Source organism: Arthrobacter sp. ISL-95 (assembly GCF_018613695.1).
GTDB lineage: Bacteria > Actinomycetota > Actinomycetes > Actinomycetales > Micrococcaceae > Arthrobacter.
In genome coordinates, this window is the sequence record NZ_JAGGPR010000003.1 from 115,343 (window position 1) to 171,566 (window position 56,224).

Genomic DNA, 56,224 nt, shown 5'->3' on the forward strand with positions numbered 1-56,224 from the left:
GTAGAGGCGGCTTGGGGCAATGTGACGATCGATGGGAAGCCCTATGCACTTCCTTCCGACTATGGGCCCGCAGCAATGTTCTACAACCAGTCGGTACTTACCCAGGCTGGGGTCGCTGCGCCACCGACAACGTGGGACGAGTTCTATCAGGCCGCCAAGAAAGTGCGGGCACTGGGCGGTGACCACTACATCACCAATGATTCTGCGGATATCTTCGTGCTAATGTCCCTGATGTGGGAAGGCGGAGGCCGTCCGTTCAAAGTCAACGGCACGGACGTCACCATTGACTTCAAAGACGCAGGCAGCAGCCGCGCCGTTGCTTTCTGGCAGAAACTTCTCGACGAGGACCTCGTCAACACGAAAATCACCAACTGGTCCGATGACTGGAACCGCGGCCTGAACGAAGGAACCCTGGCCACTCAGCTCATCGGCGGCTGGTTCACCTCGACTCTTCCCGAACGCGCACCGCAGGCCGCCGGGAACTTCCGTGTGGCGCCGCTCCCCCAGTGGGAGGCCGGCGAAACATCCGGTGCGGAAAACGGTGGCAGCGCCATGGCGATTCCCGCAGCAGCGCAAAACAAGGCAGCAGCGTACGCCTTCCTCGAATACTTCACACATGGCGACGGCCTCCAGTCGCGGATTGATGCAGGGGCATTCGTCCCGAACCTGTCAAACCTCAATAACGAGAAATTCCTAAGCGCCACGAACCCCTTCTTCGGTGACCAGAAGTACAACCAAGTCCTGGCGGATGCGTCGAAGAACGTGGCAACAGGCTGGCAGTACCCACCGTTTTTCGGCTGGGCACGCACAAGTTATGAGGACGTATCCGCTCCCCTGTATGACAGCCGGCAAGGGACGCTGGCAGACGTACTGGAGACCTGGAAGCAGCGCAGCATCGAGTACGGCAACGAACAAGGATTCTCGGTCCGTTAGGGGTCTGCGGTGCCGCGCGCCGATGACCGCGCGGCACCGGACCCATCCCCGTTACACCAGATGAAACATGAAAGCAGGGCCCCATGAGCCGACAGCTGCTCACCCAACGAACATCGGTTTCAGACGTTGTAGCCGATCACCAAACCTTCCGAAAGCCAAAGCGCCGAAACGTCGGCCTGGCGTTCATTGCACCCTTTAGCGTGTTGTTCCTCTTCGTCTTCATTGTTCCGATTGGCTACTCGGCCTACATCAGCATGTTCCAGAACAAATTGATCGGCGGAAAAGTCTTCATTTGGTTCGACAACTACATCAAGCTTTTCCAAGACAGCCAGTTCTACGATGGCGTGATCCGGGTGGTGCTCTTCACTGCCATCCAGGTCCCCATCATGCTGTTCAGCGCCATTGCCCTGGCACTGGCCATCGACTCCCTGCGGCTTCACGGTTCAAGGTTTTTCCGCATCATAGTGTTCCTTCCCTACGCCATTCCCGCGATCGTCTCCACTTTGATGTGGGGATTCATGCTTGGCATCCGTTACGGACTCATCGGAAGCCTTAACAAGGCAGCCGGAACCTCATTCAATCCATTCGCACCGGAAACCACCATGATCTCCATCGGCGTGATGGTCACCTGGGGTTTCACGGGCTACAACATGCTGATCTTCTACGCAGCCCTCCGCGCCGTACCCCGTGAACTCTATGAGGCGGCAGCAATAGACGGAGCCACAGAGTTCCAGATAGTCCGGCATATCAAGCTCCCGGCATTGCGCAGCTCACTCATCGTCACGATTATTTTCTCGATCATCGGAACTTTCCAGCTCTTCAATGAACCCAACATTCTCACCACGTTGGTATCCAACAGCGGAATAACGTCCTACTACACACCGAACATGTACGCCTACAGCCTTGCTTTCACTGGTTCCCAACAGGGATATGCAGCGGCACTTGCCTTAGTCATGGCCGTCTTCACCATTGCCATTGCCTATGCAGTTCAGATCAAGGGAATGAAGAATGCCTTCAACAAGTAGCCCCACCATGTCCGCACCCAGCACGGGCAAACCGGCCCCGAGGCTTCCCCTGGAACGCCCGCGCAAGCTGTACACCTTGGCGAACCCCAGGAAGAGCCTGTCGCTAACAATCGTGACCGGGTTGTTCGCGCTCTACTGCATTGTTCCCATGCTCTGGCTGGTCATCAACGCCACAAAATCCCAGCAGGACTTTGTTTCTTCCTTCGGGCTCGGTTTCGGTGGCCACTTCGCATTGTGGGACAACGTGGCCCAAGTCTTCACATTCCAGGACGGAATCTTTTCGCGCTGGCTCCTAAACACGGTTCTGTACGTAGTGATCGGCGCCGTGGTGTCCACGTTCCTGGCGGCACTGGGAGGCTACGCACTTGCCAAACATGACTTCGTTGGCCGGCGTGCGTTTCTCTTGATCGTGCTGGGTTCCATCTCAGTTCCCGGCATCGCACTGGCCATTCCGCAATTCCTGCTCTTTGCCCAGCTGGGAATAACCAACACCCCGTGGGCCGTGCTCATTCCATCCTTCATCAATCCGTTCGGCCTTTACCTCATGTGGGTCTTTTCCGATCAGGCCGTGCCTACCGGCTTGATCGAGGCGGCCCGGATCGATGGCGCAGGAGAACTGCGCATCTTCCTGCGCATCGCATTCCCCCTGCTTGCCCCGGCCACGGTGACGGTGTTGTTGTTTTCCTTTGTGTCCATCTGGAACAACTACTTCCTGCCCCTCATCATGCTGAAAGACCCGGCATGGTATCCACTCACCATCGGCATCAATCAGTGGAATAAACTCGGGTCCACCGCAGGAAACGGCGAGTTGATTCAAAACCTCGTCATTACCGGTTCCCTACTCATGATCATCCCGTTGATCGTCGCTTTCCTTAGTCTTCAGCGCTACTGGCAGTCCGGTCTCTCGATGGGTGCCATCAAGGACTAAACGTCAGGCAGCGGGAGCGGCCTCCACGGCGTCCGTGGGGGCCGTCGCTTTCGCACGTTCCGGAACCATGAACTTGGGAAGCAGTACCTGCACGATTGGGCCGATGGCCAGGGCGTAGACCACCGTACCAACACCGACGGAACCGCCCAGCAAGAAGCCCACGGCGAGGACAACTACTTCGATGCCGGTGCGGACCAGCCGCACGGACCACCCGGTTCGGCGGACCAGTCCAGTCATCAGCCCATCACGGGCACCGGGGCCAAGGCGGGCACCGATGTAGCAGGCGGAGGCGATGCCGTTGAGGATCACAGCACCGGCGAGCATGGCGATCTGTCCGCCCAAATGTGTGAACTCCGGGATGAGCCATAGCCCCAGATCGGCGAAGAGTCCCACGAGGACCGCGTTGGCAATGGTTCCGATCCCTGGCATCTGCCGGAGCGGGATCCACAGGAGAAGGACCAGGAAGCTGACTGCGATGACCACAACACCAATGCTGAACCCGGTCTTTTCGGAGACGCCTTGGTGGAACACATCCCAGGGGTCCAAGCCAAGCCCGGCGCGGATGAACATGGCCAAGGACATGCCATACATCGCAAGGCCGATCAGGAGTTGAGTGATTCTTCGGGTCATCATGAAATACATCATCCAAGAGAACTGGCCTTGTATTCCATAGCCAGTTTGGAATACTGGTCTTATGTCCGGATCACTGAACCCCACAGCACTCGTCCGCCTCCTGGGCTCTTGGAATTCCGGCACCCTGCCCGCCTACCGCGAGCTGGCCGACGTCGTGCGTTTGCTGGTGATGGACGGCCGCATCCCGCTGGACGTCGCCCTTCCCAGCGAGCGGGCGCTCTCCCAGACTCTCGGCCTCAGCCGCACCACCGTCACTGCCGCGTATGCGAGCCTGCGCGAACAGGGCTTCCTCACCGCCGGACAGGGCAGTCGCGGGCGGACGTGCATCCCCCACCGCACCGCGCCAGCGAGCGCGCCCGGACTCGCGGTTCCCGAGGGCCTTCTGGACCTGGCTTATGCGTCGCTCCCGGCGGCCGGCGAGGTAGTGCACCGGGCTTTCGCTGACGCACTGACCGAGTTGCCTGCGCTCCTGCCCGGGTTCGGGTATGACGCCGTGGGCGTTCCCGCCCTCCGAGAAGCCATCGCAGAAAAGTACGCGTCGGAGGGGGTGCCAACTACCCCTGGCCAGATCCTTGTTACCTCCGGCGCGCAGCACGCCCTCAACATCGTGCTGCGGACACTGGCCGGAAAGCAGGACCGGGTCCTGGTGGAACACCCCACGTACCCCAACGCCCTGGACGCCATCCGCGCCGCTGGTTGCAAGCCGCTTCCGGTCGCGTTACCTGTACTACGGTCGAGTACTTCGCCCGCCTGGGATATCGATGCCATGGTGGCCACCATGAACCAGCAGCGCCCTGCCGTGGCCTACTTGGTGCCGGACTTCCACAACCCCACGGGGCGCATCATGTCGGACCTGCAGCGCCGGCGCCTTACACGGGCGGCCGCCGCTTCCGGGACCGTGTTGGTAGTGGATGAAACGCTGCGCGGGTTGAATCTCGACGGCGTCCGCACCGCGCCGATGTCATCCTTCAGTCCCGCGGTGGTTTCCATCGGTTCGCTCAGCAAGTCGCACTGGGCGGGGTTGAGGACCGGGTGGATCCGGGCGGACGAGGCCTTGATTGCCCGTTTTGTCTCCACGAGGACCGTTATGGATCTTGGCGGGCCGGTAGTGGAACAACTGGCCGCGGCGCGTTTGGTTCGGTCGTTCGCCGAACCGCTTGATGCCAGGCTCGAGGAGCTTCGGCACAACCGGGAATCGCTGCTGGGGTTGCTTGCCGAGCACTTACCGGAGTGGGAGGTGGAACGGCCACGCGGCGGCCTCACAGTATGGTGCCGACTTCCCACGCCATGCAGCACTGCCCTGACTGTGCTCGCCCCCGACTTTGGCGTTCGCTTGGCGGCCGGACCCCGTTTTGGGGTGGGTGGCGCGTTCGAGCATTACGTGCGCGTTCCGTTCACCCTGCCCGCCGCACAGTTGGAGTTCGCAGTCGGTGCGCTTCGCGCCGCTCAGGACAAGCTCGACGCTTCACCCCACCTCCGCAGAACCCTGAAGGCAGAGCAGCCCGCTGCCGTCGCGGTCGCCTAGGCTGCTGAAGGCCGCGTCCCGCCCATGCGCTGCTTGGCCGTATTGCTCCCGGGCCCCACCGGAACATGGGTGGTGGCCTTGGCCAACCCGAAGAGCGGCATGCCGTTGTACACCACTTCAATACCCGACGCCGGCACTTGGTACGTCTCGTGCCACACACCAATATCGCCGCTGCCCGCGATCTCCTTCATGAACTTCCGCCAGGGCCCCAGATGCGGCGAATCCTTGTCCGCGGCGAAGCGCCTCAAATGCTCCGGGCTTTCCCAATAGCTGAGCAGGATAGTGGTCCGCCCGAACCACTGCTCGCTGCCGAGGAGACCGGCGTCCGGGTTCTTGGCGAGGTGCTGCATCATGGTGGGCATTGCCGCCGCAACCTTGGCCACTCGAGCCAGTTTCCACCACCTGTTGGCCCGCATCCCAACGAGGAAGACTGTCACCGTGTCACGCCCGGTATCCGCAGTGAAGCGGCCGGGGAAAATGCCCTGTGCCATAAGCATCCTTCAGTTGGGAAACCGACAAGTACCGGAATCCGGGTTTGGTAACGCTGTTATGAAACAATGTTATGAAACACTTGAGGGTATGGCAAGACCCGTAATTCATGATCAGCACGTCCAGGACCGTCTACTGGCGGTGACCGCCGAGCTAGTGGACCGCGAAGGGCCGGCCCGAGTCACCCTCCGCGATGTAGCCGCTGCCGCCGAAACGTCCACCACGGCGATCTACTCGCTCTTCGGCGGGAAAGCGCAACTGTTGACGGCCGCCGTCGACGACGGTTTTCGCTCCTTTGGCGAGTCCCAACGCGAGGCAGCCAAGGGCGGGCTGCTGGCATTGGGCCGGGCCTACCGGGTCTGGGCGCTGGAACACCCGGCCCTGTACCGTCTGATGTTCGGCGGGGCGCTGGCCACCTACGTTGGTTGCAGTCCGACGCCGGAAGTCGCCTCCGACTCGATGCTTCCCTTGGTGGAGGCGGTAGTCGCCGCACAGTCGGCCGGCGCACTGCGCAAGGACAACCCTGCACTGGTAGCCATGGCCATCTGGGGCCAAGTCCATGGGCTCGTCAGCTTGGAGCTGGCTCAGATGAACGATCCCGCCACCGACTGGGCCTCCATTTACGAGGCCGCCCTGGAATCCGTAGCTCGGGCCTGGGCGGCCTCACCGGAGTTTTAGGCGTACACCTTTTCCAGGAAAGCACCCCAGGTCTTCGCCGTGAGTTCCGAATCGCCGGAGCGACTGAACTCGTGCACCGTCATGCCAACCGGAGCACCGAAAGTGTTTCGGCCGAAGAAACGGTACATGGTGTCGGCAGTCCGGAGGCCCAGGAAGTTCTCGTTGGAAAAGTCCACTTCCCCGCTCAGCCTGCCCACGCCGTCGACGTCCACATCCACTGAACTACCGGCGGCCGCACCTTCCACGCCAAGGGCCTTCTTCAGCCGCACGAAACCATCCGGGGTCTGCGATGACGCCGGGGCTTGGATATCCGTGAAGACCACAGGCCAGCCATCGAAATACTGCAGGTACTGACCCAGGGTGTGCAGGTAGAACTCGGTGTGCTTGCTGGCGCCGTCGTATTGCTCGTCCCAGTTGTCGGCAAAAATCCCGCTGTGAACGTAGTGCAGCTTGGCGCGGCCGCCCGGGAGAGGCTCAAGGACGTGCTCCAACTGGTTGAACCAGCCGTCAGGGCCGTCCATCCGGGACACCAAGTGGCTGGGGTATTCCTCGGTGGTCTTGACGTCGGGCCACTGATCCGTGGGGAACATCCACGCGGGAGTGTCCTTAGTGACCGCCTGCCACACCCGCTCGGGGGTGCCGGGCAGTTCGACGTCCGCTTCGATTTCGAATTTCCGGTTGTCAGTCATTGCTTTGATCCTTTTCTGCTGATTGCTCCGGGGAGGCTTGTGGTGAGGGATTCTTGAGTGCGGTGGCTTTAAGTGCAGGGTGGAGCACGACGACGAGGCGGTGCCTGCGCGCGCCGCTCGCCACCGCGGTAGCACCGCCGTCGTGGTACTTGTCCACGAGTTTGGTCACTGCAACGCCGAGTTCTTCCGCGAACGCTGCGCGTTCAGCGGCAGAACGGAAAGTGATCTCGCCGTCGATCGCGAAGCTGGCCAGCTTCTTCTTGGCCACGGCAGCCCCGGCGATGAGTTTTCCCATCTCCTGCACGGTGCGGGAGGCCAGGGACAGCAACCAGAAAGCCGAAAAACGGTCGGAGAAGCGCCGGGGATCAGGCGCCACGGACGCCAAGGCGACGGGAGAGATCAGGTAGGACGCCGCTGTCGCACGCAGTACGCGCTCGGTGACGTTGCCCTTGCGTCGCTCTTCCACCAACTCCACCAGGCCATGGCGCTCCAGGGCTTTGAGGTGGTAGTTCACCTTCTGCCTGGGGAGCCCCACCTTCGCTGCCAGTTGCGTGGCGGACGCCGGTTCGACGAGTTCCTGCAAGATACGGGTACGGATAGGGTCCAGCGAGGCTTCCGCCGCAGCCGGGTCCTCGATCACTTCGATGTCCAACATGCTTCAAGCATGGGTACCGACAACTTTTATTGTCAAGATTTTTTTATTCGTCGGTAGCTCTTCCGTTGTGAGGCCCGCTTTGCGTGCTCCGCGTGCGCGTCGGGGCGCAGAGCGGGCCCCGCAACGCATCGCCGGTAGAATCGTCAGGTGATGCAATCCCCCCTCCCCGTGCGCGACGGCGTGAACGCGACCCGCCTGCGCCTACCGGACGAGGGGCCGTGGACCACAGCCATGGACTACATGATGCATCGATGGGGACATATTGATCCCCAAGGAATCGAGGACCGGTTCGACGCCGGCGAGATCGTAGGTGAGGGCGGTGTTCCGCTCGACCGCAGCACCAAGCTGGAGGACCACACCTTCATTTGGTACTACCGCACCCTCCCGCCCGAGACGCGGCTGCCCGTGGAAATCAGCATCCTCCACCAAGACGAGCACATCCTTGTAGTGGACAAGCCCCACTTCCTCCCCACCACGCCCGGCGGCACCTACATCCAGGAATCCGCACTGGTCCGGCTCCGGAACCTGCTCCACATTCCGGACCTCATCCCCATGCACCGCCTGGACCGCATGACCGCCGGCCTCCTGTTGCTCTCCACCAACCCCGAAACCCGCGGCAAGTACCAGGTCCTTTTCGAGAAGCGCCAGGTCCAGAAGGAATACGAGTGTGTGTCCGCCGCGACGCCGGCTGCAGGTTATCCCGCCGTCGAGTTCCCAACAGTGGTCCGCAACCGCATGACCAAGTCCCGCAGCTACCTGCTCGCCGAAGTCATAGATGGCGAACCGAACGCTGAAACTCGCATCGAACAGACAAAAACGTTCGACGCCGGAACCCACCAGCGCGCGCTGTACCGGCTGGAGCCGCACAGCGGAAAGACGCACCAACTCCGGGTGCACATGGCCTCGCTCGGGCTGGGGATCGTCAACGACACTTTCTATCCGGAACTGCTGGACAAGGCCCCGGATGACTACAGCAAGCCGCTCCAACTGCTGGCCCGCGGCATCACTTTTGTGGACCCCATCACCAAGCACCGCGTGGAATACCGCAGCCAACTGGAGCTCAGCGAAGCCCACGGCTGACCTTCCCGGGAAGGTCAGTCGCCTGGCGTCAGGTGATCAAACACCAGGTTCGTCTGGGTATTGGCGATCGCAGGGTCCGAAGCCAGGTGTACGGCGATGAAATCCCTGAGTTCTTTGGGGGTTGCGCAAGCAACGTGCATGAGGAAGTCCTGGTCACCAGCCAAGAGAAACACGCTCTGGACGTTGGGCAGTGCGCGCAGGCGCTGACCGATGGCAAGCATTTTGTTGCGCGCTTGGGAGTTCACCCGCACAGAGATCAACGCATAAACCAGCAAACCAAGTGCCTCAAGATCCACTGAAGCGTGGAAGCCCCGGATAATCCCCGCGTCTCGTAGTGCCCGAACCCGCCCCAGGCACGTGGACGGCGCAACTCCCGCTTTTGAGGCGAGTACGTTGTTGGGAATCCTGGCGTCCGCCATGAGCTCTTTGAGGATCAGGCGGTCCGTATCGTCCAGCCGAACCCGGTTCGGAAGGGACCCCTGCGGACGGGACGTGGGTGAATCAGACACTAACGCACCTCCAATATTTTTGTGATGCTTCGAAATCCTTGGCACCGCTCTGAGCTGGATTCTATCTTGAAGCGATTTGCAGAATCGACGAGGAGGTCGTTGTGGGCAGTTTCGATGAAATCCAAGAACGTGAGGGCGGGCTCAAAAGGCAGCTCACCTCGCGTCAAATGACCATGATCGCCCTGGGCGGAGCCATCGGCACCGGACTTTTCCTGGGGAGCAAGTTTGCCATCGGCCTGGCCGGACCCAGCGTCATCATCAGCTACGCAATCGGCGGTCTGATCGCCCTGCTCCTCATGGGCAGCTGGTCCGAGATGACAGTGGCGCACCCAACGTCGGGCTCCTTTGGTGCCTTCGCGGAGCACTACATCAGCCCTCTGGCAGGCTTCCTGGTCAAGTACATGTACTGGTCCTGCATTGTGTTGGCCGTGGGAACTGAAGTGACCGCGGTGGGCGAATACATGAAACTGTGGTTCCCGGACGTGCCATCACTGCTGTGGGTGATCTTCTTCTCCGCGGTGCTGATCGGCGTGAACACCATGAACGTGAAGGTGTTCGGAACCCTTGAATACTGGTTTTCCAGCATCAAAGTCTTCGCAATCATCGCCTTCATCGTGCTCGGCGCGTACATCGTGTTCGGTGCCCGCACTGAAGGCACTGGCTTCCAGAACTACACGGCCGAAGGCGGCTTCTTTCCCAATGGATTGTCCGGCACCTGGTTCGCCGTGATCGTGTCCATCTTCAGCTACCTCAGCATCGAAATGATTGCCATCGCCGCGGGCGAGGCGAAGGATCCGGCAACTGCAGTCAAGAAGGCCTTCCGGACCACCATCGCCCGGCTGCTCTTGTTCTACATCGTCACCCTGGCACTGATCCTGGCAATCGCCCCCGTCAGCCAGATCCTTGCCGGCGGCAGCCCGTTCGTCACGGTGATGCAGAATCTAGGCATCCCCTTCGCGGACAGCCTGCTGACCTTCGTGGTGATCATCGCTGCACTCTCAGCCATGAACAGCCAGCTCTACATTTCCACCAGAATGATCTTCAGCCTCTCCCGCAGCGGCGATGCGCCGGCAGTATTTGGAAAACTGCGCTCCAACGGGGCCCCCGTGAACGCCCTGGTCCTGTCCACCGCTGGAATAGCCATCGCCACAGTGGTTTACGCAATGTTCCCTGCGACGGCGTTCACCTTCATGATGGCAATCTCCATGTTCGGGGCCATGTTCACCTGGTTCATGATCTTTGTGACCCACTGGTTCTTCCGCCGCAGCATGAAACGCACCGGCACCGAGCTCTCCTACAAAACCCGCTTCTACCCGGTAGGCACCATCCTGGGCGCTGTTCTCATGCTGGCCATCGCCGTCAGCACCCTCGGCACCGAAGCCTTCAACATGACGTTGATCTTCGGCCTGCCATCCTTGGCACTCGTCACAGTCCTCTACTACCTCGTGCAGCGTCGCAAACGTCAGCTGGGCCGCGGAGGGGGCTCAAACCCCGGTGAGGACTCAAACACAGTCCGGAAGACCGCCGTCGTGTTCTCCGAAAACAGCACGAACTCGACCAACTCAAGCGGGCTGTCCCCAGCACCGCGTGCTGAAGACGACGACGAAAACGACCTCACGGCGTCGAGCGCTACCTCCGCTACCTGACGGGCGTCCCAACCATAGATTCCGGCGCTGATCGCAGGGAAAGCCACTGAACGGGCACCAAGCCCAGCCGCTACCCTCAGGCTTTCGTTGAAGCACGAGGCGAGCAGATTCGGATCCGTCTGTCCCGCATGCCGGTTGGGCCCTACCGTATGGATCACCCAGCGCGAAGGGAGCCGAAAAGCTGGAGTCGCGACGGCTGAACCCACCGGCAGTCCGTCCTTCAGTTCCGTCCGCCTTAGCTCGCGGCACGCCTCAAGCAACTCCCCGCCCGCCGCCCTGTGGATAGCACCGTCCACTCCCCCTCCACCGAGCAAAGAGGAGTTGGCGGCGTTGACGATCGCGTCAACAGCGCGCGTGGTGAGGTCGCCGTGCAAGACATCTATTCGCATGGCGCCAGTCTCACTCCGAAGCGGGGGACACGGCAAGTGCGGTACCTTGTGCCCATGGACATCACCGCCCCGGAAACATGGGGATCCGCGATTTACCTGTGGATCGTCCCCATTGTGCTGGGCGACGCCATCTTCCCGCCCATCCCCTCGGAAATGGTGGTCATCACCGGCGGGGCGCTCGCAGCCGATGGCCACGCCAACTTCTGGCTGGTCCTTTTCCTGGCAGCTTTCGCTTCATGGCTGGGCGACATGGCGGTGTTCATGCTGTTCAAACGGCGTATAAGCCACGTTCTGGACCGGTGGGCCTGGGGCCGGCGCGTCCACCGCGGGATCCACGAGGCAATCGCCAAAGCCGGCCGCTCCTCAACGTACGGCGCCATCATCGGTGCGCGCTTCATCCCAGGCGGCAGGCTCGCCACCTCGTCCGCGGCAGGGATAGCCAACGTCTCGGTGCGGGGGTTCAGCCTGTGCGCCGGCCTGGGTGCGGTGCTGTGGGCCGTGTGGCAGGTGGGCCTGGGTTACTTCACCGGCTCCACCACCAAGCTTCCGTTTTGGGCCAGCTCACTCATTGGTGTGGCACTGGGCTTGGTGATCGGCGTGGTGGTGGGATTGATCGTTACCCGGCGCCGCGGCAGCCGATCCCCCGTTGAAGAACCTTTCGATGCCGACAAGCCTGGCGACGTGCCACAGCCCGAGTAACTTCTGGGTTCCAGCCCGGATCTTAGACGGGCGACCAGCGTCCACGGCTGCGACGCAGCACGTAAAGGCTGCCGGTCAAAGCAACGTGCTCGACGGCGTCGCGCATCATGGCTGCCGACATCCGGGCTTCGTCGTTCTCGCCCGAGTATCGCGGTCGTCCACTGTGAAACGAAGGCTGAGCTGGGGTACTCCGCCCACGATGTCCAGCTGGTTCGATTCGACGTGGTGACGGGTTTCCAGCGCTTCCACCGCTGCGGCCATCACCGATTCAGGTGCGTTGCCCGGTTTGAGGCCGGTGATCTTCAACTTGGTCTGGAACGACGGCATCCCACTACCCTAACGCCCTCTCACATCCCACGCCCCTGAACGGATCCCTCTCTCAGCGGATGAGAGAGGGATCCTGAAAACCCCGAGGGATGTGATAGAGCGTTTGCTAGCCGGTGTTGCGAAGGCCGGCGGCTACGCCGTTGACGGTGATGAGCATGGCCCGCTGGAGCCGCTCATCGATCTCGCCTCCGGAAAGCTGCTCTTCGCGTACGCGCCGAAGGAGCTCCACCTGCAGGTAGCTGATCGGGTCCAGGTACTGGTCACGGATTTCGAGTGAACGCTTCAGCGTGGGCTGGGCATCGAGGAGTTCGATCTCGCCGGTGAGCCGCTCAATTTCGGCCACAGTCAGCTCGTACTCGTCGCGAATCATGTGGAACAACCGGTGCAATTCCTCCGGGACCAGCGACGAAACGTAGTGGCCCGCAATCTCCATGTCAGTCTTTGCCAGCGTCATTTCCACGTTGGAGATGACCGAGCGGAAGAAGTGCCAGCGGTCCATCATCTCCAGCAATTGATCCTTGTCTCCGGCCTCGCGCGCGGCCTTTAGGCCCGAGCCAACCCCGAACCAGCCCGGAACGATCTGGCGGGACTGTGTCCAGCCGAAGACCCACGGGATGGCCCGCAAGCCGCCCAGTCCAGCACCGGAATCGGGACGCTTGGAGGGACGCGAGCCGATGTTCAAGGAACCCAGCTGCTCCACCGGTGTGGACGCGAGGAAGTAGGCCGGGAGCTGGGGATCGTCAATCAGTGTGCGGTAGCGGGCAAACGCTGCGTCCGAGATGATTTCCATGACGTTGGCGTAGCGCTCCCGCTCGTCCTCCGAGGTTCGCGGAGTGCGGTGCAGCGCCGAGCCCTGCATCACCGCGGCCAAGGAAAGCTCCAGGTTCTCGCGGGCGAGTTCAGGCAGGGAGTACTTGTCCGAGATGACCTCGCCCTGCTCAGTGAACTTGATTTCACCTTCAAGCACGCCGTTCGGCTGGGCCATGATGGCATCGTAGGTGGGTCCGCCACCGCGGCCCACGGATCCTCCGCGGCCATGGAATAGACGAACCCGGACGCCATGCTTGGCAGCCACGTCGCGCAGCTTGCGCTGGGTTTTGTGGATCTCCCACTGGCTGGTCATCACGCCGGATTCCTTATTGGAATCGGAGTAACCCAGCATGACTTCCTGGACGTCTCCGCGGAGACGGACAAGATCCCGGTAGGACGGATCGGACAGCAACTGATCCACAATCTCAGCCGAAGCCCGAAGTTCTTCCACCGTTTCCAACAACGGAGCGAACCCGATCTTGGCATGAGGCTTGCCGCTGAAGAGATCTATCAAGCCGGCCTCGCGGGCAAGAACTGCTGCAGCGAGAACATCGTCGGCGCCGCGGGTCATGGAAATGATGTACGTTTCCACGACGTCCGGTCCGTAGGTGTGCAGGGCTTGGCGAATACTCCGGAAGACGTCGTACGTTCCGTCTGCCGTACCCTCAAGTTTGATCGGATGGCCGGAAAGAGGGCGGCGGGAAGCCAACTCTGCACCTAGGAATGTAAAGCGTTCCTCACGCGTCAACTCGCCGTAGGGCTTTTCAGTGCCGAGCCTGTCCACGAGCTGCCCCACAGCATCATGGTGGTAATCAGCGTGTTCACGGATGTCCAAGGTTGCCAGATGCAAGCCGAAGGCAGCGATTGCGCGGCGCACACGGGCCAGGGCACCGTCTGCTACCAGCCCCGCGGAGTGGTTTCGCAGCGAGTCCTCAAGCAATCCGAACTCCGCGAGCAACTCGGGAGTGGTTGCGTAGTCCCGGCCCGGCTCGTGATACGTGGCCGCTGAGATACGCCGGCCGGTGTTGATGAGCTTGGCCTTGATGCAGGTCAGTTTGAGCCTGTACGGCTCCTGCGCATTCAGTTCAAGGATGCGCTTGTCCAGTCCCGGGAGGTTCTTGAGGTCTGTGGCGATCGAGTCCAGCAACTCCTGGTCAGCCCCAAAGAGAGCTGTCGAGTTGGAGAGCACCGAGATAAGTTCGTCAATCAAAGCAATGCTGATACGGACAGCATTCTGGTTCTGCAACTGCAGGATCTCCCGGGTGACGGCGGCGGTCACGTTCGGGTTGCCGTCGCGGTCGCCACCTATCCACGAACCAAACTTCAGGGGCGCGGCAGCGGCCGGCAGCGTGACACCGTGCTCAGCCAAGAGCTCCGAAAGGTCCGTCAGCATCTCCGGCATGGCGTCGGTAAGAATACTGTTCAGGTAATAAATGGCATTCCGGGCCTCGTCCACCGGGGTGGGGCGCACCTGGCGGAGCTCGTCGGTCTGCCACATCTGATCGATGATCTCGGCGAGTTGGCGGTCCTGACGGCGCCGGGCTGAGGTCCCCTCCGCAGTGGGCTCGGCGAGGACGTCCGATAGTTTGCGGACCTTGTCCAGGACAGAGCGACGTGAGGCCTCAGTGGGATGTGCCGTGAAAATGGGGCGGACGTCGAGTTCGTTGATCACGTCCTGCAGTACCTGGGGGCCAGCCTGGCCGGCGATCTCTGAGACCGCTTTTGCCAGCCATCCGTCCTTTTCCTGCCGGGTGCGCAGTCCCCGGACACGGTGGACCTGCTCTGCCGCGTTGCTGAGGTGGAAATAGAACGCAAAGGCGCGGACCAGGTCAGTTGCCTGGTCCAGCGGCAGAGAGGCGAGCAGCTCACGGACCTGGGCAACGACGTCGTGCGCGCTCCAAGGGCCGGTGGCGTCCGCACCGCCCCGGGCGGCTTCCTTGGACTCCTTGGTCAGCAAGCGCACCTGCTCCACGAGTTGGAGGAGCTCCGGGCCGTGTTGTCTTACCAGGGATTCGCCAAGGAGGGTGGAAACCCGCCGTACGTCGGCCCGCAGTTCGGCAGCGAGATCGGTGTCTTGATGGGCAGTGTGAACCATAGATACTTACCTTCGGGATCTGGTTGGGCCCGTACACTGCGCTGGATACTGTGAGCCGCATTACTTGTTTCCTACGGGATCTTACCCGCACAGAACTCAACAAAAAGAATGCGTCTCAGAGTTTGGCGTCGCCTGCTGCTGTCTTTCGAACAGGCGGTGCCAGGACTACCTTTCCGCCGAACACGTCCCGGCCTGCTGTACCCGGGCCTGCGGACAGGGACTCGTGCCGGCGCTGCCTCATTTCCTCAATGGCTGCTGCCGCTTCCAACCTGGTTGGTGCACCCGTGGCAGGTTCGATCATGGACAGGACACTCCCCAACGTGCCGGTTGCTCCTTTGGAAGGAACGCCCTTCTGCATCAGCCGTGTTCCCGCCCAGATTGAACCCATAATGAGTGCCAGACTGATCACTGCCTCCATCCCCATGCGGTCAGGGTACGCCCAATGCGGCCGGGAGCACAGAGTTCCAAAGAGGGCAAAGCGGTCCTGGCAAGTCCCGGGACACAGCGACCACGCGTCACGCAGACGTGCCCAACGGTTGGCTCTGCACGTATCGGTCCAGAACGGTGTCCAAGAGCCGGGGAGCATGGGCACTGAACATTCCAAAGCGCGCTTCTACCTCGAGCACTGCCGGTTTGCTATGGAGGAACCACCCCGCTGTGTGGCCTTGCTGACCGTCTTCTCCAGGACTACCAGGACGTCATCCGGCCCAGCGAGTTGTCCGCAGCGAAAGCCTGGCGAAACGTATTCAGCACCAGGTGCAAACCGTTGGACCATCCAGGTATCGTCCAAGGTGGCCCAAATTCGGGAAGCCCGGACACCGGCGTCGGATGTTCGCTCCAGCAACCGGATGCCGCGTCCGTCGCGCGAAATGCGGGGCTTGACCACCAGCGGACCGCCCAACGTGTCCATGGCATCATGCACAGACCCGAGAGCGCTCGGCAGGCCAAACCTGGGAACCCTCACCCCCGCCCTCGCCAGGCAGGTCATGGTGAAGTATTTGTCGTGAGCCGTCCTTACCGGCGCAGGATCGGCTATGACCACACGAACTCCCGGGGCGAAGTCGTGGCGGGCCTCCGCGACGACCACGAGTTCGGCACTCATGGTGGGGATGAGAACATCGATCCCATAAGTCGCCACAAGGCCTCGTAGCTCCCAAAGGTAACCGGGGACGTCCGAGGGTGAAACGACTGAGGCAGCGTCTCCAAACCCACCACGAATGGGCAGCACGTCGACTCCCAACACCCAATGCCCCTTTGCCTTGAGCTGACGGACCAAGGACGAACCGACTGGGTTGGCTATGCCTGTCAACAGGAAACGTGACATCAGAGTGTCCCCACGGCAGTCAAGGGGATCGAAGGATCCACCACCCGGATGTCCGTGTTCGCTTTCATTTCCCACCTTTATGAATAATGCGTGCAGCCCGCCTCCGGGTCTTGCCGGTGAATGAGTGCACCGGGCTGGAATTTCATGACGCAATCCCCACGGCTATGTTCGATCAGTACAGGGCGGAGAATCTTTTCGAGGCCAAGCCTGGTCCGCTCAGGGTGTAGGTGAAGACCCTTTCATCCTTGTTGACATAGTCCCTACCGCTCTTGGAGCTTGCCCCAAGCTGAAAGCGGAGGTCGCTGCGCTGGACAGAGTCGGTGGAGCAGCTGACCACGGTCCGGCTCTCGAACGAGCAGGTCCATCCCTCCGGAGCCCGGACTGAATCTTCTAGAATCCACGAGTTCTTTCCCACTGAGAACACCGCTTTGCCAGTACTCAGAGGGTTGGATCCAGAGACCCGGAAATCGATGTCCATCACGCTGCCGTTTAGGTCTCTGTCTCCGGCCTCGCGCGCTGAGCCATCAACAACAGCTATAGGAGGTGCCGACGGCATGACCAAAGGCACCGCAGATGGTGTGGTGACAGGTAGAGGAGCGGCGGACGGCGCAGCCGGGGATTCGAAGGAAGAGACCGGCGCAGGATTCTCCACTGTGGGTTTCTCTACCGCGGGCGGCGCTTCAACTGGTTGCACGTCCATGGATGGTGGCGTCACCAGCGGCGCGACTAGCGTGGAGGGGACAGGAGCCGGTGCGCTCGTTGCTGAAGGTGCGGGAATCACCGGAGTCTTTTCCCTTGGAGCCAGACCGGTCTCCATAGCCCGCGGATTCATGTATGCATCCGGAGTTAAGTGGTCAACGATGCCTACAGCGCCCAGCACTAGTCCTACGGCAGCTGTTGCAATGACGGCCATCACCGCCGGTTGAGCAAAAGCAAGGACGCCCACAGCCACCTTGGCGGGCACCATGCCACCGACGATTCCAAGTCCAGCCCCTTTCCCCGCCCACAGTGCGGCCGGAATTCCTGTCACCAACGGCAAAAGGACTGCCCTCATGCTCCCCTGCACGTCCGTCAATTCCGCAAGTGCCGCGGTGCAGGCAGCACAGCCGTCAAGATGCCCACGGATGTTGCGCTCAGTGGTACTGGATACTCCACCGCGGATGTAGTTGCCGAGCTTCGAAGCGTACTCATAGCATCTAGTGTCAGTCTGCTCCGAGAGGTGGAACTGCAGGTACTGCCTCCTGAGGCCTTCACGGGCGCGAAGGGCGAGCGCTGAAACGGCGTTGGCGGAGAGACCCAAAATCGGTGCCACGGCTGCGGGTTTCATGCGTTCGACATCCAAGTACCAGAGCACAGCTTGCCACCGTTCGGGCAGGGCCCGGAATGCTTTGGCTACTGTGTTCGACTCGAAAGCACCGATTGCTGCGTCCGAGTCCGCCAAAGTCTGATTCAGGACGGAATCGTCGCCGCTGGGCAGGACCCTGCCCGCTTTTCGGTTCCGCTGGTGCGACAGCCGGGCGACGGTGGACAACAGGTACGCCCTGAAGAAAGCATCCGGCCCTTTTCCCGAGACGAGGCTTTGCAGGACGGACTGGAAAGCCTCAGCCACCACGTCCTCGGCGTCACTTTGGTTGTCCACGTTGCGCCTGGCAACGCTGGATGCAACGGAGAAGTGGCGTTCGTAGAGTCCGTCAAAGGCAGACATGTCTCCGTTGCGAACCAATTCAATAAGTTGACGGTCGTCTACGCCGGAATTGTTGCTCGCATGTGACGTGTGTGCCATCTATGGCACCCCCAAATCGTAGAGAACCCTGCCCATATATATGGAGTGGGGGTACGGCCCGAGTCGTGACGCCAGTTTGTCAAGAGTCTTTAGCAACCTTTCTCCGCAAACGCCTCCGTCACGAAACGGCTCTTCTGTGCACTTTTGAAATATGAGATCGTTCCGGACAAAATCGCGTGCCGAGTGCACGTTTCCGCAGCGCCATTTGCTGCGCAGATGGCGGACCGCCAGTTATCAAAGGGGTTGGCGGTTCCGCGCTGATTGGTTCCTGCCGGAAGTCCGGAAAGTCGTCGTTTCCCTGGCCAGCGACGCGGTAGTCCCGGCCCCTGCAGCAAAATTGCTGGGAGCTGCCCGCGCCAGGAATGGCGTCAGCATCAGAGAGACCTTGAACGATTTCCGCGCCTTGTTCACAGCAGCGGAGCAGGCCCTTGACGTCGAGGCACTCCTATCAATCGCGGAAGGCTGGGCCGAGGGAGCGGAAACCGCTCCCACCATTCCTGTACCGACGTCTACACGGGGCTGGCCACCCAAGCCCACTTTCAGCGACGGATCCATGAGGTATCCGCGTTCTGTGCGGAGAGGCCGGGGCTGTATGCGCTGGCGATCATTTCGCTACCCCGGCCCCGTAACAACCGCAGCCACTGCTGGACACTGTTGGCGCGTCTTGGGGACGTCGTCGAGGGTGAGCTGCAAGGAGCCGGAGCCACGGCAATGTACCAAAATTCGGCCATCCACGTACTCTTTCCCGTCAGCCAGAGCAGTCTGTCCCGGCTGGTGGATTGCAAGGGAGCTTTGGAAGCCCTCGGTGAGGGCCGCTTATGCCCTGCCCGTATAAAGTTCCACCCGCTTTCCGGGGCTGCGGCCTTGGCTAGTGTTAGCCGGATTCGCCGAAGCAAATACAGGCACCGCTCGCACTAAAAAGGCGATCGGGAAACGCCCTTCGGGGTAAGACGGCGGCGAGGGCCCCGGCACGTGGTGCAGGCCCGACGTCGCTGTCCATCAGTCCCGGCTCGCGCTGGCATGGTTACAGGGCCAGCGCGAGCCGATCCAAGGTAATGGAGCCTCAGTTCGGCCGGATTCCGGGAATGCCCACACCCGGCGCATAGTTGAGGCAAGTGCAACCGACGCGAACTGACGCGAAGACCAGCCAAGGAGAACCATGAGCTCGCCCACCACCGCAACCGACGCCCAGCTCGCCCGTTGGGAGCGGTTCCGTGCAGGCAGGCATTCGGCCCTTGCCACGGAGCATGGATGGTTGACGCTCACCTCTTTCCAGTGGCTTGAGTCCGAACCCTCCGGGCTTGAACTTGTTCCGGGCCTCTGGTCCACCGACGGCACCACGGCGTTCCTCACGGCGAGCGCTGCGGATGGACTGACCTTGGTGGAAACAGGTCAGGGAGTAGGGGAGACCATCACGGCGACGCTGCAGGACGAAGAGTCGCTCATGTGGGTGCAATTTGGAGGCGACGACGGCAAGCAAGTTGTGGTGGAACTTGCCATGCGTGCGGACAAGTACGCCGTCCGCACCCGAGATAACAGCTCACCCGTGTTGACCGGGTTCAAGGGCGTCCCCACGTACGAGTACAACCCCGGCTGGGTTATCCAAGGGCGGTTTGAAGCTTACGCTGAGCCCGTGGACGTACCCATCGGCACGGCGAATCCTCTGGTGGATGGCGTCCATCGGTCAGTGGGCGAGGTGGTGTTTCGGGTACCGGGTGTTCCCCACGAGATCCGGCTGCACGCGGAAGAGGAGAAACTGGGTGCGCTCAACGTGACCTTCCATGATGAAAGCAACGGAGAGACCACAGATGACTGGCGCAAGGTCTTCATTCCCCGGCCTCGCCCCGACGGCTCCGTGGTCATCGACTTCAACCGTGCCATCAACTACCCCAGTGCCTTCACTCCCTATGGGACCTGCCCCATGCCTGTCCGTGGCAATTCGCTGGACGTGCGGGTGGAGGCCGGGGAGAAGCTCCCCTGGGGTTGAGAGGAGAGCTGGCCTAGGTGATGGCTGAAACTCCTGTCACGGCACGGCCGACGATCAGCGAATTGATTTCGTAAGAGCCCTCGTAGGTGTAGATTGCCTCGGCGTCGGCGAAGATCTTAGCTATGCGGTAGTCGGTGACGATTCCGTTGCCGCCAAGGATGGAACGGCCCAAGGCCACGGTTTCGCGCATCCTGGCGCTGCAGTAGGCCTTTGCGAGCGCTACCTGTGCCATTTGGGCTCCACCGTGTCGCGTTCCCTGAGCGTCGGTGAAAATGTCCTCTTGCAGTTGCGCTATGCGAACCATCATTCCCATACTGGCCACCGCGTTGCCGAGCATGTCCACCAGGTGTTGTTGGATGAGCTGGAACTTGGCCAGTGGCTTACCGAACTGCATGCGCTCGACGGCATACTGGCGGGCGACGTCGAAAGCTGCCAGTTGCTGGCCCACGGCTTGCCAGGCCACCATGATCCGTGAGCCGCGGAGGAGGTGGTTGGTGTCCACGAAGCTGCTGATGCCGGCGAAGCGGTCTGTTTCTGCTACCTCGACGTTTTCGAAGACGATGTCTGCGTTCTGCACCGTGCGCAGGGCAATCTTGTTCTCGATGCGGCTGCGGGTGATGCCCGGCAGGGTTGCGTCAACAATGAAGGCCCGCACCGCACCGTCGGCCTCGTCCTTGGCCCACACCAGCATGTAGTCGCAGAACGTCCCGTTGCCAATCCAGCGTTTGGCGCCGTTGATCACCCAGTAATCGCCGCCGTCGGAATCCGGCCGTTCGACACGGCGGGCGGTGGTTTCCATGCCGCCGGCGACGTCGGACCCGTGGTTCGGTTCTGTGAGCGCGAAGGCTCCGGTGGTGCGGAGGTTGGACGCGTCGTCGAGGTAGCGGTCCTGTTGCTGATCGCTGCCGAAGTCGTACAGCGATTCGACGAAGAGGTCGTGGTGGACCATGAAGAACGTGGCGATCGAGGTGTCAACGCGTGTCATTTCGGCGATCACAAGCCCGGCAAACAGGTGCGTGTACCCACGCTGGGCGGGAGCGCTGAGCCGGAGGGCCGCGAGCTTGGGGAGGATGTGCTCCGGGAACTCCGCCTTCTCCCACCATTGACCGGCGTACGGGGCGATCTCAGTAGCGAGGAATGCCCGTAGTTCGTTGAGTTTCCGTTGTTCTTGGACGCTGAGCAGGGATTCGAAGTCGAAGAAGTCGGCAGTGGGAAGGTCCGCGCCGCTGTCATCGCCCATCATTTGAGCCCCATGCGGATGGCGCCATCGAGCCGGATGGTTTCCCCGTTGAGCATGGCGTTTTCCACGATGTGGGCTGCCAGGTTTGCGTACTCCGCGGCCCGGCCAAGACGTGCGGGGTGCGGAACCTGTTGTCCAAGGGAATCCTGGGCTGACTGAGGCAGCCCGGCCATCATGGGCGTTTCGAAGATGCCGGGCGCGATGGTGGTTACCCTGATCAATGAACGGGCGAACTCGCGTGCCAGGGGCAGTGTCATGGCTGCTACGGCCCCTTTTGATGCGGCGTAGGCGGGCTGGCCGATTTGGCCTTCGAAGGCGGCGACGGATGCGGTGTTGATGATGACGCCGCGTTCGGGCCCACCCAGTTCCGTGGTGACGGGTTCGGTTTCGGCCATGGCTGCGGCGGCCAACCGGATTACGTTGAAGGTGCCCACGAGGTTGATTTGAATGACTTTGTTGAAGTTCTCCAGCGGCAGGACGCCGTCGCGGCCCAGGACTTTCCCGGGTGTTGCGATGCCTGCGCAGTTGACCAGGATCCTGAGCGGCCCCATGGAGGTGGCGGCGTCAACGGCGGCTTGGACTTGGGATTCGTTGGTGACGTCTGCGGGTGCAAAGACTGCCCGCGCCCCCGTACCTGTGTCCAGGGCGTTCAGCTCGGCCGCGTAGGACTCCCCTGCCGATTGCGGGAGATCCACCAACACCACCGAGGCTCCGGCGTCGAACAAGCGCTTCGCAGTAGCAGCCCCGAGTCCTGATGCCCCGCCGGTTACCAGCGCCACTGTGCCGTTGATGTCCATTCATCCTCCTTGATGCAGACCCAAATCCGTTAATGAATGTTAACTGGAATTGTGGTCCAGCGCACGCCCAGCGCACACTGCCCGGCCTGCCGGGCTAATTCCCCGGCCCCGCTAGGCTGATGACATGTCCAGCCAGATCGAGCCAGCCGGGACGCCGGCACCCTCCACAGACGCCACAGAGTGGGCAGCGCGCGCCAATCAGGCGGCCCGGTCCGTGACCCGGAGCTTCGGCAGACGTTTACTCTTCCTGCCCGGTACCCATATCGCCGCCGTGAGCCTGCCCAGCAACACCATGAAGAGCCTCTCCGGCCCTTGGCATTACTGGTGGCAAGCGCACTACGTCGACTGTTTGGTGGATGCGGGCCGTCGCGAACTGGCCACAAAAACAAAGTTCGACGGCGACTCCCGCCCGAGCGCCGGAAGGCTGGCTTCGCGGCTGGTCACTACCATCCGTTTGCGGAATCTGCTGCGATTCGTGAACGACTACTACGACGACATGGCGTGGCTGGCCCTCGCCACACTGCGCTTGGAGAAGCTCGCGGAGGAGACCAAAAAGCCGGGTCGCCGGCGCAACGCCTATGTTCGCAAGAGCCTGACACTGCAGTTCGATTCGGCCTCCACGGACGATTTTGGTGGCGGCACCTTCTGGAGCACCAAACGGGACTTCAAGAACACGCCTGCCACCGCCCCGGTGGCCCTGTACTACGCGCGGACCGGCCACACAGAGCGTGCCCAGCAGTTGGTGAATTGGCTCAACAGCAAGCTCCTCCACCCGGAACGAGGCGTCTATCAGGACGGCGTCCGGATCAGTCATGGCGAACTGGTGGTGGATCAGGCCGTTTACACCTACAACCAAGGCCCGGTCCTGGGCGCGTTGCTGGAACTGGGCGGCGAGGACAATCTGAGCAGGGCCGCCCTGTTGGTGGACGCCGCGAAACGAGAGCTCACGCTTCCCGGCACGCAGGTCATCCGAGGCGACGGCACGGGTGATGGCGGGCTCTTTACCGGCATCCTGCTCCGTTATCTGGCACTGGCTGCCCGTGAAACCAGGCTTCCGGCCACAACCCGGGACACAGCCAGATCCTTGGTTCGCAGCACGGCAGAAGCGTTCTGGACAGGCCGCCGCGCGGACCCGGGCCCCGGCAATGCCCGCAAGGGCGCCCCTGCGATCGTATTCTCGTTCGACCCCCAGCGGCCAGCAGGCGAAACTTATCCGGAGGGGGCCGCCGTCGAGCTTTCCACGCAGCTTCAAGCCTGGATGGCGTTGGAAGCCGCGGCCACGCTCTAGCTGCCGGCCGGACGTTTCCGTTGCGGGTACGGGGCTTCGTGGCGGGCGAGCATCTCCACGAATCCTTCGATCTTGCGCGCCCGGGTCTCGGCCCGCTTAACCCCGTTGGTGCGGTGAATGAGGGCGAAGCGGTTCTGGGACGTCAGGACGTCGAACATCGCCTGGGCCTCCGGGACTGTGGCGATGGCAGCCGCGAGATCGTCCGGAACCACGGAATCGGCCGGGCCCGCGTATGCGGCTTCCCAACGTCCATCGGCTTTCGCGGCCTCAACGGCGGCACGCCCGGCGTCGGTCATTTTGCCCTCGGATTCGAGCCGCGCAATGTGCCCTACATTGCGCGCTGACCAGATGCTCTTGCGGCCCCGTGGCGTCATACGCTGCATGTAGCTTTCGTCGTCGCGGCTCTCCGCCTGTCCGTCGATCCAGCCGAAGCACAGGGCTTCGTCCAAAGCGGCGTCGTAGTCCAAATCCGTGACAGTGCCGCCCTTCTTGTGCAGGATCAGCCACACGCCGGGGCTCGCTGCGGCATTCGCCGACAGCCAGGCGCGCCATGCGGGGCCGTCTTTGACGAGAAGTTCCTCAAGTTCAATGGGCATGGGTTCATTGTGCTGTGAAACGCTCGGTCCCCGCCGAGGCCACGCGGCATAAGGTGGAACAGGACGTCCCCGTACCGATCGGACCCACTCAGGAGGACCAATGTTGCGAGCCCGCCCCACCCACTACACCTCACACCCCGAGCAGTGGGCCACGCTGCTGATGGCACTCGGGTTGGTGAAAACTGTGGACGACGGCGACTGGTGGGAGTTCGACGCCGGTTCGGGTCGTCTTGCGGTGGGCTCAGTAGTCCACGGTCACCCCTTGGACGGTTCTACGGTTTTCAGTGTGGAGGTAGGTGACCTTCAGGAGTTCGCGCGCCGCACCGAGGAAGCCGGCACCCAGGCAGAACTCCACGAGTCACCGTCCGGGACCACCGTGCAGATCTCCACCGACGACGGCTTCGAGTTCTTCGCTTTCCCAGCACAACGTGCAGCGGATGGCACTTGGGCTACATCAAACGAGGCCGAGCCGGCACTGACGGTGGTGGCTACGTGGGTCAGCCCCTTTGTAAGCCTTGCCGCAACCGCCCTGCGGAACATTGGCGCCAGGCCGCGTTCAGAGGACGACGAGTCAGCCACCTTCACCACCAAGAACGGCGGAATCCTTCACGTCATCCACGGTGCGGACGCCTCCAACGGCGACCTCGCGTTTGAGTATGACGGCGATCTGGAACCCCTGCTGGCTGGCCTCAAGACTGCCGACGTTGAGGCCAGGATCAGCGAGGACGTCCTGTACGTCGCCAACCCGGACGCTGTGAGCGGCGCGGCACCGGCGTCGATCGCCATAGAGAAAGTTGCTGGTTCCCGCCCGTAATACAGCCGAGAGCGTAACCCCGCAGCCACGGCAGCGCCACCAAGGAAGTTCGGCGGGTGATGCGGTAGAACTTAACCATGAGCGTACGTACACCCGACCCGTATCCAGGCTGGCTTTCAGATGAAGACCTCTTCGAAGCCCGCGGCCGACTCCCCATGGTCTATGTGGAGGCCGTTCCGGTCAGGCTGGATCCGCTCGGCTATGTGAATGAAGTTGGCACGCTCCTGCAGGGCGACGCCGACGGCAACATGGTGCGCTACCTCGTCTCCGGCCGCGTTCTTTACCGCGAGACCATCCGCGCAGCGCTCCTGCGGCACATGGAAAAGGATCTCGGTCCCCTGGCCTTCCCGCAGCTGCCCATCAGCCCCGTGCCCTTCACAGTGGCCGAATACTTCCCTGCACCGTCGCAGACCGGCTTCACCGACGACCGGCAGCATGCCGTCTCGCTGGCCTACATCATTCCCGTGACCGGCGAATGTGAGCCCCGCCAGGACGCCCTGGAACTCACATGGATGACGCCCCAAGAGGTGCTGAGCGAGAACGTGCAGCAGGAATTTGACGGCGGCCGTGGGAACCTCGTCCGGCAGGCACTGGCTTTCTCGGGCATCGTTCTCTAGCGGGTCCCGGCCCCCGCGCCGGCTGGTCTTTGTAGACTGGACGGCGGACCCCACGAGAACCAAAGGACTTCCGATGACTCACAGCCCAGCCACACAGCAGTACAGAGAAAAGCAGGCTGGGGACCTGCAGCCCGGGGATTTTGTGTTCCCGCCCGGGGACGGACCGGCCGAGGAAATCGCCGTCGTTGAGGTGCAGAACGATGATTACGGCGTTGCCGCTTTGCTGCTGGTGACAATGGTCGACGGCGGCACGGTGCGGATCGCTGTCGGGTCCAGCGTTCCTGTGGGTGACGGAGCTCCTGTGGTCGCTTCGGAGGGTCCCGCCTCCGAGTCCGGCACCTCAGACTCCAGCACCTCCACAGAAGGCGACGCCGAAGCACACGCCGGACCCGCCGTCGTCGTACCTCCCCGCCCGGAGACGCCGCCCACACATACGGGCCCCACTGCCGAGGAGCTTGCCCTCATTCCCGAGCCCGACGGCACGCCCGAAGCCGTGGTCCGCGCCGCGGCCGCCAACCACAAGGGCAAGAACGGCGTGCAGGTCTTGGCGGAACGGCTGGCGAAAGGCATTAATACCAAGTCAGGAAGCTGCCTCCGGGACCTCAGCGATCTTGCCTTCGATCTGTGCATCGTGCTGCGCGATCCGGACCACGCCCTGGCCGTGGCCGATCTTCTGAATGTGCTGCCCTTTGACGGCAACCTGGACCGTTGGGCCTCGATCGAACGGGCGCTGGCGCTGTCCAGTTTCATCTGCCGCGAAGCCGGACAAGCCGAGCGCGCCGCGGTCTACGAAAAATTGCTGCGTGCGCCCGAGTCCCAGGAAGAGGACCCGTTCAAAGCCCGGATCAACGCCCGCGTGCGACAACGCTCACTCAACGAACCCAACCTTTATGACAAGGAAATCTTCCGCGCGATCGACAACGGGAACCACGAGGCAGAGCGCGAATGGCGGTTCCTCCGGCTCGAAGCACTGATGTTCCTGCGCGCCCACGGCGGCTCCAAGACCATCGGCGAGGACGAGCTGGCCCGGCGGATTGCCAACGAACTTGAGTCGGTACGCGCCTAGCTTTACCATTCCGGCTAATTTCGGGAAGATCAAGACCTGTTATGTGGGCGCCAACGGCGGTAGATTCGGGGCCATGACGAACAATCTGAGCGTTGTTGTTAATGCCGACGCGCAGCAGGTTTGGACAATGCTGCGCGAACCGTCGCTGGTGGCTCAATGGCACGGCTGGGAAGCTGATGATCTCACCGACGAAATCAAACAGATCTATTTCAACACCGATGTTGTGGAGGGGCCCGATCACACGAGCCTGACCGTCAATGGCGGTGACGTCTTCGAGCTCCACCCCGTTTCCGGCGGCACCGAAGTAAGGATCACCAGGGCCGCCCTGGACCACAATTCGGAGTGGGCGGAATGGGACGAGGACATCACCCAGGGTTGGCTGACGTTCCTGCACCAGCTGCGTTTCGCCCTGGAACGGCACCCCCACAGCCACCGGCGTACGCACTTCATCTCGTTGCCCGGTAAAGGTGGGCCGGCCATTGAGAAGTTGGGTCTTGGCGATCTGCCGCCCGTTGGGGAGGAGTACTCGCTCACGCTGGCTACTGGTGAGAAGATCACCGGCAAGGTCTGGTTCAAGAGCCGGCACCAAGTGGGGCTCACCGTCCACAGCTACGCCGAGCACGGGGACGGACTGTTGATCGTCGCAGAGCAGCTGCCGATTCCGGAGAAAAGGCCCGACGGCGGTTCCATGGTGATTGCGTCAACCTATGATTTGGGGGCCCAAACTCTAGCGGACATCCGGTCCTCGTGGGACAACTGGAAGGCTGAGAACTACGGGTCGTAGGGGTTTTTCGGCGGGTTACTCACCGTAAAGCTGGCACACTTGGTAGCGTGCCAGCTTCCCTTCCTGCTTCCGCGTCTGTGTCTTCCCCTACTCCAGCCGGTACCCCTGCGCTGCCTGGCTTGGCTGCCCGGCAATCGGAGTTCTCCTTTTCGGTGGGCAAGCGCCTGACTGAAACGTGCTCGCCGTCGGACGCGCAGGTAGAAGCCAACGGCGGCGCTTTCCTGGGCCGCACCGGAACTATCACCACACCGCACGGGACCATACAGACGCCCGCGTTCATCGCCGTCGGGACCAAAGCAACCGTGAAGGCGGTGCTGCCGGAGTCCATTGCCGAACTTGGTGCGCAAGCTGTCCTTGCCAACGCGTACCACCTGTACCTGCAGCCGGGTCCCGAAATTCTGGACGCCGCGGGCGGGCTGGGCGCGTTCATGAACTGGTCCGGGCCCACGTTTACTGACTCAGGCGGATTTCAAGTAATGAGCCTGGGCTCGGGGTTCAAAAAAGTCATCGACATGAAGAACGTGGACAGCTCCGGCCCGGATGACGCCGTGGCGCCCGGCAAGGAGCGGCTGGCCCACATTGATGACGACGGCGTCTGGTTCAAGTCGCACTTGAACGGGGACCGGCACCGTTTCTCCCCCGAAATTTCCATGCAAGTCCAGCACCGGATCGGCGCGGACATCATGTTCGCCTTCGACGAGCTCACTACCCTTCAAAACTCGCGGGCCTACCAGGAAGAGTCGCTGGAACGGACGCGGCTTTGGGCGCTGCGTTGCCTGCAAGAGCACGCTTCGTTGACTTCCTCGCGCGTGGGCAAGCCATATCAAGCGTTGTTCGGCGTGATCCAAGGAGCCCAGTACGAGGATCTGCGCCGCAAGGCCTGCCAGGATCTTGGCGCCATGCCCTTTGACGGGTACGGGATCGGCGGTGCGCTGGAGAAGGAGAACCTTGGCACCATTGTGCGCTGGTGCAACGAAGAGCTGCCCGAAGACAAGCCGGGGCACTTGCTGGGCATCTCCGAACCGGACGACATCTTCACTGCAATCGAGAATGGCGCCGACACGTTCGACTGCGTCTCCCCCACCCGTGTGGCCCGTAACTCCGCGTTCTACACTCCGTTTGGCCGGTTCAACCTGTCCGGAGCGCGCTATAAAACCGATTTCGGGCCATTGCAGGATGGCTGCGACTGCTACACCTGCGTGAACTACTCCCGCGCCTACATCCACCACCTGTTCAAGGCCAAGGAAATGCTCTCCGCGACCCTGATCTCCATCCACAACGAGCGCTTCGTGGTGAAAATGGTGGACGACGCCCGCCTGGCCATCGAATCCGGGGACTTCTTCGAGTTCAAGGCGGAGACGCTGGGCCGGTACTACTCGTGACCCTCCGCGTCGAGTTCGCCGGAAGCGTGCGTGTTCGTGCGGAAACTTCCGGCGAACTCACACGTTTCCGGCGAACTCGGCCAATTGCCCGAGGGCTTAGGCTGCGACTACCCCGTAGCTGGGCTCGCGCTTCTTGATCCAGCCGACCACCAGCACGGTGATCGGGACGAACAGGAATTCCACGGCGGTCTTGTAGACGAAGCCCACCAGGACGTAGTTCAGGAACGAGCCCGCGTCCGTGATGCCAATGACCGATGCTGCGATGCTGCAGAAGATCAGGGTGTCCACGAATTCGCCCACCACGGACGAGCCCATGAGGCGTGCCCACAGGGATTTCTCCCCCGTACGGGCCTTCATCTTCACGAGGATCCAGGAGTTGATGGTCTGTCCGGCAAGGAAAGCCAGCAGCGAGGCGAGAACGATCTGCGGCACGGGCCCAAGTGCGCCTTCAATAGCCGCTTGCTTGGCGGTGCCGTACTCGTCATTGAAGCCGGGCAGCACGATGATGATCCAGTAGCAGAGCGAGGCGAACACCGAGAGCGCGAACGAGGTGATGATCGCTTTGCGGGCAACTTTGAAGCCGTAGACCTCGCTCATCACGTCGCCCAGAATGTAGGCGATGGGAAAGAGGAAGAACCCGCCGTCAGTGATGACCGGTCCGAGCACCACGCCTTTGGAGGCGCCGATGTTGGACAGGATCAGCACCACGGCCATGATGGCCAGCATGATGCCGAAATACGGGGAGCCGATCGACGCGAAGCGCGGCGCGGGCTTGCTCAAGGTACTGGAGCCTGAGGGCGAGGGCATGGGTCATCCATTTCGTAGTGGTTCGCGCAGGCCCCGTCGGTGTGGTGCCCGGCTGTATTAGCACTGTGGTTGGTGGGGCATCCGGCCCGGCACCGGTTCCATTCTCCCACCTGCACACGCTCTCTCACATCCCGCGCCCTTTTGAGCAGCCCTCTCTCACATCCCGCGCCCTTTTGAGCAGCCCCCTCTCACATCTCGCGTGCTTGAACTAAACCCTTCTTCACGTGGATTTTGAACACGTTCAGAAATCGTGGCATACTCAGTCTTGAACACGTTCAAAACTTCGCGCAAGGAGCGGACCATGGCAGCAAAGAGTGAGCAGACCCGGCAACTCGTGGCCGATGTCGCGCTGAAGATGTTCCGTGAGGTCGGTTTTGAGAAGACCACCATGCGTGCCATTGCGCAGGAGGCAGGAGTCTCTGTGGGCAACGCCTACTACTACTTCGCATCCAAGGACGAGCTCGTTCAGGAGCTGTACATCCAAGTGCAGGACGAGCACGCAGCGGTGGCGGCGCAGGCGCTGGAAAGCGTCCAGGATCTCGCGGGTCGGCTGAAAGCGGTACTGCACACGGGAGTGGACGTCATGGCGCCGTACCACCAGTTCGGTTCCGACTTCATTGCAACGGCGATCCGGCCGTCGTCGCCCGTCAACCCATTCGGCGAGGCATCCACCGCCGCCCGGGAGGCTTCGCTCGCGATCTTCCGGTCCGCCGTCGAAGGTTCATCCCCTGCCGTCGCGAAAAAGCTGCGCGGAGATCTGCCCGAGCTGCTGTGGCTGGCGTATATGGGCGTCGCACTGTTCTGGGTCTATGATCGCTCCGAAGGACAACGCCGTACACGCAAGTTGATCAACGGCGCCGCCCCACTCGTGGCTCGCGGCCTGTCGTTGGCCAAGATTCCCGGTGTGAGCAAAGTGTTCGACGACGTTCTGGGACTCGCGCGCAGCGTCAAGGAAGACTCGTAATGCCGCGGACAGTGGTGATCGCCGGTGCTACCGGGTTTATTGGCAGCTACTTCCAGCGGCGGTTTCTGGAAGAGGGGTGGCTCGTCAGGACTGTAGGACGGAACGCTTCGGCTGACGCGCAGTGGAACGACGACGGCGCCATCACCAAAGTGCTGGACGGCGCCGAACTGGTGGTGAACCTCGCCGGACGATCCGTAAATTGCCGTTACAACGAGCGGCACCGGCGGGAGATCATGGACTCGCGGGTTTTGACCACGCGGACGTTGGCCCAGGCTGTTGCTGCGTGCGCCGAACCGCCCCGGACTTGGATCAATTCGAGTACTGGCACTATTTACCGGCATGCGGAAGACCACCCGCAGTCTGAAGTGTTGGGTGAGTTGGGCACTGGGTTCTCCGTAGACGTGGCCCGCGCTTGGGAGGACGAGTTGGCGGCAGCTGTTGTTCCGGACACACGAAAAGTACCGCTTCGGATTGCAATCGTACTGGGTGCCGGTGGTGTCATGAGTCCTCTCCGAAACCTCGCCCGGCTCGGCTTGGGCGGGCATATGGGACCTGGCACGCAGAAGTTCAGTTGGATCCACGAGGAGGACCTCTTCCGCGCGGTGCTGTTCGTACATGAGCATGCTGAGCTGACCGGCCCCGTGAACGCGGCAACGCCTTACCCCGTGGACAACCGCGAACTGATGTCACTGGTTCGGCAAAGCCTGGGTGTCCTTTATGGCGTTCCGACACCGGCTTGGCTGCTTGAAGCCGGGGCCGTTCTGATCCGGACACAGACCGAGTTGGTCCTCAAAAGCCGTTGGGTGGAGCCTCGGAAACTGCTCGACGCCGGGTTCGCGTTCGAGCACCCAGCCCTGGCCGGGGCTCTCAACCAGATCGCTAGGGGGAAATGATGAGTTCGACTAACCATCCGTCATTCTGGCCGTACGATGCCAGAGACCGCGTGGTCCTGGGCTGGAAGGGCCTGGTAGTAGGAGTCTTGGTCGCCGATGTTGTGTTCTTCCTGGTGCCCAGGGTCATTAGCGCGAGTCAAAATCCACAATACGCCGAATATCAACTGTCGTTTCTGCCCATACTCATAGTGGTTGGTGCCCTACCCATCGGTTTGGTTGGAGTCCCCACGGCGATGCAGCTCGGCAAAGTACTGCGGGGTATTCGCAACCAGTGGATTCACGTGGCTGCCTTCATCGCCGCAGGAGCCCTGGTGGGAACACTGGTTGGAGTTACTTTCACGGGTTGGACTACTCACACTTTGGCTTACATGTCATTGCCTGCAGCGCTCGGAAGCGGTATCGGCCGACTGGCCGTCTGGAAACTCGTCCACATCAACGACCATCCCTCTCTCACATAACCGCCCCTTCAGCCAAACCCTCTCGCACATAACCGCCCTTTCAGCCGATCCCTCTCTCACATCCCTCGGAGGTATTTATGAGCCAGGAACCCTGGACTGACGAGTACGCGTTGGCAACGCGGGGCCCGTCCGTAGAATGGCGATACGGGCCCAAGGACCGGGTGGTGCTCAGCGGCAAGGGGTTGGCTCTGGGAATTGCCGTAGCGCACGTGACCTTCTGCGTACTTTGGGGCTTCCAATCACCGGGATGGGCCATGGTGTTCTTTTTTTATAGCCTGCTCCCGGTCTGGACAATCGGCGTCGCGGTGGGATCACTCATCGGTTTGGCCTTGCGTCGAGTCCGAAATCAATGGCTTCACGTTGCCGCGTTTTTCGCCGGGGGTTGGCTCATGTGTGCCCCGTTTGGTGGACTTTCATCAACTGGTGCGCTTCTCTTCGCGTCGTCAATTGCACTGGCTGCCAGTGTCGGTCGGCTCGCCGCGTGGAAGCTCGTGCGCATCAACGACGCTGCCGCGCTCACCGTGTAGTTCGCCTGTGACTCATCGAAGACTTGGGTCACGGCCGGCCCGACGCACCCAAACCCGAGGGACCTGAGAGAACGACAGGACCACAGCGGAAGCTGCAGCCGAGCACCTGGGGCGAGCGGTCGCCGTCGTGCCTCAACAGACGCCTGCCGAAACCTAAGGAAGTGTTAGGAAATCCGCTCCCACGTTGGCTGTGCCGTGCATCACCCATAGTTTGGAACATGTCCTCTTCACCTTGGAGGGCCTTTCTTAGTCGACGAAGAGCCATGCGCAAGGACGCCATGAGCACCCGCTTCATGGACAGAACGAACTCATGCAAGACACGGCCGTTGCAAAACGCTGCCGTCCAGGAAGGTTCATTGATGAGCACCCAACAAGCTGCGCCCCTGAGCGAAGCCGCCCAGACACGCAAGGCCGTGAGCAACATCCTTAAAGGCTCCGCGGGCAACCTCGTGGAGTGGTTCGATGTTTACGTTTACACCGCTTTCGCGGCGTATTTTCAGTCGCACTTCTTTAACTCCTCCGACGACCTTCAGGCCGGCCTCGAGGCGATGGCGGTCTTCTCGACGTCGTTCCTCATGCGTCCGATCGGCAGTTGGTTCTTCGGCCGTTATGCGGACCGCAAGGGCCGCAAAGCCGCGCTAACGCTCAGCGTGACCATGATGTCGGCCGGCTCCTTCGCAATCGCCATCCTTCCGACGCAGGACGTCATAGGCCTGTGGGCCCTGATTCTCTTGGTGTTTATCCGCATGATTCAGGGTTTCTCGGTTGGCGGCGAGTATGGCACCAGCGCCACCTACATGTCCGAGGCTGCGACGGCCAAACGCCGCGGCTTCTTCTCCAGCTTCCAGTACGTGACGCTGATCGGCGGGCAGATGCTCGCTCTTCTGGTGCTGGTGATCCTGCAAAACACCATGAGCAAGGAAGACCTGACGGCATGGGGCTGGCGGATTCCGTTCGCGGTGGGCGGCGTCGCTGCGCTGGTGGTGCTGTGGCTCCGCCGCTCCATGGAGGAGACTCTTTCCGCAGATCAGCTCCGCGCCGCGCACGTCAAGGTTGAGGGCGAGGCACAGCCAGGCACCATGAAGCTGCTGTTCACCAAACACTGGAAGCCGCTGCTCATTTGCATCGGCATCACCTTGGGCGGCACGGTGGCGTTCTACACGTACACCAACTTCATCTTGAAGTTCATGAACGATACGTCCGGGATCGCCAAGACCGATACTTCCGTCATCAATTTCTGGGCGCTGTTCATCTTCATGCTGCTGCAGCCCGTGTACGGCATGCTCTCAGACAAGATCGGCCGGAAGCCGCTGCTGATCTGGTTCGGAGTGACGGGTGTGCTGTTCACTTGGCCGCTGCTCTCCACACTTGCTGGAACCAAGGATCCGTTCGTGGCTTTCTTGCTGATGTTCGGCGGCTTGCTGATGGTGGGTGGCTACACATCCATCAACGCATTGGTGAAGGCTGAACTCTTCCCGGCATCCATCCGCGCCCTGGGCGTCGGGCTTGGCTACGCGATCGCCAACTCGCTCTTCGGCGGCACCGTTCCGCTGATTGGCGCTGCGCTGCAGAAGTCGGACCAGGTGGACCTGTTCTTCACTTACGTCACCGCCGCGATCTTCATCTCGCTGCTGGTGTACATCTTCGCGCTGAAGAACAAGAAGCCCACGCATCTGGACGCGGAACAGGGCAACGCCTTCGTGGCCAAGGGCATTGTGAAGGACGACGACGGCACGAAGGATCGCGTCGACGCCTGACCTGCCTGCGTTGTTGGGCCCGTTCTGCGCGCTTTGGATACTCCGAAGGGCGCAGAGCGGGCCTCACAACGTTAAGCTCTAGTAGCGAATCACCCCGCAGCGAACCAGCCCAGCAAGCCGAAGGAATCAAAGACAGTGCACGTGCTCATCGTCGAGGATGACGACGCCATGGCGTCGGCCTTGAGCGCTGCCGTCGCTTCGGCCGGCCATAAGCACAGCCGGGTGTCGCGCGGGGAGGATGCGTTGCTGGCACACAGGCAGCACGAGGTGATCCTGCTGGACCTCGGCCTCCCGGACTTGGATGGTTTGGATGTCCTGCGGAAACTCCGCCAAGTCACCCAGATTCCCATCCTGATTCTGACGGCCCGCGACGACGAACGCAGCGTGGTGCTGGGCCTCAGGTCCGGCGCAGATGACTACCTGGTCAAACCCGTGAAGCTCGTGGAATTGCTCGCCAGAATCGAAGCAGTTACCAGACGAACCAACCGCTCGGGCCAGGAAGCTCCGCACACAATTGTCCTGGGAGATTTGGAAGTGGACTTGGACCGCCGGGTCGCATCCGTGGGCCAAAGGCAACTCGCCCTGACCGCAACTGAGTTCGACCTCCTCAGTCTTTTGACCAGGAACGCGGGTTCGGTGGTGACCAGGGAACAGATCCTGGATGCGCTCTGGGGCGACGCGTTCGTGGCCCATTCCAGATCTTTGGATGTGCACCTCACCGGCCTCCGGTCCAAGCTCCAGCTTCCCGGGTTCATCATCAACGTCCGGGGCGTCGGCTACCGGGTAGAGCAACCGTGAAAGTCCGGGTCCTCGGCATCCTGAGCCTGCTAGTGGTGATCATTGTGGTGACGGTGTCCAGCGTAATCCTGACTTCGGCCAGCAGGGAGCTCACCCAGGAACTGCAGATCAATCGCGTGGCAGCTCTCAACCGCTTCGCTCAACTGGCCAGCGACGCCGCTGAGGACAACAACACCACCCAACTCCAGCGGGAAATGGACCGATACTCCGAGCTTTACGGCGAAGGAATCCTGATCCGGCTCCAACAGAAAAACCTCCGATCCGGCGGTCTCAGCGAGGACCAGCCAGAGGTCAGGGACGCGCTCAACCGGGCGAGCCTCAACCTCAGCGACACCACGCTGAATCCCATCCGCGCCTTCGGGACAGGCAACGACTTCATCTCCAGGTCCTTTGGGACGGCCAGCCAGGTCCTCGGCGAAGTGGTTGTTGAAGTCAGCCTCAATGCAGCCCGGCAGAAGCTGCGGGAGCGGTGGCTCGTCGTCGGGCTGGCCGCGGTGGCGCTGGGCATGCTGCTATTGGTGGCGGCATCGCGGATTACGGCTTGGGTTTTGCGCCCGGTCCATCGCCTCAGCAGAGCAGTTCACGAGCTCGAATCGACGGGGAAAACCAGTCAGCTTCCCGAGGCCGGGCCGCCTGAGCTCCGGGAGCTGAGCCGCTCCTTCACGGCCATGGCCGGTACCGTGACCCGGAGCATGGACTCGCAGCGCCGGCTCATCGCGGATACTTCGCACCAGCTCCGGAACCCCGTGGGGGCACTGCGCCTGCGGATCGACCTGCTGCAACTTGCTCTGCGATCGGATCCTGAGAAACAAGCTGCGGCCGGCGTGGTGGCGGAGCTTGAGCGGGTGGAGGAAATGCTCGACGGCGTGCTGAAGCTGGCTACCGCTGAACACCGTGCCTCTGAAGGGTCCGCCCGCGCGGAGCGGGAGTCAGAGCACAAGCGCCTGGCCGTCATCGATCCCTTTCCGGTCCTGCAGGGTGAAGTGGAGAGGGCGACGCCGGCCGCCCGCCGTGCCGGGTCAGAGCTGACATTGGAAGGCCCTGCGTCCGAAAGCCAGATCGTTTGCGACCCCGATGAACTCGCGCACATGGTGGGCGAACTCCTTGCCAATGCCATCAAATACGCTCCGGGTGCCCGCATCACCGTGGCGAGCAAGCCCACCCAAGGAGGTACCGCCGTCGAGATCTCCGACAACGGCCCGGGTCTCCCGGTCGATCAGCTCGCCGCGTCCACCACCAGGTTCTGGCGGGCGCCGCAGCACAGCAAGATCCCTGGCAACGGCCTGGGTATGACCATTGTGGAACGGCTGGCGGAGGCCAACGGGGCGCTGTTGGTCCTGGAAACGAGGGAGCCACACGGGTTGATAGCGCGTCTTGAATTTGCTCGGCCTCGGGACGGTTCGCATGCCTGAGCTACCTCCTGTTTCCCGGCGAAACGCCATCAAAACAGCAGTCACACTCGGCTTGGGCGGTGCCCTGCTGGCATCGTCGGCAGGCTGCACCACGGAGGATCGGCCGCAGAAACTCACCGTTGCCGGCGGCGAATCGGGCGGTTTTTACCTCGAATTTGCCACCCTGCTCGCCGACCTGCTGCAGCGGGAGGGGGTCGCTGAGAGGGCCGTTGCCATGACCACCGGCGGAAGTCTGGAGAACATCCAGAGGGTCTTATCGGGAGATGCGACGTTCGCCATCGCTCTGGCCGACGCCGCCGCGCAAGCTGCAGAGCCCGCTCAAGCTACACCCGCGGGGACAGGCGGTGGGCAGTTGGTGGCTCTGGGAAAGGTGTACCAAAACTATGTCCACTGCATCGTTCGCCAAGACAGCGGCATCCGAACTTTCGCGGACCTCGCCGGGAAAACCGCGGGCGTGGGTGAGGTTGGCTCGGGAACTACCCTCACGGCCGGGCGCATCATTGCGGCCGCGGGGCTGTCTCCGGAAATGGCCGGGCCTGACCGAGGGCTGAAGCAGGTGAACCTCGGGTTGAATCACGCGCTGGCGTCACTGAGGGAGGGTTCCATTGACGTCATGATCCAGTCCGGCGGCGTTCCGACCGCACCTATCGCTGCTGCGGCGCCCGATCTGGACATGCGACTCCTGGACCTCTCTGAACTCATTCCGGCAACACGTGCTGAGTCAGGATTCTTCTACGACCGAGTCCTCATCCCTGCGAACAGCTACGGAAAAGCACCCGCCGTGTGGACCGTCGGCGTGGCCAACCTGCTCCTGTGCCGCAGGGATCTGGCCGATCACGTTGTCCGCCAGACTGTGGAACTTTTGGTGGAACAAGCCCAGGATCTGGTGCCGAGGTCCAGCACTGGCGTGCAGTTCCTCAGCCCCGAGACACTGATCAACACCGCCGGAGTGCCGCTGCATCCCGCGGCTGAGGCCGCTTACCGGGCGCTGCACGGGTAGCCTCGTTTAGGAGTCGAAGCGGAGCAACTGCCAAAATGGAGTCATGACTTCTGCCGTTGCCCCTGCCATTGCCCTGACCATTGCCGGTTCCGAAGCGACCGGTGGCGCCGGCGCGCAGGCGGACCTCAAGACCTTCCAGGAACTCGGAGTGTTCGGCATCGCGAACCTCACCTGCATTGTTTCCTTCAATCCGAAGGACAACTGGAACCACCGCTTTGTTCCGGTAGACCAGCAGGTCATCGCAGACCAGTTGGAAGCCACGACGGCGGCATATGGTGCCGCTTCCGGCGCACCGTCCGTGCTGGACACCGTGAAGATCGGCATGCTCGGAAGCCCGGCAACCATCAGCACCGTGGAGAAGGCTCTGACTGAGGCTTCGTTCACCCATGTGGTGCTGGACCCGGTCCTGATCTGCAAGGGCCAGGAGCCTGGCCACGCCCTGGACACCGACCAGGCGCTGAAGGCACAGATCCTGCCGCTGGCTACGTTCGTCACGCCGAACCACTTCGAGGCCGAGTCACTTTCCGGACTCACCATTACCGACGAAGAGTCGCTCAAGGCCGCCGCCATCCGCATCCACGAGATCAGCGGCGCAGCAGTCCTCGCCAAGGGTGGGGTGCGGCTGGAAGGACCTGACGCCGTCGACGTCTACTACGACGGCCAGACGCTGGAAGTCCTGCGTGCACCGAAGGTTGGCGAAGTAGCCGTATCCGGCGCAGGTTGCTCGTTGGCCGCCGCCGTAACTGCCGAACTCGCCAAGGGTGCCACTCCTCTGGAAGCTGCCCGTACCGCGAAGGCGTTTGTCACTGCCGGCATCAAGAACCGGGTGTCCTCGGGTGCACCTTTCGATGCTCTCTGGCAGGGCGGGGCGCTGTCCTAGTCTCTGCATCACAAGAAAACAGCCGCCTCGGATCATCTCCGAGGCGGCTTTTTTCATGTGCGTTTGGGTTAGCGCGAAACCTTGCCCATAAGCGAGGCGATCGGGCGCAGGAACAAGGGCCGAGCCAGGAACCACGCAGCGGCAGTAAACACGATGGACGCCGCGAAGATGCCGAAGCCCCACCAGCTGTAGTCGTTGTTGGAGGCGTACATGTGGTTCAGGTTGTTCAGCGCGCCTGTAGCCAGTACCAAGGTCACGTGGACAATTACGAAGGCCACGAAGTAGATCATCACCGGAAAGTGGATCTTGCGGGCCAGTTCTATCGGGTAGAACTTGTTGATTGCAGCCTTCTTGGGCCATGCGCCGGACATCCGGATTCCGGTGATAATGGCCAACGGCGCGGCGATGAAGACCGTCACGAAGTAGGTGAGCAGTTGGAGGCTGTTGTAGTTGTTCCAGCCGTTTTCAACCGGCCAGTTCAATGAGGCATACTGCAGACCGGCCGAGACTGCGTTGGGGAAGACATCCCAGGAAGTGGGTACGATCCTCAGCCACTGGCTCGTCGCGAACAGCAGCACGATGAAGATGATGCCGTTCAGGACCCACAGCGCATCCAAGGTCAGGTGGAACCAGAGGTCCAGGCTGATCTTGGTGGGCGGGTTTTTGGTCTTGATGAAGCCCTTGTTGTTCCGGGTCCAGTTGGCTGCCGGGCGGGTGGTGGTGCGCACCTGCCAGCCGGACCGGATGATCAGGACGATGAAGAACATGTTGAGGAAGTGCTGCCAGCCGAGCCATGCCGGGAATCCGGTGGGAGTGCCTTCAGGAATGGCCGAGTGCCCGGGGTAGTCGGTGAGGAACTGCTGCACGGGTTGAAGGGTCCGCAGCCATTGCGCAACGAGCACCAGGACCAGTGCCACCACCAAAGCTCCTGCGGTGACGACGACGGGTTTGAACCACCTGTTCGACGTGATCCCGGACGACTTGCTTGAAACGGACATCAGGCCGCGTTCCTCTCTGGCTTGTTTGGCTGCGACCAGTTGGCGCTATATAGCGATTCAACCAGTTGCAGCCCGACGGTGAAAACGGCACCCGGGTTTCGGGGCGTTCGACGTCAAAAATCGCAGCATTCGGATACATGCCGCAATATGTATTTCTAGAACAAACTTCCAGAATTATTTCCTGTGTTTCATGGGCCAGTCAAGGCTTGTTGCTGGCTATGTGGATTCTTGGAGGGTAGGATTCCAAAAAATGGCGGTTCGACACTCCGGTTTACGTCCTTCCTGCGAGAGGAGCCCACAGCATGGTCCGTAAGACGTCCGAAGTAGCCAACAACGCGGGCTCCTGGCAGTGGACCCGCACCGCCGCCACCCAACGCAATCTGCTGGATGCGGCCGCCGGGGTATTCGTGGACCACGGATTCACCGATGCAGGCATCTCGGACATCGTGGCTCGTGCCGGCTCCAGCGTCGGCAGCCTCTATCACCACTTCGGCGGGAAGACCGAGCTCTTTCTTGCCCTGTGGGACGACTACCAAAATGAACACGAACGCCTGGTGGCCGCATCCGTGGCGAAGGCACGCAAGGCCGGCGAGAACGATTCCCTTGCGCTGTTCAACGTCGGCAGCCGCAGCTACTTCGACTACACCTGGAAGCACCGCGACTTGGAGCGCGTCTTCATCGAGGGCGACACTCCCCCGGGCTTCGAAGTACTCCGGCGGGAACGTGGCCGCGAGTGGGTCCGGCAGAATTCCGTACTCCTCGGTGCCGGCGACGACACGTTGGGGCGCCTCACAGTTGCGGTGATCACGGACATCGTCACCGTCGCCGGGCAAGAAGTCGCCCTGAGTGCATCCAAACGCGAGGCCGACGAGGTTGTCGAAGCCGCTGCGGTGCTGGTGCAGCGACTTGTCCGCTAGTCAGGGCGGCACCCAAACCCGCGGGACGCGATAGAGCGTCAAGCCCAAGCCCGCGGGACCTGATAGAGCGTCAAGCCCCAAGCCCGCGGGAGGTGAGAGAGCGTCAAGCCCCAAGCCCGCGGGACCTGATAGAGCGTCCAGCCCAAACCCGCGGGACCTGATAGAGGGTCAGCGCTCGGAGTGGGCCGCCAAGAAGGAGTACACCTCGGTCTCGTCCACGCCGGGGAACGCACCGGGAGGCATGGCGGCCAGCAGGTGTGAGTGGGCCCGTGCGGAAGGCCAGGCGTTTCCTGCCCACTCATTCGCCAGCGAGGCCGGGGGCCGCTTGCAGCAGTTGGGGTCCGGGCAGTTGGACGTGGCGCGCGCCGTGGTCTCCCGGCCGCGGAACCATTTCACGTGCTGATAGGGCACGCCGATGCTCAGTGAGAACTCCCCGTTCGCCGAGCGTTCGGTCCGGGCCGTGCACCAGTAAGTTCCCGAAGGAGTATCCGTGTATTGGCTGTAGGCGCTGAACTTGTCCGGTACATCGAACACTGCACGTGAGGTCCACGCTTTGCACGACGGCTGCCCCTCAATCGCTCCGGTGTGGTCCTGCGGGAAGGTGACGCCGTCGTTCTCGTAGGCCTTGTAGATGATGCCGGACTGGTGGGTCTTCTGGAAGTGCGTGGTGATGCCCAGGTGCTTAGTGGCGAGGTTGGTGAAACGGTGGGCGGCAGTTTCGTAGGACACGGCGAAAGCGTCCCGGATGTCCTCAACCGCGATTTCCTTGGCCGCCTTGGCTTTTTGCAGGAACTCAACCGTTGCCTGTTCCGGAAGCAGCAATGCGGCGGCAAAGTAGTTGGTGGCCACACGTTGGGCCAGGAAATCGCCGTAGTTCCGCGGAGTTTCATGCCCCAGGACGTAATGGCCCAACGCCTGCAGGAGGACCGAGCGGGGGTCGTGATCCTGGCGCTGGTTCTGTGTTAGATAAATTCTGTGGTTCTTCAAGTCGGTGACTGACCGCGTGGAGTGCGGCAAATCGCCCACGTGGTGCAACGTGAAACCGAGGTTCTCGGCGATGTCCGCGATAACGTGCTGGCTCAGCGGACCGGCGGTGTAGCCCACACCCTTGAGAACCTTCTGCGCCTCCGCCTCATACTCGGGGAAATAGTTACCGCGCTCGCGCATCATGGCACGCAACTCGCCGTTCGCGCGGCGGGCTTCTTCCGGCGTCGCGACTTGCTCATTAAGTTTGCGTTCGAGCTCCTGAAGCAGCCCCACCTGTGACTCCAGCACATCCAGTGGAAGCCGCGAGCTGATGCGGATTTTGGGCAGGTTGAGGGACTCGTACAGCGGTCCGCGCTGGTACCGTTCCAGTTCGATTTCCAGCGCGGCCCGGCGACTCGGCGGCTCCGCCCCCAGCAGTTGATCGATGCTCACATTCAGTGATGCAGCGAGCTGCTGAAGCAGCCCCAATTTTGGTTCGCGCTTGCCGTTTTCGATCAGGCTCAGCTGGCTCGGTGCGGTCCCGACGGCGGCACTCAAGTCGTCCAGCGTCAGCCCGGCCTGTTTGCGCAGATGGCGCACGCGGCGGCCCAGGCTGATGACGTCCAGTTCCGGGGACGCAGCGGACAACGACGGCGATGCTACTTCGCGATTCCAGCTCAGAGGGGACATTTCTTGAGAATACGCGAAGAAGTGCATTTCTTTCCATAGTTTTCCTCTAGTAACCCTCTTGGAAGTGCAGAAAAGTAGGACTTACGAAAAAGAAATACAGATCCCGGGTAGCCGGCCGATGCAGCAAAGGCGCAGCGGCGGCCGGCCCGGGCACCACCAAGGAGACAATGCAATGACCGCATCGTTTGAACCAGCAGAACCTTCCGCAGAGCAGCAGGCAGCCGCGCTGGAACTTGAATGGTCCGCCAACCCGCGGTGGGAAGGCGTCACCCGTGATTACTCGGCCACCGACGTCGTCCGCCTCCGCGGTCGCGTCTCCGAAGAGCACACCCTGGCCCGCCGCGGCTCGGAGAAGCTCTGGAAGCAGCTCACCGAGGAAGCTCCCACCGGCGGCTACACCAACGCTTTGGGCGCCCTGACGGGCAACCAGGCAGTGCAGCAGGTCAAGGCCGGCCTCCGCGCCATCTACCTTTCCGGCTGGCAGGTCGCCGCCGATGCCAACCTCTCGGGCCAGACCTACCCGGACCAGTCCCTGTACCCGGCCAACTCGGTACCCCAGGTTGTCCGCCGTATCAACAACGCCCTGCTCCGCGCAGACCAGATCGAATACGCCGAGGGCGTCAAAACTGTTGAGGACTGGTTGGTCCCGATCGTCGCCGACGCCGAAGCCGGTTTCGGTGGCCCGCTGAACGCCTACGAGCTCATGAAATCCATGATCACCGCCGGCGCTTCGGGCGTTCACTGGGAAGACCAGCTCGCTTCGGAGAAGAAGTGCGGCCACCTGGGCGGCAAGGTCCTCATCCCCACCCAGCAGCACATCCGCACCCTGAACGCCGCACGCCTGGCAGCCGACGTCGCCGACACCCCCACCGTGGTCATCGCCCGTACCGACGCCGAAGCCGCAACCCTGATCACCTCAGACGTTGACGAGCGCGACCAGGAATTCATCCTCCGCGAAGGGGGACAACCGGTTCGCACCGCCGAGGGCTTCTACAAGGTCCGCAACGGGATCGAACCCTGCATCGCCCGTGCCAAGGCCTACGCACCGTACTCCGACCTCATCTGGATGGAGACCGGCACCCCGGACCTGGAACTGGCCCGCAAGTTCGCCGAATCGGTCAAGGCCGAGTTCCCGGACCAGATGCTCTCCTACAACTGCTCCCCGTCGTTCAATTGGCGCAAGCACCTGGACGACACCACCATCGCCAAGTTCCAGCGCGAACTCGGTGCCATGGGCTTCACGTTCCAGTTCATCACCCTGGCCGGCTTCCACGCCCTGAACTACTCCATGTTCGACCTCGCCCACGGTTACGCCCGTGAAGGCATGAGCGCCTACGTCGAGCTTCAGGAGAAGGAATTCGCCTCCGAGTCCCGCGGCTACACCGCCACCAAGCACCAGCGCGAAGTCGGCACCGGCTACTTCGACGACATCGCCACCGCGCTCAACCCGAACGCATCCACCCTCGCACTGGTCGGATCGACCGAAGAGGGCCAGTTCCACTAACCAACATCCGACGGCGGCCGGGGCCCCCAGCGCCGCTGGCCCGGTTGTCACCTCCGGCCTACGGACCGGCAACACTCTGCCTGCTATCCCCATATCCGGCCTTTGACCTCGTAGAACTCGGTCGAGGGCGGATAAAGGGCCCCTTTACGCAGGCTGCCGCATTACCGGCCCTTCGGCCTCGTGCGGATCGCGCCTTCTGGAACAGCCCGACGTCGGATTGGGTAGTCCGGAAGCGTGCGTAAAAGGGGCCCTGTCCCGGACGCCGGCCGAGCTCTGCGAGGCCATGCGGGAGGGATGGGGAATAGCACGCGGAGGATTACCCAACCCGGCCCCCAAGGTGACCAGCACCAAACGCTCCGACCCAAGTGCCGCCGTCGAACTTTTGCTCATAGGAGAGATTGAAATGAACAGCTTCACTGACAACTTCACTATCAATGGCATCACTATCACCGCGCAGCCCATTTGCCGGCAGAACGAGGTTTTGACGCCGGACGCCCTTGAGTTCATTGGCAAGTTGCACAGGGCTACGGCGGATCGTCGTCAGGAGCTGATGCAGGCACGGCACGCCCGCCGTGGGCAGATCGCGGCCGGTCAGGATCCGCGGTTCCGTCCCGAGACTGAGGGCATTCGAAATGATCCGTCGTGGCGTGTGGCTCCCCCGGCTCCGGGTTTGGAGGATCGCCGCGTGGAGATCACGGGCCCGGTGGATAAGAAGATGACCATCAACGCACTGAACTCGGGTGCGAAGGTCTGGCTCGCTGACATGGAAGACTCCTCCACACCGACATGGCGCAACGTCATCCAAGGCCAGCTGAATCTGACAGATGCACTGGAGCGCCGGATCGATTTCAACTCTCCTGAGGGCAAGGAATACAAGCTAAAGGCTGCCGAGGACCTGCCCACCATGGTGGTTCGTCCGCGTGGCTGGCACCTGCCGGAGAAGCACATGCTGATTGACGGCAAGCCGATCGCCGGCGGAATTGTGGACTTCGGGCTGTTCTTCTTCCACAACGCCCGCCGCCTGCTCGCCCAGGGCAAGGGACCGTACTTCTACCTGCCCAAGATCGAGAACCACCTCGAAGCCCGCCTGTGGAACGACATCTTTGTCCTGGCCCAGGACTTGCTGGGCATCCCGCAGGGAACTATCCGTGCCACGGTCCTGATCGAAACCATCACGGCCGCGTTCGAGATGGAAGAGATCCTGTACGAACTGCGGGACCACGCTTCGGGTTTGAATGCCGGACGGTGGGACTACATCTTCTCCCTGATCAAGAACTTCCGCACCCGCGGACCGCGTTTCGTGCTCCCGGACCGCGGCCAGGTGACCATGACCCAGCCGTTCATGCGCGCTTACACCGAGCAACTGGTCAGGGCCTGCCATCGTCGTGGTGCCATGGCGATCGGCGGCATGGCAGCTGCTGTTCCCAACCGAAAGGACGAGGCAGCAAACCAGGCCTCGTTCGAGAAGGTCCGTGCGGACAAGACCCGTGAAGCCAACGACGGCTTTGACGGCTCGTGGGTGGCCCACCCGGATTTGGTGCCGGTATGCCGGGAAGTTTTTGACTCAGTTCTCGGAAACCGTCCCAACCAGTTGGACCGCTCCCGCGAGGACGTCACCCCGGATGACCGTGCACTGATCGACATCGCCAGCACCGAGGGCACCATCACCGAGGGCGGGGTTCGCCTGAACATCGAAGTCGGCATCCGCTACATCGAGTCCTGGCTGCGGGGCAACGGAGCAGTGGCCATCCACAACCTCATGGAAGACGCCGCCACCGCCGAGATCTCCCGTTCCCAGCTCTGGCAGTGGATCCACTCCCACGCCATCACCGACCACGGCGACATCATCACCCGGGAATGGGTGGAGGACATGCTGGACGAGGAATACGCCCGCCTGGAACGCTTCGACGGAGACCGCTTCGCTGACGCCCGCGCCATCTTCGAAGAGGTCACTCTCGCCGAGGAATTCCCCACCTTCCTGACCATCCCCGCGTACGCCCGTTTCCTCACCGAGGCCCGAGAAGAGGCCACGGAAGAGGAACTCGTCGCCGCCTAGGTCCAGTGACCTGAGAGGTAGCGACACATCAAGCCCCGACGCTGGGCTGCCTGCACTCTTCGCAACAAGTGACCCCGACCGCCGGGGAGGCAGCCCAGCAGCGGGGCTTACCCATGCCCGCACCCCTCCCGGCGGCCCCTCTCCGATTCGATGGCCCGCTGCACACACGACGCTTCCTACCGTCTAATGCGCAGGGATCCATCGAATCGGACAACGCACGACGACGGCACTCACCGCCCGGGCCCAGCTCACGGGCCGCGCAACACGACGGCGGCACTCACCCCACAGGGCAAGGTCGCCTACCCCTGCCGGGCCACCCAGCGTACGGACAACGTAGTGCACACGCAGAACGCGAGCACCGAGCCAAGGATCACCAGCAGCGGAACAGTCCAGCCGTCGGTCACACTGTGCACGAACCCGATAACAGTGGGAGCCAACGCAGCGAAGCAGTAGCCCACACCTTGCACCACGGCGGACATCTTGCCGGCGGCTGCCTGGGATTGCGCGAATTTGATGATGGCAATGAAGATCACCGTGATACCGCCACCTTGCGCCACCCCGCCCAGCGAGGACCACATCCACCACCACGAAGGCGCCAGCAACAGGCCCACGGGAACCGTCAGCCACAGCGCGCTCAAGGTGACCGCCACCGTCGTCGTACTCGCGAAGCGGGCCAGAAGCGGCACGCCCAGGCCGCCAACGATGGCGAAGATCTGGAACAGCGAGGAGCCCGCGCCGGCTTCGGCGGTGCCCATGGCGAGTTCGTCGGACAGGAAGCTGGGCAGCCACGCCGTGACGCCGTAGTAGGAGAACGCCTGGCCCGCGAAGCCGAGCGTCAGGCCCACAGTCAGCCAGCGCACCCCCGCAACCGGTCCGGACGACGAAGCAGGAGGAGCAGGAACGGGAAGGGGAACGAAGGCCCGCCGCACGCCAACAGCAGGCACCCAGAAAAGGATCGCCGCCAAAGCCAACAAGGCGCTAGCAGCCAGGGCAAGTCGCCATCCCACCATTTCAGCAAGTGGCGCCGTGGCTACCGAGGTGAGAAATGAGCCGACGTTGAGGGCAGCCGTGTAGACGCCCATGGCGGTGGCTTGGCGCCGCGGTGCGAAGTCCCGGCGGATGATGAGTGGCACCGCGATGTTGCCGATGGTGATAGCTACGCCAATGATGACCGTGCCCACGATCACCGAGGCACCGCCACCGCTGGAGCGGATCACCACTCCTGCGAGCACCCCTAGCAGCGTGAGCATCACGGCGAATTCGGCCCCAAATCGGCGTCCGGCCAAAGAGGCCAACGGTGAAGCAAGGGAGAAGCAGAGCACGGGAATCCCGGTGAGCAGTCCAAGCTCGACGGGCGAGAATCCGAGGTCCTGCTGCAGCGAATCCACCACGGGAGCCACTGCCACAAAGGGCCCGCGCATGTTCAGGGCAATGAGGCCGATGCACGCGAGGATCAACCAACCGCGGGGAACTCTGGCGAGGAATTGGCTCATCGGGCGCACAGGAAAACGAAGAAAGTAGACATCACTTTCATTGCTATCACGGCGCCAGCCAGCAACCGGCATCCAGCAGCGCTCATCCCGCTGCTTGAAGCGTGGCCTCAATCACTGCCGGCGAGAGAACGTGTTGCGTGACCAAGTGGCTGGCGCCCAGGATGGCCGCGCGTTGGCCGGCCATGGAAATGCCGATGCGCAGGTGTGTGGTGGCCAGGGGCAGGGAACGCCGGTAGACCACTTCGCGGATCCCGGCCACCAGATGTTCGCCGGCCTCCCCCACGCTGCCGCCGATGATGATCATGGACGGGTTGAGGAGGTTGACCACGGTGGCCAGTACATCGCCCACATCGCGTCCGGCTTGCCGCAGCGCCTGGATGGCTTGCAGATTTCCCTCGCTCACAAGACGCAGGACGTCAGCGCCACTGGCAGCTTCCAGCCCTTGTGCCTGCAATTGACGCGCGACTGCGGGACCTGAAGCAAGTGCCTCGAGGCAGCCGTGGTTGCCGCAGCGGCAGAGGACGTCGTCGCCGCGCGGGACCCGGACATGGCCGAGGTCGCCGGCGGTACCGTTGGCGCCACGCTGCAATTGACCGCTACTGATGATGCCCGCGCCGATGCCGGTGGCCACTTTGATGAACAGGAAGTTTTCATGGTCGGGCCAGTATGCGGTCCGTTCACCGAGGGCCATGATGTTGACGTCGTTGTCCACCAGAACCGGAACCGGTAGGGACCTCTGAACGTAAGTGACGACGTCGAATCCGTCCCAGCCCGGCATGATGGGCGGCTTGACCGGCCTGCCGCTGGCGTGCTCCACAGGCCCGGGCAGGCCTATGCCTATCCCGGCGAGGTCATCGGGTTCGCGGCCGGCTTCGGCCAGGAGTTCCCGGCCCGCTGTCACGACGCGGCCCAGAACGACGTCCGGACCGTCAGCGACTTCCTGCTTCAGCCGTCGCTCGGCCACGACGTTGCCGCCGAGGTCGGTGACGGCAACAATCACGTGGGTAGCTCCGACGTCGACGGCCAGAACGATGCGCGCGGCGGGGTTGAAGGCAACGCGCGACGGCGGCCTGCCGCCTGTGGAGCTCGCCTCGCCGGCGGGGCCGACGAGCCCCGCGCTGATGAGGGCGTCAATCCGCGAGGCAACAGTGGAGCGGGCTAGTCCCGTGGTTTCAGCCAGCTCAGCCCGGGTGCGCGCCTTGCCGTCACGGAGGAGTTGGAAGAGATTCCCGGCGCGTGAAAGATTGCCGGCCTCGGGCGCGGAGCTATTTCCGGCGTCGATTCCGGCCTCAAATGTCATGCATTCAGTGAAGCATGATTGCTTATGTATGTCACTCAGCGGAAGTTTGACGGATTTATTGCGACTTTTGCTAGACGCTCGGCATAAGTCCCTCTAGGCTGAAAAGAGTTGGCGACTATTCCATTGCTGGGCGGAATCGGTGGCTCCCTCATGGGGCGCTCACTAGACTGGCGCCAAGGCCCTGATTTCCCCGGAAAACCACTCCCGAAAAGGAACCCGATGTCTTACTCACTCCAGCTGTATACCGTCCGCGACGCCATCCAGGAGGACCTGCCGGGAACCATCCGGAAGGTTGCCGAGATCGGTTTCACGCAGGTGGAGCCGTACAACTTCGTGGCCACGGCCAAGGAACTCGGCGCTGCGTTGAAGGAGAACGGCCTGACCGCTCCGTCCGGACACGCCCCGTTGTTGTCCCAGGACCAGGACCAGATTTTCGCCGCGGCCAAGGAACTGGGCATCACCACGGTTATTGATCCTTTCCTTCCGGCGGAGCACTGGCAGTCAGCTGAGGACATCCAGGCCACCGCGGCCAAGCTCAACGCAGCAGCGAAGAAGGGCGCTGAGTACGGCATCCGTGTGGGGTACCACAACCACGCCTGGGAGCTGGAGTCCACCATCGAGGGCAAGACCGCCCTGGAGTACCTTGAGGGTTTGCTGGATCCGGAACTGGTCCTGGAAGTTGACACCTACTGGGTGGCCGTCGGTGGCCAGGACCCTGTGGAGTTGCTGGCCCGATTGGGCGACCGGGTGAAACTCATCCACATCAAGGACGGCCCGGGAAGCACTGACACCAAGGCCCAGCAGCCCGCAGGCCAGGGCACCATCCCGGTCCTGGACGTCATTGCCGCAGCGAAGTCCCTGGAAGTTGGCGTGGTGGAGTTCGACGACTACTCCGGTGACATTTTCGAGGGCATCACCCAGAGCCTGGCGTATCTGACTGCCGCGGCCAGCGCAGAAGCAGCCGGCGCCCAGGCAGCAGAAGGAGCGCAGGCATGAGCTTCTCCCCTTCCACACGAAAAGGCCCCGTGGGCGTTGCCCTCATCGGTGCGGGCAACATCAGCAAGCAGTACCTGGACAACCTCACGGTCTTCCCGGACGTGAAGATCTTGGTGATTGCGGACCTCTTCGAAGAGGCAGCAAAGGCACGCGCCGAGGAATACGGGATTGCCGAGTTCGGCACGCCGGAGCTGGCACTGAACCATCCCGACGTCGAGATCATCGTGAACCTGACCATCCCGGCCGCGCATGTGGAGGTGGCCACCGCCGCGGTGAACGCCGGCAAACACGTCTGGACCGAGAAGCCCTTTTCCCTGGATCGTCAGTCCGGGCTGGGCCTGCTCAAGGCCGCTGACGCCGCCGGCATCCGCCTGGGCACCGCCCCGGACACGTTCCTGGGCGCTGGCCTGCAGACCGCCCGGAGGATTATCGAACGCGGTGACATCGGGACACCGCTGACCGGCATGACCACGTTCCAGACCCCCGGCCCGGAATCCTGGCACCCGAACCCGGCCTTCTTGTTCCAGCAAGGCGCCGGTCCCTTGTTCGACATGGGCCCGTACTACCTCACCGCCCTGATCCAGACCTTCGGATCCATCCGTAGGGTGGCCGCCGTCGGCTCCTCGGCAAAGACGACCCGCATCATCGGTTCCGGCCCCAAAGCCGGCGAGGAATTCGCCGTCGAGGTCCCCACGCATGTCTCCGCGATGGCGCAGTTCGAAGGCGGCCAGTCCAGCCACAGCGTCTTCAGCTTCGAATCGCCGCGCCAGCGCATGGGCTTCGTGGAGATCACCGGCTCCGAAGCCACCCTGTCCCTCCCGGACCCGAACTACTTCGACGGCGACCTGAAGCTCTGGCGTCCCGGCGCGGAAGAACCCGAGATCATCCCTGCCACGGGTCCCGCCAACGGCCGCGGTCTCGGTGTGCTGGACATGGCCCGCGCCCTCCGCGCCGGCACCGCCCACCGCGCCACCGGTGACCTCGCCTACCATGTGCTGGACAGCATGGTCTCCATCACGGAGTCCGTGGAATCGGGCACCTTCGTGGACGTCACCAGCAATGCCCCCGCATCCGCTGCCGTCCCTGAGGACTGGGCACCCGAAACCGCCACCCTTTAAGAACCGGCGAGGAACATCATGACTATCGATACCCCCTCCCCGCTGGGCGTGGCAGCAATCGGCTATGCCTTCATGGGCAAAGCCCACTCCAATGCCTGGCGGAACGTCGCCAGCTTCTTTGACGTCCCGGCCTTCGAGCAGAAAGTGCTGGTGGGCCGGGACGCCGACGCCGTTGCAGAAGCTGCCGCCAAGTACGGCTGGGCCGAGTCTGCCACCGACTGGCGCTCCGTCATTGAACGGGACGACATCCACATCATCGACATCTGCGCACCGGGCTGGATGCATGCGGAAATCGCCGTAGCCGCACTGGAAGCCGGCAAGCACGTCCTGGTGGAGAAGCCGCTGGCCAACACCATCGGCGAGGCTGAGTCCATGGTGGCCGCGGCCGCTTCAGCCAGGGCCCGCGGCGTGCAGTCGATGATCGGCTTCAACTACCGCCGGGTCCCCGCCCTTGCACTCGCACGAGAACTCATTGCGGAAGGCCGCCTCGGCACCGTCCGGCATGTCCGGGCCGCGTACCTGCAGGACTGGCTGACCGATGCCCAGTCCCCCATGACCTGGCGCCTGCGGAAGGAAACCGCAGGATCCGGTGCGCTGGGCGACATCGCTTCGCACGCCATCGACCAGATCCTGTACCTCCTGGATGATGCGGTCACCGAGGTCTCCGGCCGTCTCCAGACCTTCGTTGATCAGCGCCCCGGCGCAGATGGACTGGAGGATGTCACAGTCGACGACGCCGCCTGGGTTAACCTTTCGCTCGCCTCCGGGGCAATCGCCTCAGTGGAAGCCTCCCGCGTGGCTACCGGCCAGAAAAACTCCCTCCGGCTCGAAATTTATGGCTCGCTCGGTTCGTTGACGTTTGATCTGGAGAACCTGAACGAGCTCAATTTCATGGACACCACAGTGCCCGTCCGCGAACAGGGATTCCGGAGGATCCTGGTCAACGAACCCGAGCACCCGTACCTCGAAGCGTGGTGGCCGCAGGGTCACATCATTGGCTGGGAACACACCTTCACGCACCAGATCCGGGACTTCCTCACCGCGATCGCCGCTGGCGAGTCGCCGTCGCCGTCGTTTGAAGAGGGCCTGAACGTCCAGCACATCCTGGCCGCCGTGGAAGAGTCCGCAGCCGCCAAGAGTTCACTGATCCAGCTCAACGCATCCGTCACTGAAGGAGCCTGACATGCCCCGCCCGTACACCCTGTTCACCGGCCAATGGGCCGACCTCCCCTTCGAGGAAGTCGCGCGACTCGCCTCCGGCTGGGGCTACGACGGCCTGGAAATCGCCGTCTCCGGAGACCACCTGGACGCCTGGCGCTGGGACGAACCCGGTTACGTCGAATCCAAGCTCGCCGTCCTGGAGAAGTACAACCTGAAGGTCTGGGCCATCTCCAACCACCTCAAGGGCCAGGCAGTCTGCGATGACCCCATCGACTTCCGCCACGAAGCGATCGTCGGCTCCAAGGTCTGGGACGACGGTGAGCCTGAAGGCGTCCGCCAACGCGCCGCCGAGGAAATGAAGCACACTGCCCGCCTGGCTCGGGCTTTGGGAGTGGACACCGTAGTGGGCTTCACCGGCTCTTCCATCTGGCAGTACGTCGCCATGTTCCCGCCCGTCCCGGAGAAGGTCATCGACGCCGGCTACCAGGACTTCGCCGACCGCTGGAACCCCATCCTGGACGTCTTTGACGACTGCGGGGTCCGCTTCGCCCATGAAGTCCACCCCTCCGAAATCGCCTACGACTACTGGACCACCGTCCGCACCCTCGAAGCGATCGGTCACCGGGAAGCATTCGGCCTGAACTGGGACCCGTCCCACTTCATGTGGCAGGGCATCGACCCCGTGTCCTTCATCTGGGACTTCAAGGACCGGATTTACCACGTGGACTGCAAGGACACCAAGCTCCGCCCCACCGGTCGGAACACTGTGATGGGCTCGCACCTGCCCTGGGGCGACCCCCGACGCGGCTGGGACTTCGTCTCCGCAGGACGCGGCGATGTGCCCTGGGAATCATCCTTCCGTGCCCTCACGGCCATCGGCTACAACGGACCCATCTCCGTGGAATGGGAGGACGCCGGAATGGACCGCCTCCACGGCGCCCCCGAAGCCCTCGCCGCCCTGAAGAAGTTCGACTTCCCGGCGTCGCAGAGCTCCTTCGACGCCGCCTTCAGCAGCAAGGACTAATCCCGTGACCCTCAGCAATGGCACCTCCGATGGAACAATCCGCTGGGGCATTCTCGGCACAGGATTTATTGCCGGGCTCCAGACCAAGGACCTGAACCAGAACGGTTTCACGGTGCAAGCCGTGGGATCGCGCTCCTTGGAATCGAGTGAGTTGTTCGCCGAGGAGCACGGCGTGGCCACCGCGCACGGAAGCTATGAGGACCTTGTTGCTGACCCCATGGTTGACGTGGTCTATATCGCCACGCCACACCCTTTCCACCACGCAAATGCCTTGCTGGCGTTGAATGCGGGCAAGCACGTGCTGGTGGAGAAGGCGTTCACCATGAACGCCCGCGAGGCACAAGAGGTCGTTGACCTGGCGGAGTCCAAGGGACTCGTGGCCCTGGAAGCCATGTGGACACGGTTCCTGCCTCACATGATCCGCATCCGGGAGCTCATCGCTGCCGGCACCATTGGCGAGGTACGCAAGGTGGTGGCCACCCACAACCAGAGCCTTCCCAAGGACCCCGCCCACCGGCTGAACGATCCCGCCCTCGGCGGCGGAGCACTGCTGGATCTGGGCATTTATCCGATCTCGTTTGCCTTTGACGTCCTGGGCACGCCTGCGACGATTAAGGCCAGCGCCTCCATGTCCGCCACCGGAGTGGACCGCCAGACGGCAGCGATCTTTGAATACGCTAACGGCGCCCAAGCACTTGTGGACTGTGAGCTGGACGCCGCCAGCCCGAACCGTGCCATGGTCATCGGGACCGAAGGGTGGATCGACATTGAACACACTTGGTACAACCCGGTTCCGTTCACGGTTTTCGCGGTCGATGGCGCTGTTGTAGAGCGCTACGAGCAGCCCGTCAGTAGCCGGGGCATGCAGTACCAGGCCGCCGAGTTGGAGCGCCTGATCCGCTCAGGCGAGACTGCCGGAACCATCCTTCCGCCAGCCGAGTCCGTGGCTATCATGGCTGCCATGGACGAGATCCGGAAGCAGATCGGCCTTCGATACGGGTCCGATGCCATATTGGAAGGGAACGAACAATGACTGAGTCACCGCGCTTGACTGAACTCCACCAGCAGGAAGAAGAACTGGTCTTCGCTTCGTTCGATCACCACGACGCCTGGCGACTCGGCTCGTTGATCGCCAACCACGCCATCGCTTCGGAGCTTGGCGTCGCAATCGACATCCGACGGCACAACCTCGTGCTCTTCCGTTGCGTCCTGCCCGGCGCGACGTCGGACCAGGAAGAATGGATCCGCCGAAAGTCCGCAACCGTGCTGCGGTTCGAACACAGCACCGCCCTAATTTCGGAACAGTTCTCTGTCCGCGGTCACAGCCCTCTCGGTGGGGGCTGGCTCGCGCATGAGGACTACACCTTGGCCGGTGGCTCCTTCCCCATCCGTGCGCGAGGCGCAGGCGTGATCTGTGCTGTAACGGTGTCCGGCTTGTCTTCGGATGAGGACCACCAGATGGTGGTGGACGGGATCCGAAACTACCTGAAGACGGTAGGGGTGTAGACCGGACAGCGATTCGGCCGGAGCCGGCGCTGGCTCTGGTAATCGGCCTTCCGCAACAAGCGCCTAGAACGAAGCCCCGGGGACACTGTCCCCGGGGCTTCTCTGCTTCCTATCCTTACGTTTCTGGCACGGCGCCTGTCCAGCTAACGAAAGTGTGCTCGGTGCTTGGTCGGATCCGACGAACTGCAGGTGGGCGGGTTGTCGGCTGACCCTTTCCATTGTCAGGCTTGGAGGCTCACGGTGGTTGCCCCGGGTTCACGGGAGGCCTGTAGCTCCAGCAGCTCTGCCCGTAGGGACGGGTCGAGGGCAGCATCCAGGATGGTGAGGGCCAGGACGGTTGCGCCATCGAGGACTACTTCGTCGCCTTCAGGGGAGGCTGCATCCGCTGTGAAGTCAGGGTGGTGTGGCACGGCAGTGCTGTTGCGGACCACTACCATGCCGTGCACGGCCGGGATCACCTGGGAGACGTTGCCCATGTCCGAAGACCCACCCCCGAAAACTGGTGTGGTATCCACGGGCCGCCCTATCAGTTCCATGTTCGAATCCCAGGCCTTGCCCAGCCGGGAGTGGGTGTTGAGCGGGGCGTAGGGGTGTTCGGTCTGTCGGTGCGTCCAAGTGCATCCGGTGGCGATGGCCGCGCCCTCGAAGCACGCGAGCACGCGCCGCTTGAGGTCCCGCCACACATCCACGTTCCCGGCCCGGACTTCCACCTGCACGGTGGAGTCGCCGGCGATGACATTCGTTGCGCCGCCGCCGTGGGAGATGAAGGCGTTGGTGTTGGCGTTTTCCGGCAAGTGCTGCCGCAGGACTGCCATGTTCATCAGGGCCAAACTGGCAGCTGCGCCAGCGTTGATAGCTTTGTCCGGGGCTGCGGCGGCGTGCGCTTCGCTGCCCTTGAACTGCACCTCGAAACGTTCCACTGCTAACAGCAGCGGCAATCGGCGTCCTGTTCAAGACCAACGCGTCCATCTCAGGAGCCGAAGTCGGCTGCCAGGGCGAGGTCGGTTCCGCGTGCTCCATGGCTGCCGGCGCCCTCTGCGAAATCCTCGGCGGCACCCCACAACAAGTCGAGAACGCAGCCGAGATCGGGATCGAACACAACCTCGGGCTCACCTGCGACCCCGTCGGCGGCCTGGTGCAAATCCCCTGCATCGAACGCAACGCAATGGCCAGCAACAAAGCCATCAACGCCGCACGCATCAGCCTGCGCGGAGACGGCATCCACCACGTCTCCCTGGACACCGCCATCAAAACCATGCGCGAGACCGGCGCAGACATGAAGAGCAAATACAAGGAGACCTCCCGCGGCGGCCTTGCGGTCAACGTCATCGCCTGCTGAAATCGCCTAGTGAATCACGGCAACTGTTGATTAGTGGTGTAGTTGCATGCGTTGGAGGACCGTGGCGGAAATTTCTTCCACGGACATGGATGCCGAGTTCACGTAAGGGATGTCATTGGCCCGGTACATGTCCTCGGCGTGACGAAGTTCAAAGCTGCATTGGTTCAGCGATGCGTAGCTGCTGCCCGGACGGCGTTCCTGCCTGATCTGACTGAGCCGGACAGGCTGTGATGTAAGCCCGAAACACTTGCTCGCAAACGGCAACAAGGGCTTCGGAAGCGTCATGGTGTCAAAGTCTTCCTCCACCAGGGGGAAGTTGGCGGCGAGGATGCCGTGCTGCAGTGCCAAGTACATGGTGGTGGGAGTTTTCCCGCACCGCGACGGGGCAATGAGAATCAGTTCGGCGCGTTCGAGCGCCCGAAGCGACTGACCGTCGTCGTGCTCAATCGCATACTCGACGGCAGCCATGCGCAACTGGTAGCGCACCGCGTCGCCCACGCCGTGGGCCTGGCCGGGCTTGCCGTTCGCTTGCGCACCAAGGGTTTGTTCGAGTTGCCCGATGTGGGTACCGAACAGGTCGAAGAACTGCCCGCGGCTTTGGGATAGAACAGCGCGGATGTCTTGGCTGACAGTGGTGGAGAAGATGATGGGTTGCGGACCGGCCGCGGCTACCCGGTCGATCAGCGCCACTACCTCGCGCGCTTGCTCGACGGTGTTGATGAACGGGATGGTTCGCCGTTCGAGCCGCTGGCCAGGGAACTGGGTCAACAGCGTGTTGCCCAGTGTTTCAGCGGTGATCCCGGTGCTGTCGGAAAGGAAGAACACCGTGGGGGCGGACGGGGCGCCCGCCCCTACGGTTTGGTGCTCTGCCA

At 62.4% G+C, this 56,224-nt stretch carries 52 protein-coding genes and 3 pseudogenes (2 of these 55 cut by a window edge); 34 read left to right on the forward strand and 21 right to left on the reverse strand.

Features of this window, described 5'->3' with window-relative positions; genetic code table 11:
- The 3 genes from J7I86_RS02795 to J7I86_RS02805 all read left to right on the forward strand — a co-directional run.
- Positions 1-933, forward strand: the 3' portion of a protein-coding gene (locus tag J7I86_RS02795; RefSeq protein ID WP_214815303.1) for an ABC transporter substrate-binding protein. Its footprint begins 381 nt before the window's first position; 933 of the gene's 1,314 nt are visible here — the last part of the coding sequence; its start codon lies beyond the left edge, outside the window; its stop codon occupies positions 931-933.
- Positions 934-1,016: 83 nt separating this feature from the next.
- Positions 1,017-1,958 carry a carbohydrate ABC transporter permease gene (locus J7I86_RS02800; RefSeq protein WP_214815306.1) on the forward strand — a complete coding sequence of 314 codons (942 nt, stop codon included), beginning with the start codon at positions 1,017-1,019 and terminating at the stop codon, positions 1,956-1,958.
- Positions 1,942-2,886, forward strand: coding sequence for a carbohydrate ABC transporter permease (locus J7I86_RS02805; RefSeq protein WP_286179240.1), 945 nt, complete (start codon positions 1,942-1,944; stop codon positions 2,884-2,886). Before J7I86_RS02800 ends, J7I86_RS02805 begins: the two co-directional genes overlap by 17 nt.
- Positions 2,887-2,889: 3 nt before the next feature.
- Here the strand turns inward: J7I86_RS02805 and J7I86_RS02810 are convergent, their stop codons facing one another.
- Complete coding sequence (locus tag J7I86_RS02810; RefSeq protein WP_214815307.1) at positions 2,890-3,519, reverse strand: YitT family protein; 630 nt, start codon at positions 3,517-3,519, stop codon at positions 2,890-2,892.
- A gap of 61 nt (positions 3,520-3,580) precedes the next feature.
- Here J7I86_RS02810 and J7I86_RS02815 point away from each other — a divergent pair, with 61 nt between their 5' ends.
- Positions 3,581-5,044 carry a PLP-dependent aminotransferase family protein gene (locus J7I86_RS02815; RefSeq protein ID WP_214815309.1) on the forward strand — a complete coding sequence of 488 codons (1,464 nt, stop codon included), beginning with the start codon at positions 3,581-3,583 and terminating at the stop codon, positions 5,042-5,044.
- Here J7I86_RS02815 and J7I86_RS02820 read toward each other — a convergent pair.
- On the reverse strand, positions 5,041-5,535 hold the full coding sequence (locus J7I86_RS02820; protein WP_214815311.1) for a DUF4188 domain-containing protein: 495 nt from the start codon (positions 5,533-5,535) through the stop codon (positions 5,041-5,043). The two genes, J7I86_RS02815 and J7I86_RS02820, sit on opposite strands and share 4 nt — an antisense overlap.
- A gap of 88 nt (positions 5,536-5,623) precedes the next feature.
- On the opposite strand from J7I86_RS02820, the gene J7I86_RS02825 reads away from it, so the two are divergent.
- Positions 5,624-6,211, forward strand: a complete 588-nt coding sequence (locus J7I86_RS02825) for a TetR-like C-terminal domain-containing protein (protein WP_286179241.1) — start codon at positions 5,624-5,626, stop codon at positions 6,209-6,211.
- On the opposite strand, the gene J7I86_RS02830 is transcribed toward J7I86_RS02825, so the two are convergent.
- Positions 6,208-6,900: an SRPBCC domain-containing protein gene (locus tag J7I86_RS02830; RefSeq protein WP_214815313.1), complete on the reverse strand. Its 693-nt coding sequence runs from the start codon at positions 6,898-6,900 to the stop codon at positions 6,208-6,210. The two genes, J7I86_RS02825 and J7I86_RS02830, sit on opposite strands and share 4 nt — an antisense overlap.
- The gene (locus tag J7I86_RS02835) at positions 6,893-7,555 is read right to left on the reverse strand and encodes a helix-turn-helix domain-containing protein (RefSeq protein WP_214815315.1); all 663 of its coding nucleotides are present in this window, start codon (positions 7,553-7,555) and stop codon (positions 6,893-6,895) included. Before J7I86_RS02835 ends, J7I86_RS02830 begins: the two co-directional genes overlap by 8 nt.
- Before the next feature lie 150 nt (positions 7,556-7,705).
- Between J7I86_RS02835 and J7I86_RS02840 the strand changes: the two genes are divergently transcribed.
- Positions 7,706-8,635: an RluA family pseudouridine synthase gene (locus tag J7I86_RS02840; RefSeq protein ID WP_214816809.1), complete on the forward strand. Its 930-nt coding sequence runs from the start codon at positions 7,706-7,708 to the stop codon at positions 8,633-8,635.
- 14 nt (positions 8,636-8,649) lie between these two features.
- Here J7I86_RS02840 and J7I86_RS02845 read toward each other — a convergent pair whose 3' ends face one another.
- Positions 8,650-9,144, reverse strand: a complete 495-nt coding sequence (locus J7I86_RS02845) for an Lrp/AsnC family transcriptional regulator (protein WP_309476650.1) — start codon at positions 9,142-9,144, stop codon at positions 8,650-8,652.
- A gap of 173 nt (positions 9,145-9,317) precedes the next feature.
- Here J7I86_RS02845 and J7I86_RS02850 point away from each other — a divergent pair.
- A pseudogene (locus J7I86_RS02850) lies at positions 9,318-10,517 on the forward strand (amino acid permease); the annotation flags it as partial.
- A gap of 89 nt (positions 10,518-10,606) precedes the next feature.
- Here the strand turns inward: J7I86_RS02850 and J7I86_RS02855 are convergent.
- A complete protein-coding gene (locus J7I86_RS02855; protein ID WP_214815317.1) occupies positions 10,607-11,179 on the reverse strand; it encodes an O-acetyl-ADP-ribose deacetylase in 573 nt (190 codons plus the stop codon).
- Positions 11,180-11,233: 54 nt separating this feature from the next.
- Between J7I86_RS02855 and J7I86_RS02860 the strand changes: the two genes are divergently transcribed.
- Positions 11,234-11,878, forward strand: coding sequence for a DedA family protein (locus tag J7I86_RS02860; RefSeq protein WP_214815319.1), 645 nt, complete (start codon positions 11,234-11,236; stop codon positions 11,876-11,878).
- A gap of 22 nt (positions 11,879-11,900) precedes the next feature.
- Here the strand turns inward: J7I86_RS02860 and J7I86_RS02865 are convergent.
- From J7I86_RS02865 to J7I86_RS02885, 5 genes and pseudogenes are all read right to left on the reverse strand, one after another.
- A pseudogene (locus J7I86_RS02865) lies at positions 11,901-12,205 on the reverse strand (hypothetical protein).
- A 106-nt stretch (positions 12,206-12,311) separates the two neighbouring features.
- Positions 12,312-15,110, reverse strand: a complete 2,799-nt coding sequence (gene ppc / locus J7I86_RS02870) for a phosphoenolpyruvate carboxylase (RefSeq protein WP_214815321.1) — start codon at positions 15,108-15,110, stop codon at positions 12,312-12,314.
- Between the two features lie 115 nt (positions 15,111-15,225).
- Entirely contained in the window at positions 15,226-15,534 is a 309-nt protein-coding gene (locus tag J7I86_RS02875; protein ID WP_214815323.1) for a hypothetical protein, read from the reverse strand.
- A 189-nt stretch (positions 15,535-15,723) separates the two neighbouring features.
- Positions 15,724-16,434, reverse strand: coding sequence for a hypothetical protein (locus J7I86_RS02880; RefSeq protein WP_286179242.1), 711 nt, complete (start codon positions 16,432-16,434; stop codon positions 15,724-15,726).
- 172 nt (positions 16,435-16,606) lie between these two features.
- On the reverse strand, positions 16,607-18,217 hold the full coding sequence (locus tag J7I86_RS02885; RefSeq protein WP_214815325.1) for a sigma-70 family RNA polymerase sigma factor: 1,611 nt from the start codon (positions 18,215-18,217) through the stop codon (positions 16,607-16,609).
- A 1,159-nt stretch (positions 18,218-19,376) separates the two neighbouring features.
- Between J7I86_RS02885 and J7I86_RS02890 the strand changes: the two genes are divergently transcribed.
- On the forward strand, positions 19,377-20,204 hold the full coding sequence (locus J7I86_RS02890) for a DUF1684 domain-containing protein (RefSeq protein ID WP_214815327.1): 828 nt from the start codon (positions 19,377-19,379) through the stop codon (positions 20,202-20,204).
- Positions 20,205-20,217: 13 nt separating this feature from the next.
- Here J7I86_RS02890 and J7I86_RS02895 read toward each other — a convergent pair whose 3' ends face one another.
- Both J7I86_RS02895 and J7I86_RS02900 read right to left on the reverse strand, forming a co-directional pair.
- A complete protein-coding gene (locus J7I86_RS02895; protein ID WP_214815329.1) occupies positions 20,218-21,447 on the reverse strand; it encodes an acyl-CoA dehydrogenase family protein in 1,230 nt (409 codons plus the stop codon).
- Entirely contained in the window at positions 21,444-22,241 is a 798-nt protein-coding gene (locus J7I86_RS02900; protein ID WP_214815331.1) for an SDR family NAD(P)-dependent oxidoreductase, read from the reverse strand. Before J7I86_RS02900 ends, J7I86_RS02895 begins: the two co-directional genes overlap by 4 nt.
- Before the next feature lie 124 nt (positions 22,242-22,365).
- Here J7I86_RS02900 and J7I86_RS02905 point away from each other — a divergent pair, with 124 nt between their 5' ends.
- Complete coding sequence (locus J7I86_RS02905; protein ID WP_214815333.1) at positions 22,366-23,529, forward strand: glycoside hydrolase family 76 protein; 1,164 nt, start codon at positions 22,366-22,368, stop codon at positions 23,527-23,529.
- Here the strand turns inward: J7I86_RS02905 and J7I86_RS02910 are convergent.
- A complete protein-coding gene (locus tag J7I86_RS02910; RefSeq protein ID WP_214815335.1) occupies positions 23,526-24,125 on the reverse strand; it encodes a YdeI family protein in 600 nt (199 codons plus the stop codon). The genes J7I86_RS02905 and J7I86_RS02910 overlap by 4 nt on opposite strands.
- Positions 24,126-24,225: 100 nt before the next feature.
- Here J7I86_RS02910 and J7I86_RS02915 point away from each other — a divergent pair, with 100 nt between their 5' ends.
- The 5 genes from J7I86_RS02915 (at position 24,226) to tgt (ending at position 28,788) form a co-directional block, all read left to right on the forward strand.
- Positions 24,226-24,939, forward strand: coding sequence for a hypothetical protein (locus J7I86_RS02915; RefSeq protein ID WP_214815337.1), 714 nt, complete (start codon positions 24,226-24,228; stop codon positions 24,937-24,939).
- A gap of 77 nt (positions 24,940-25,016) precedes the next feature.
- On the forward strand, positions 25,017-25,556 hold the full coding sequence (locus tag J7I86_RS02920; protein WP_091465301.1) for an NUDIX hydrolase family protein: 540 nt from the start codon (positions 25,017-25,019) through the stop codon (positions 25,554-25,556).
- Positions 25,557-25,629: 73 nt separating this feature from the next.
- The gene (locus tag J7I86_RS02925; protein WP_214815339.1) at positions 25,630-26,622 is read left to right on the forward strand and encodes a DUF6707 family protein; all 993 of its coding nucleotides are present in this window, start codon (positions 25,630-25,632) and stop codon (positions 26,620-26,622) included.
- A 73-nt stretch (positions 26,623-26,695) separates the two neighbouring features.
- Positions 26,696-27,406, forward strand: coding sequence for an SRPBCC domain-containing protein (locus tag J7I86_RS02930; protein ID WP_214815342.1), 711 nt, complete (start codon positions 26,696-26,698; stop codon positions 27,404-27,406).
- A gap of 110 nt (positions 27,407-27,516) precedes the next feature.
- Positions 27,517-28,788 (forward strand): tRNA guanosine(34) transglycosylase Tgt, encoded by a 1,272-nt coding sequence (tgt, locus tag J7I86_RS02935; RefSeq protein ID WP_214816826.1) that lies wholly within the window; start codon positions 27,517-27,519, stop codon positions 28,786-28,788.
- A 96-nt stretch (positions 28,789-28,884) separates the two neighbouring features.
- Here the strand turns inward: tgt and J7I86_RS02940 are convergent, their stop codons facing one another.
- Positions 28,885-29,595, reverse strand: a complete 711-nt coding sequence (locus tag J7I86_RS02940; RefSeq protein WP_214815344.1) for a queuosine precursor transporter — start codon at positions 29,593-29,595, stop codon at positions 28,885-28,887.
- 301 nt (positions 29,596-29,896) lie between these two features.
- On the opposite strand from J7I86_RS02940, the gene J7I86_RS02945 reads away from it, so the two are divergent.
- The 9 genes from J7I86_RS02945 (at position 29,897) to J7I86_RS02985 (ending at position 38,284) form a co-directional block, all read left to right on the forward strand.
- A complete protein-coding gene (locus tag J7I86_RS02945; protein WP_214815346.1) occupies positions 29,897-30,559 on the forward strand; it encodes a TetR/AcrR family transcriptional regulator in 663 nt (220 codons plus the stop codon).
- Positions 30,559-31,452, forward strand: coding sequence for a TIGR01777 family oxidoreductase (locus tag J7I86_RS02950; protein ID WP_214815348.1), 894 nt, complete (start codon positions 30,559-30,561; stop codon positions 31,450-31,452). Before J7I86_RS02945 ends, J7I86_RS02950 begins: the two co-directional genes overlap by 1 nt.
- Positions 31,452-31,910, forward strand: a complete 459-nt coding sequence (locus J7I86_RS02955; RefSeq protein WP_214815349.1) for a hypothetical protein — start codon at positions 31,452-31,454, stop codon at positions 31,908-31,910. The genes J7I86_RS02950 and J7I86_RS02955 overlap by 1 nt, the downstream gene beginning before the upstream one ends.
- A gap of 77 nt (positions 31,911-31,987) precedes the next feature.
- The gene (locus tag J7I86_RS02960; RefSeq protein WP_214815351.1) at positions 31,988-32,437 is read left to right on the forward strand and encodes a hypothetical protein; all 450 of its coding nucleotides are present in this window, start codon (positions 31,988-31,990) and stop codon (positions 32,435-32,437) included.
- A gap of 359 nt (positions 32,438-32,796) precedes the next feature.
- Positions 32,797-34,194: an MFS transporter gene (locus J7I86_RS02965; protein ID WP_214815353.1), complete on the forward strand. Its 1,398-nt coding sequence runs from the start codon at positions 32,797-32,799 to the stop codon at positions 34,192-34,194.
- A 135-nt stretch (positions 34,195-34,329) separates the two neighbouring features.
- Positions 34,330-34,992 (forward strand): response regulator transcription factor, encoded by a 663-nt coding sequence (locus tag J7I86_RS02970; protein WP_214815355.1) that lies wholly within the window; start codon positions 34,330-34,332, stop codon positions 34,990-34,992.
- Positions 34,989-36,404, forward strand: coding sequence for a HAMP domain-containing sensor histidine kinase (locus J7I86_RS02975; protein ID WP_214815358.1), 1,416 nt, complete (start codon positions 34,989-34,991; stop codon positions 36,402-36,404). Before J7I86_RS02970 ends, J7I86_RS02975 begins: the two co-directional genes overlap by 4 nt.
- Positions 36,397-37,404 carry a TAXI family TRAP transporter solute-binding subunit gene (locus tag J7I86_RS02980; protein WP_214815360.1) on the forward strand — a complete coding sequence of 336 codons (1,008 nt, stop codon included), beginning with the start codon at positions 36,397-36,399 and terminating at the stop codon, positions 37,402-37,404. The genes J7I86_RS02975 and J7I86_RS02980 overlap by 8 nt, the downstream gene beginning before the upstream one ends.
- A 43-nt stretch (positions 37,405-37,447) precedes the next feature.
- Entirely contained in the window at positions 37,448-38,284 is an 837-nt protein-coding gene (locus J7I86_RS02985) for a hydroxymethylpyrimidine/phosphomethylpyrimidine kinase (RefSeq protein WP_214815362.1), read from the forward strand.
- Positions 38,285-38,352: 68 nt separating this feature from the next.
- Here the strand turns inward: J7I86_RS02985 and J7I86_RS02990 are convergent, their stop codons facing one another.
- On the reverse strand, positions 38,353-39,282 hold the full coding sequence (locus J7I86_RS02990; protein WP_214815364.1) for a cytochrome b/b6 domain-containing protein: 930 nt from the start codon (positions 39,280-39,282) through the stop codon (positions 38,353-38,355).
- A gap of 302 nt (positions 39,283-39,584) precedes the next feature.
- Between J7I86_RS02990 and J7I86_RS02995 the strand changes: the two genes are divergently transcribed.
- On the forward strand, positions 39,585-40,199 hold the full coding sequence (locus J7I86_RS02995; RefSeq protein WP_214815366.1) for a TetR/AcrR family transcriptional regulator: 615 nt from the start codon (positions 39,585-39,587) through the stop codon (positions 40,197-40,199).
- 168 nt (positions 40,200-40,367) lie between these two features.
- Here J7I86_RS02995 and J7I86_RS03000 read toward each other — a convergent pair whose 3' ends face one another.
- Complete coding sequence (locus J7I86_RS03000; protein WP_214815368.1) at positions 40,368-41,882, reverse strand: XRE family transcriptional regulator; 1,515 nt, start codon at positions 41,880-41,882, stop codon at positions 40,368-40,370.
- Positions 41,883-42,027: 145 nt separating this feature from the next.
- Between J7I86_RS03000 and aceA the strand changes: the two genes are divergently transcribed.
- Together aceA and aceB are read left to right on the forward strand one after the other, a co-directional pair.
- Positions 42,028-43,359, forward strand: a complete 1,332-nt coding sequence (gene aceA / locus J7I86_RS03005) for an isocitrate lyase (RefSeq protein ID WP_214815370.1) — start codon at positions 42,028-42,030, stop codon at positions 43,357-43,359.
- Positions 43,360-43,762: 403 nt separating this feature from the next.
- Entirely contained in the window at positions 43,763-45,415 is a 1,653-nt protein-coding gene (aceB, locus tag J7I86_RS03010; protein WP_214815372.1) for a malate synthase A, read from the forward strand.
- A 299-nt stretch (positions 45,416-45,714) separates the two neighbouring features.
- Here the strand turns inward: aceB and J7I86_RS03015 are convergent, their stop codons facing one another.
- Together J7I86_RS03015 and J7I86_RS03020 are read right to left on the reverse strand one after the other, a co-directional pair.
- Positions 45,715-46,908: a CynX/NimT family MFS transporter gene (locus tag J7I86_RS03015; RefSeq protein ID WP_214815373.1), complete on the reverse strand. Its 1,194-nt coding sequence runs from the start codon at positions 46,906-46,908 to the stop codon at positions 45,715-45,717.
- Between the two features lie 82 nt (positions 46,909-46,990).
- On the reverse strand, positions 46,991-48,208 hold the full coding sequence (locus tag J7I86_RS03020; RefSeq protein WP_214815375.1) for an ROK family transcriptional regulator: 1,218 nt from the start codon (positions 48,206-48,208) through the stop codon (positions 46,991-46,993).
- Positions 48,209-48,427: 219 nt separating this feature from the next.
- Here J7I86_RS03020 and J7I86_RS03025 point away from each other — a divergent pair, with 219 nt between their 5' ends.
- Genes J7I86_RS03025 through J7I86_RS03050 form a run of 6 tightly spaced genes read left to right on the forward strand, consistent with a single transcriptional unit; the run spans position 48,428 to position 54,013 of the window.
- Positions 48,428-49,204: a sugar phosphate isomerase/epimerase gene (locus J7I86_RS03025; protein ID WP_214815378.1), complete on the forward strand. Its 777-nt coding sequence runs from the start codon at positions 48,428-48,430 to the stop codon at positions 49,202-49,204.
- The gene (locus J7I86_RS03030) at positions 49,201-50,322 is read left to right on the forward strand and encodes a Gfo/Idh/MocA family protein (protein WP_214815380.1); all 1,122 of its coding nucleotides are present in this window, start codon (positions 49,201-49,203) and stop codon (positions 50,320-50,322) included. The genes J7I86_RS03025 and J7I86_RS03030 overlap by 4 nt, the downstream gene beginning before the upstream one ends.
- Positions 50,323-50,340: 18 nt before the next feature.
- Complete coding sequence (locus J7I86_RS03035) at positions 50,341-51,504, forward strand: Gfo/Idh/MocA family protein (protein ID WP_214815382.1); 1,164 nt, start codon at positions 50,341-50,343, stop codon at positions 51,502-51,504.
- A 1-nt stretch (position 51,505) separates the two neighbouring features.
- Positions 51,506-52,507: a sugar phosphate isomerase/epimerase gene (locus J7I86_RS03040; RefSeq protein ID WP_214815384.1), complete on the forward strand. Its 1,002-nt coding sequence runs from the start codon at positions 51,506-51,508 to the stop codon at positions 52,505-52,507.
- Positions 52,508-52,511: 4 nt separating this feature from the next.
- A complete protein-coding gene (locus tag J7I86_RS03045; RefSeq protein ID WP_214815386.1) occupies positions 52,512-53,540 on the forward strand; it encodes a Gfo/Idh/MocA family protein in 1,029 nt (342 codons plus the stop codon).
- Complete coding sequence (locus tag J7I86_RS03050; RefSeq protein ID WP_214815388.1) at positions 53,537-54,013, forward strand: heme-degrading domain-containing protein; 477 nt, start codon at positions 53,537-53,539, stop codon at positions 54,011-54,013. The genes J7I86_RS03045 and J7I86_RS03050 overlap by 4 nt, the downstream gene beginning before the upstream one ends.
- 221 nt (positions 54,014-54,234) lie before the next feature.
- Here the strand turns inward: J7I86_RS03050 and J7I86_RS03055 are convergent, their stop codons facing one another.
- Entirely contained in the window at positions 54,235-54,933 is a 699-nt protein-coding gene (locus J7I86_RS03055; protein WP_309476669.1) for a peptidase dimerization domain-containing protein, read from the reverse strand.
- Here J7I86_RS03055 and J7I86_RS03060 point away from each other — a divergent pair.
- A pseudogene (locus tag J7I86_RS03060) lies at positions 54,933-55,352 on the forward strand (L-serine ammonia-lyase, iron-sulfur-dependent, subunit alpha); the annotation flags it as partial. The gene J7I86_RS03055 and the pseudogene J7I86_RS03060 sit on opposite strands and share 1 nt — an antisense overlap.
- 30 nt (positions 55,353-55,382) lie before the next feature.
- Here J7I86_RS03060 and J7I86_RS03065 read toward each other — a convergent pair.
- Positions 55,383-56,224, reverse strand: partial view of a pyruvate, water dikinase regulatory protein gene (locus J7I86_RS03065; RefSeq protein ID WP_214815390.1) — the 3' portion only. Its footprint extends 1 nt past the window's final position; only the last 842 of its 843 coding nucleotides appear in the window; only part of the start codon is in view: it crosses the right edge, with 2 bases visible at positions 56,223-56,224; its stop codon occupies positions 55,383-55,385.

What these genes read in the sequence shown, in the direction of transcription:
- J7I86_RS02920 (WP_091465301.1), top strand. Translation starts at nt 25,017, where the DNA reads ATGAGCGTACGTACACCCGACCCGTATCCAGGCTGGCTTTCAGATGAA.
- J7I86_RS02960 (WP_214815351.1), top strand. Translation starts at nt 31,988, where the DNA reads ATGAGCCAGGAACCCTGGACTGACGAGTACGCGTTGGCAACGCGGGGC.
- J7I86_RS02840 (WP_214816809.1), top strand. Translation starts at nt 7,706, where the DNA reads ATGCAATCCCCCCTCCCCGTGCGCGACGGCGTGAACGCGACCCGCCTG.
- J7I86_RS02830 (WP_214815313.1), bottom strand. Translation starts at nt 6,900, where the DNA reads ATGACTGACAACCGGAAATTCGAAATCGAAGCGGACGTCGAACTGCCC.
- J7I86_RS02955 (WP_214815349.1), top strand. Translation starts at nt 31,452, where the DNA reads ATGAGTTCGACTAACCATCCGTCATTCTGGCCGTACGATGCCAGAGAC.
- J7I86_RS03025 (WP_214815378.1), top strand. Translation starts at nt 48,428, where the DNA reads ATGTCTTACTCACTCCAGCTGTATACCGTCCGCGACGCCATCCAGGAG.
- J7I86_RS02990 (WP_214815364.1), bottom strand. Translation starts at nt 39,282, where the DNA reads ATGTCCGTTTCAAGCAAGTCGTCCGGGATCACGTCGAACAGGTGGTTC.
- J7I86_RS02985 (WP_214815362.1), top strand. Translation starts at nt 37,448, where the DNA reads ATGACTTCTGCCGTTGCCCCTGCCATTGCCCTGACCATTGCCGGTTCC.
- J7I86_RS02800 (WP_214815306.1), top strand. Translation starts at nt 1,017, where the DNA reads ATGAGCCGACAGCTGCTCACCCAACGAACATCGGTTTCAGACGTTGTA.
- J7I86_RS02880 (WP_286179242.1), bottom strand. Translation starts at nt 16,434, where the DNA reads ATGTCACGTTTCCTGTTGACAGGCATAGCCAACCCAGTCGGTTCGTCC.
- J7I86_RS02950 (WP_214815348.1), top strand. Translation starts at nt 30,559, where the DNA reads ATGCCGCGGACAGTGGTGATCGCCGGTGCTACCGGGTTTATTGGCAGC.
- J7I86_RS02945 (WP_214815346.1), top strand. Translation starts at nt 29,897, where the DNA reads ATGGCAGCAAAGAGTGAGCAGACCCGGCAACTCGTGGCCGATGTCGCG.
- J7I86_RS02825 (WP_286179241.1), top strand. Translation starts at nt 5,624, where the DNA reads ATGGCAAGACCCGTAATTCATGATCAGCACGTCCAGGACCGTCTACTG.
- J7I86_RS03030 (WP_214815380.1), top strand. Translation starts at nt 49,201, where the DNA reads ATGAGCTTCTCCCCTTCCACACGAAAAGGCCCCGTGGGCGTTGCCCTC.
- J7I86_RS02965 (WP_214815353.1), top strand. Translation starts at nt 32,797, where the DNA reads ATGAGCACCCAACAAGCTGCGCCCCTGAGCGAAGCCGCCCAGACACGC.
- aceB (WP_214815372.1), top strand. Translation starts at nt 43,763, where the DNA reads ATGAACAGCTTCACTGACAACTTCACTATCAATGGCATCACTATCACC.
- J7I86_RS02810 (WP_214815307.1), bottom strand. Translation starts at nt 3,519, where the DNA reads ATGATGACCCGAAGAATCACTCAACTCCTGATCGGCCTTGCGATGTAT.
- J7I86_RS02820 (WP_214815311.1), bottom strand. Translation starts at nt 5,535, where the DNA reads ATGGCACAGGGCATTTTCCCCGGCCGCTTCACTGCGGATACCGGGCGT.
- ppc (WP_214815321.1), bottom strand. Translation starts at nt 15,110, where the DNA reads ATGGTTCACACTGCCCATCAAGACACCGATCTCGCTGCCGAACTGCGG.
- J7I86_RS03020 (WP_214815375.1), bottom strand. Translation starts at nt 48,208, where the DNA reads ATGACATTTGAGGCCGGAATCGACGCCGGAAATAGCTCCGCGCCCGAG.
- J7I86_RS03040 (WP_214815384.1), top strand. Translation starts at nt 51,506, where the DNA reads ATGCCCCGCCCGTACACCCTGTTCACCGGCCAATGGGCCGACCTCCCC.
- J7I86_RS03050 (WP_214815388.1), top strand. Translation starts at nt 53,537, where the DNA reads ATGACTGAGTCACCGCGCTTGACTGAACTCCACCAGCAGGAAGAAGAA.
- J7I86_RS02900 (WP_214815331.1), bottom strand. Translation starts at nt 22,241, where the DNA reads ATGGACATCAACGGCACAGTGGCGCTGGTAACCGGCGGGGCATCAGGA.
- J7I86_RS02875 (WP_214815323.1), bottom strand. Translation starts at nt 15,534, where the DNA reads ATGGGGATGGAGGCAGTGATCAGTCTGGCACTCATTATGGGTTCAATC.
- J7I86_RS02895 (WP_214815329.1), bottom strand. Translation starts at nt 21,447, where the DNA reads ATGATGGGCGATGACAGCGGCGCGGACCTTCCCACTGCCGACTTCTTC.
- J7I86_RS02885 (WP_214815325.1), bottom strand. Translation starts at nt 18,217, where the DNA reads ATGGCACACACGTCACATGCGAGCAACAATTCCGGCGTAGACGACCGT.
- J7I86_RS02855 (WP_214815317.1), bottom strand. Translation starts at nt 11,179, where the DNA reads ATGCGAATAGATGTCTTGCACGGCGACCTCACCACGCGCGCTGTTGAC.
- J7I86_RS02860 (WP_214815319.1), top strand. Translation starts at nt 11,234, where the DNA reads ATGGACATCACCGCCCCGGAAACATGGGGATCCGCGATTTACCTGTGG.
- J7I86_RS02815 (WP_214815309.1), top strand. Translation starts at nt 3,581, where the DNA reads ATGTCCGGATCACTGAACCCCACAGCACTCGTCCGCCTCCTGGGCTCT.
- J7I86_RS02915 (WP_214815337.1), top strand. Translation starts at nt 24,226, where the DNA reads ATGTTGCGAGCCCGCCCCACCCACTACACCTCACACCCCGAGCAGTGG.
- J7I86_RS02980 (WP_214815360.1), top strand. Translation starts at nt 36,397, where the DNA reads ATGCCTGAGCTACCTCCTGTTTCCCGGCGAAACGCCATCAAAACAGCA.
- J7I86_RS02835 (WP_214815315.1), bottom strand. Translation starts at nt 7,555, where the DNA reads ATGTTGGACATCGAAGTGATCGAGGACCCGGCTGCGGCGGAAGCCTCG.
- J7I86_RS03035 (WP_214815382.1), top strand. Translation starts at nt 50,341, where the DNA reads ATGACTATCGATACCCCCTCCCCGCTGGGCGTGGCAGCAATCGGCTAT.
- J7I86_RS02930 (WP_214815342.1), top strand. Translation starts at nt 26,696, where the DNA reads ATGACGAACAATCTGAGCGTTGTTGTTAATGCCGACGCGCAGCAGGTT.
- J7I86_RS02805 (WP_286179240.1), top strand. Translation starts at nt 1,942, where the DNA reads ATGCCTTCAACAAGTAGCCCCACCATGTCCGCACCCAGCACGGGCAAA.
- J7I86_RS03015 (WP_214815373.1), bottom strand. Translation starts at nt 46,908, where the DNA reads ATGAGCCAATTCCTCGCCAGAGTTCCCCGCGGTTGGTTGATCCTCGCG.
- J7I86_RS02940 (WP_214815344.1), bottom strand. Translation starts at nt 29,595, where the DNA reads ATGCCCTCGCCCTCAGGCTCCAGTACCTTGAGCAAGCCCGCGCCGCGC.
- J7I86_RS02910 (WP_214815335.1), bottom strand. Translation starts at nt 24,125, where the DNA reads ATGCCCATTGAACTTGAGGAACTTCTCGTCAAAGACGGCCCCGCATGG.
- J7I86_RS02905 (WP_214815333.1), top strand. Translation starts at nt 22,366, where the DNA reads ATGTCCAGCCAGATCGAGCCAGCCGGGACGCCGGCACCCTCCACAGAC.
- aceA (WP_214815370.1), top strand. Translation starts at nt 42,028, where the DNA reads ATGACCGCATCGTTTGAACCAGCAGAACCTTCCGCAGAGCAGCAGGCA.
- J7I86_RS02995 (WP_214815366.1), top strand. Translation starts at nt 39,585, where the DNA reads ATGGTCCGTAAGACGTCCGAAGTAGCCAACAACGCGGGCTCCTGGCAG.
- J7I86_RS02925 (WP_214815339.1), top strand. Translation starts at nt 25,630, where the DNA reads ATGACTCACAGCCCAGCCACACAGCAGTACAGAGAAAAGCAGGCTGGG.
- J7I86_RS02890 (WP_214815327.1), top strand. Translation starts at nt 19,377, where the DNA reads ATGAGCTCGCCCACCACCGCAACCGACGCCCAGCTCGCCCGTTGGGAG.
- J7I86_RS03000 (WP_214815368.1), bottom strand. Translation starts at nt 41,882, where the DNA reads ATGCACTTCTTCGCGTATTCTCAAGAAATGTCCCCTCTGAGCTGGAAT.